The organism is Bergeyella zoohelcum ATCC 43767, assembly GCF_000301075.1.
Classification (GTDB): domain Bacteria; phylum Bacteroidota; class Bacteroidia; order Flavobacteriales; family Weeksellaceae; genus Bergeyella; species Bergeyella zoohelcum.
Genome location: NZ_JH932293.1, coordinates 1,702,035 through 1,759,705, shown reverse-complemented (window position 1 = coordinate 1,759,705; position 57,671 = coordinate 1,702,035). Strand labels below are relative to the sequence as shown.

At 35.8% G+C, this 57,671-nt stretch carries 55 protein-coding genes and 1 riboswitch (2 of these 56 cut by a window edge); of the genes, 35 read left to right on the top strand and 20 right to left on the bottom strand.

Annotated elements, in window-relative coordinates:
- Positions 1-426, bottom strand: partial view of a putative DNA modification/repair radical SAM protein gene (locus HMPREF9699_RS08110; protein WP_002663976.1) — the start only. The gene continues 852 nt to the left of window position 1, outside the view; only the first 426 of its 1,278 coding nucleotides appear in the window; it begins with the start codon at positions 424-426; the stop codon falls past the left edge of the window.
- Positions 427-684: 258 nt separating this feature from the next.
- On the opposite strand from HMPREF9699_RS08110, the gene HMPREF9699_RS08105 reads away from it, so the two are divergent.
- From HMPREF9699_RS08105 to HMPREF9699_RS08095, 3 genes are all read left to right on the top strand, one after another.
- Positions 685-1,341: an HAD family hydrolase gene (locus tag HMPREF9699_RS08105; protein ID WP_002663974.1), complete on the top strand. Its 657-nt coding sequence runs from the start codon at positions 685-687 to the stop codon at positions 1,339-1,341.
- A 70-nt stretch (positions 1,342-1,411) separates the two neighbouring features.
- Positions 1,412-1,801, top strand: coding sequence for a hypothetical protein (locus HMPREF9699_RS08100; protein ID WP_002663973.1), 390 nt, complete (start codon positions 1,412-1,414; stop codon positions 1,799-1,801).
- A gap of 107 nt (positions 1,802-1,908) precedes the next feature.
- The gene (locus HMPREF9699_RS08095) at positions 1,909-2,259 is read left to right on the top strand and encodes a TerB family tellurite resistance protein (protein WP_002663968.1); all 351 of its coding nucleotides are present in this window, start codon (positions 1,909-1,911) and stop codon (positions 2,257-2,259) included.
- A 44-nt stretch (positions 2,260-2,303) separates the two neighbouring features.
- On the opposite strand, the gene pheT is transcribed toward HMPREF9699_RS08095, so the two are convergent.
- The 4 genes from pheT to HMPREF9699_RS08075 all read right to left on the bottom strand — a co-directional run bounded on the left by pheT (position 2,304) and on the right by HMPREF9699_RS08075 (position 9,077).
- Positions 2,304-4,700, bottom strand: a complete 2,397-nt coding sequence (gene pheT, locus HMPREF9699_RS08090; RefSeq protein WP_002663966.1) for a phenylalanine--tRNA ligase subunit beta — start codon at positions 4,698-4,700, stop codon at positions 2,304-2,306.
- A gap of 170 nt (positions 4,701-4,870) precedes the next feature.
- Positions 4,871-6,100, bottom strand: coding sequence for a hypothetical protein (locus HMPREF9699_RS08085; protein WP_002663963.1), 1,230 nt, complete (start codon positions 6,098-6,100; stop codon positions 4,871-4,873).
- 16 nt (positions 6,101-6,116) lie between these two features.
- Entirely contained in the window at positions 6,117-6,413 is a 297-nt protein-coding gene (locus HMPREF9699_RS08080) for a hypothetical protein (protein ID WP_002663962.1), read from the bottom strand.
- 48 nt (positions 6,414-6,461) lie between these two features.
- On the bottom strand, positions 6,462-9,077 hold the full coding sequence (locus HMPREF9699_RS08075) for a TonB-dependent receptor plug domain-containing protein (protein ID WP_002663961.1): 2,616 nt from the start codon (positions 9,075-9,077) through the stop codon (positions 6,462-6,464).
- A gap of 190 nt (positions 9,078-9,267) precedes the next feature.
- Between HMPREF9699_RS08075 and HMPREF9699_RS08070 the strand changes: the two genes are divergently transcribed.
- Both HMPREF9699_RS08070 and HMPREF9699_RS08065 read left to right on the top strand, forming a co-directional pair.
- Positions 9,268-9,945, top strand: coding sequence for a response regulator transcription factor (locus tag HMPREF9699_RS08070; RefSeq protein WP_002663960.1), 678 nt, complete (start codon positions 9,268-9,270; stop codon positions 9,943-9,945).
- Between the two features lie 19 nt (positions 9,946-9,964).
- A complete protein-coding gene (locus HMPREF9699_RS08065; protein ID WP_002663959.1) occupies positions 9,965-10,990 on the top strand; it encodes a sensor histidine kinase in 1,026 nt (341 codons plus the stop codon).
- Positions 10,991-11,330: 340 nt separating this feature from the next.
- On the opposite strand, the gene HMPREF9699_RS08060 is transcribed toward HMPREF9699_RS08065, so the two are convergent.
- Positions 11,331-12,098 (bottom strand): DUF3108 domain-containing protein, encoded by a 768-nt coding sequence (locus tag HMPREF9699_RS08060; RefSeq protein ID WP_002663958.1) that lies wholly within the window; start codon positions 12,096-12,098, stop codon positions 11,331-11,333.
- Positions 12,099-12,258: 160 nt separating this feature from the next.
- Here HMPREF9699_RS08060 and HMPREF9699_RS08055 point away from each other — a divergent pair, with 160 nt between their 5' ends.
- Positions 12,259-13,479 carry an HD domain-containing protein gene (locus HMPREF9699_RS08055; protein ID WP_002663957.1) on the top strand — a complete coding sequence of 407 codons (1,221 nt, stop codon included), beginning with the start codon at positions 12,259-12,261 and terminating at the stop codon, positions 13,477-13,479.
- A 4-nt stretch (positions 13,480-13,483) separates the two neighbouring features.
- Positions 13,484-14,167: a TIGR02117 family protein gene (locus tag HMPREF9699_RS08050; RefSeq protein ID WP_002663956.1), complete on the top strand. Its 684-nt coding sequence runs from the start codon at positions 13,484-13,486 to the stop codon at positions 14,165-14,167.
- A gap of 142 nt (positions 14,168-14,309) precedes the next feature.
- On the opposite strand, the gene ychF is transcribed toward HMPREF9699_RS08050, so the two are convergent.
- Positions 14,310-15,401, bottom strand: a complete 1,092-nt coding sequence (gene ychF, locus HMPREF9699_RS08045; protein WP_002663954.1) for a redox-regulated ATPase YchF — start codon at positions 15,399-15,401, stop codon at positions 14,310-14,312.
- Between the two features lie 705 nt (positions 15,402-16,106).
- Here ychF and HMPREF9699_RS08040 point away from each other — a divergent pair.
- On the top strand, positions 16,107-16,292 hold the full coding sequence (locus HMPREF9699_RS08040; RefSeq protein ID WP_155799885.1) for a hypothetical protein: 186 nt from the start codon (positions 16,107-16,109) through the stop codon (positions 16,290-16,292).
- Between the two features lie 275 nt (positions 16,293-16,567).
- Here HMPREF9699_RS08040 and HMPREF9699_RS08035 read toward each other — a convergent pair whose 3' ends face one another.
- The 3 genes from HMPREF9699_RS08035 to HMPREF9699_RS08025 form a co-directional block, all read right to left on the bottom strand.
- On the bottom strand, positions 16,568-17,635 hold the full coding sequence (locus tag HMPREF9699_RS08035; RefSeq protein ID WP_002663952.1) for a DUF5074 domain-containing protein: 1,068 nt from the start codon (positions 17,633-17,635) through the stop codon (positions 16,568-16,570).
- Positions 17,636-17,646: 11 nt separating this feature from the next.
- Positions 17,647-19,482 (bottom strand): TonB-dependent receptor, encoded by a 1,836-nt coding sequence (locus tag HMPREF9699_RS08030; protein WP_245946140.1) that lies wholly within the window; start codon positions 19,480-19,482, stop codon positions 17,647-17,649.
- A 29-nt stretch (positions 19,483-19,511) separates the two neighbouring features.
- Positions 19,512-19,684, bottom strand: a riboswitch (cobalamin riboswitch).
- Positions 19,685-20,000: 316 nt separating this feature from the next.
- Positions 20,001-20,537 (bottom strand): IS1096 element passenger TnpR family protein, encoded by a 537-nt coding sequence (locus HMPREF9699_RS08025; protein WP_172539698.1) that lies wholly within the window; start codon positions 20,535-20,537, stop codon positions 20,001-20,003.
- A gap of 278 nt (positions 20,538-20,815) precedes the next feature.
- Here HMPREF9699_RS08025 and HMPREF9699_RS08020 point away from each other — a divergent pair, with 278 nt between their 5' ends.
- The gene (locus HMPREF9699_RS08020; protein ID WP_002663949.1) at positions 20,816-21,082 is read left to right on the top strand and encodes a hypothetical protein; all 267 of its coding nucleotides are present in this window, start codon (positions 20,816-20,818) and stop codon (positions 21,080-21,082) included.
- Between the two features lie 90 nt (positions 21,083-21,172).
- Entirely contained in the window at positions 21,173-21,982 is an 810-nt protein-coding gene (locus HMPREF9699_RS08015; RefSeq protein WP_002663948.1) for an enoyl-ACP reductase FabI, read from the top strand.
- Positions 21,983-22,032: 50 nt separating this feature from the next.
- Here the strand turns inward: HMPREF9699_RS08015 and HMPREF9699_RS08010 are convergent, their stop codons facing one another.
- Positions 22,033-22,377, bottom strand: coding sequence for a DUF2116 family Zn-ribbon domain-containing protein (locus HMPREF9699_RS08010; protein ID WP_002663947.1), 345 nt, complete (start codon positions 22,375-22,377; stop codon positions 22,033-22,035).
- Positions 22,378-22,646: 269 nt separating this feature from the next.
- Between HMPREF9699_RS08010 and HMPREF9699_RS08005 the strand changes: the two genes are divergently transcribed.
- The gene (locus HMPREF9699_RS08005; protein WP_002663943.1) at positions 22,647-23,120 is read left to right on the top strand and encodes a hypothetical protein; all 474 of its coding nucleotides are present in this window, start codon (positions 22,647-22,649) and stop codon (positions 23,118-23,120) included.
- 36 nt (positions 23,121-23,156) lie between these two features.
- Here HMPREF9699_RS08005 and HMPREF9699_RS08000 read toward each other — a convergent pair whose 3' ends face one another.
- The 3 genes from HMPREF9699_RS08000 to HMPREF9699_RS07990 all read right to left on the bottom strand — a co-directional run bounded on the left by HMPREF9699_RS08000 (position 23,157) and on the right by HMPREF9699_RS07990 (position 26,882).
- Positions 23,157-24,575 (bottom strand): OmpP1/FadL family transporter, encoded by a 1,419-nt coding sequence (locus tag HMPREF9699_RS08000; RefSeq protein ID WP_002663941.1) that lies wholly within the window; start codon positions 24,573-24,575, stop codon positions 23,157-23,159.
- Between the two features lie 91 nt (positions 24,576-24,666).
- Positions 24,667-25,665: a hypothetical protein gene (locus tag HMPREF9699_RS07995; protein WP_002663940.1), complete on the bottom strand. Its 999-nt coding sequence runs from the start codon at positions 25,663-25,665 to the stop codon at positions 24,667-24,669.
- Positions 25,666-25,775: 110 nt separating this feature from the next.
- Complete coding sequence (locus HMPREF9699_RS07990) at positions 25,776-26,882, bottom strand: ISAs1 family transposase (RefSeq protein ID WP_002663939.1); 1,107 nt, start codon at positions 26,880-26,882, stop codon at positions 25,776-25,778.
- A 123-nt stretch (positions 26,883-27,005) separates the two neighbouring features.
- Here HMPREF9699_RS07990 and pfkA point away from each other — a divergent pair, with 123 nt between their 5' ends.
- Together pfkA and gap are read left to right on the top strand one after the other, a co-directional pair.
- Positions 27,006-27,992: a 6-phosphofructokinase gene (gene pfkA, locus HMPREF9699_RS07985; RefSeq protein ID WP_002663938.1), complete on the top strand. Its 987-nt coding sequence runs from the start codon at positions 27,006-27,008 to the stop codon at positions 27,990-27,992.
- Positions 27,993-28,054: 62 nt separating this feature from the next.
- A complete protein-coding gene (gene gap, locus HMPREF9699_RS07980; RefSeq protein WP_002663937.1) occupies positions 28,055-29,059 on the top strand; it encodes a type I glyceraldehyde-3-phosphate dehydrogenase in 1,005 nt (334 codons plus the stop codon).
- A gap of 137 nt (positions 29,060-29,196) precedes the next feature.
- Here the strand turns inward: gap and HMPREF9699_RS07975 are convergent, their stop codons facing one another.
- Both HMPREF9699_RS07975 and mce read right to left on the bottom strand, forming a co-directional pair.
- Positions 29,197-30,444, bottom strand: coding sequence for a CinA family nicotinamide mononucleotide deamidase-related protein (locus tag HMPREF9699_RS07975; RefSeq protein WP_002663936.1), 1,248 nt, complete (start codon positions 30,442-30,444; stop codon positions 29,197-29,199).
- A 2-nt stretch (positions 30,445-30,446) separates the two neighbouring features.
- Positions 30,447-30,845: a methylmalonyl-CoA epimerase gene (mce, locus tag HMPREF9699_RS07970; RefSeq protein WP_002663935.1), complete on the bottom strand. Its 399-nt coding sequence runs from the start codon at positions 30,843-30,845 to the stop codon at positions 30,447-30,449.
- A gap of 65 nt (positions 30,846-30,910) precedes the next feature.
- On the opposite strand from mce, the gene HMPREF9699_RS07965 reads away from it, so the two are divergent.
- Together HMPREF9699_RS07965 and HMPREF9699_RS07960 are read left to right on the top strand one after the other, a co-directional pair.
- The gene (locus HMPREF9699_RS07965) at positions 30,911-31,285 is read left to right on the top strand and encodes a group III truncated hemoglobin (RefSeq protein ID WP_002663934.1); all 375 of its coding nucleotides are present in this window, start codon (positions 30,911-30,913) and stop codon (positions 31,283-31,285) included.
- Between the two features lie 103 nt (positions 31,286-31,388).
- Positions 31,389-31,616 (top strand): T9SS type A sorting domain-containing protein, encoded by a 228-nt coding sequence (locus HMPREF9699_RS07960; protein ID WP_002663933.1) that lies wholly within the window; start codon positions 31,389-31,391, stop codon positions 31,614-31,616.
- 196 nt (positions 31,617-31,812) lie between these two features.
- Here the strand turns inward: HMPREF9699_RS07960 and HMPREF9699_RS07955 are convergent, their stop codons facing one another.
- The 3 genes from HMPREF9699_RS07955 to HMPREF9699_RS07945 are packed head-to-tail and all read right to left on the bottom strand — an operon-like array spanning position 31,813 to position 33,320.
- Entirely contained in the window at positions 31,813-32,130 is a 318-nt protein-coding gene (locus tag HMPREF9699_RS07955) for a VanZ family protein (RefSeq protein WP_002663932.1), read from the bottom strand.
- A gap of 25 nt (positions 32,131-32,155) precedes the next feature.
- Positions 32,156-32,527: a glycine cleavage system protein GcvH gene (gene gcvH / locus HMPREF9699_RS07950; RefSeq protein ID WP_002663931.1), complete on the bottom strand. Its 372-nt coding sequence runs from the start codon at positions 32,525-32,527 to the stop codon at positions 32,156-32,158.
- A gap of 55 nt (positions 32,528-32,582) precedes the next feature.
- Positions 32,583-33,320: an RDD family protein gene (locus HMPREF9699_RS07945; RefSeq protein ID WP_002663930.1), complete on the bottom strand. Its 738-nt coding sequence runs from the start codon at positions 33,318-33,320 to the stop codon at positions 32,583-32,585.
- A gap of 24 nt (positions 33,321-33,344) precedes the next feature.
- Between HMPREF9699_RS07945 and HMPREF9699_RS07940 the strand changes: the two genes are divergently transcribed.
- Positions 33,345-34,325 carry a stage II sporulation protein M gene (locus HMPREF9699_RS07940; RefSeq protein ID WP_002663926.1) on the top strand — a complete coding sequence of 327 codons (981 nt, stop codon included), beginning with the start codon at positions 33,345-33,347 and terminating at the stop codon, positions 34,323-34,325.
- Positions 34,326-34,422: 97 nt separating this feature from the next.
- Here HMPREF9699_RS07940 and hemB read toward each other — a convergent pair whose 3' ends face one another.
- Positions 34,423-35,409, bottom strand: a complete 987-nt coding sequence (gene hemB, locus HMPREF9699_RS07935; protein WP_002663925.1) for a porphobilinogen synthase — start codon at positions 35,407-35,409, stop codon at positions 34,423-34,425.
- A gap of 97 nt (positions 35,410-35,506) precedes the next feature.
- Between hemB and HMPREF9699_RS07930 the strand changes: the two genes are divergently transcribed.
- The 19 genes from HMPREF9699_RS07930 to HMPREF9699_RS07845 all read left to right on the top strand — a co-directional run.
- Positions 35,507-35,839: a T9SS type A sorting domain-containing protein gene (locus tag HMPREF9699_RS07930; protein ID WP_245946141.1), complete on the top strand. Its 333-nt coding sequence runs from the start codon at positions 35,507-35,509 to the stop codon at positions 35,837-35,839.
- A 102-nt stretch (positions 35,840-35,941) separates the two neighbouring features.
- The gene (locus tag HMPREF9699_RS07925; RefSeq protein ID WP_002663923.1) at positions 35,942-36,508 is read left to right on the top strand and encodes a YceI family protein; all 567 of its coding nucleotides are present in this window, start codon (positions 35,942-35,944) and stop codon (positions 36,506-36,508) included.
- Between the two features lie 166 nt (positions 36,509-36,674).
- Entirely contained in the window at positions 36,675-38,774 is a 2,100-nt protein-coding gene (locus HMPREF9699_RS07920) for a DUF5723 family protein (RefSeq protein ID WP_002663922.1), read from the top strand.
- A 202-nt stretch (positions 38,775-38,976) separates the two neighbouring features.
- The gene (gyrB, locus tag HMPREF9699_RS07915) at positions 38,977-40,914 is read left to right on the top strand and encodes a DNA topoisomerase (ATP-hydrolyzing) subunit B (protein WP_002663921.1); all 1,938 of its coding nucleotides are present in this window, start codon (positions 38,977-38,979) and stop codon (positions 40,912-40,914) included.
- Between the two features lie 179 nt (positions 40,915-41,093).
- On the top strand, positions 41,094-42,101 hold the full coding sequence (locus HMPREF9699_RS07910; RefSeq protein ID WP_002663916.1) for an NAD-dependent epimerase/dehydratase family protein: 1,008 nt from the start codon (positions 41,094-41,096) through the stop codon (positions 42,099-42,101).
- A gap of 7 nt (positions 42,102-42,108) precedes the next feature.
- A complete protein-coding gene (locus HMPREF9699_RS07905; RefSeq protein ID WP_002663914.1) occupies positions 42,109-42,528 on the top strand; it encodes a DUF2141 domain-containing protein in 420 nt (139 codons plus the stop codon).
- Positions 42,529-42,631: 103 nt separating this feature from the next.
- Positions 42,632-44,515, top strand: a complete 1,884-nt coding sequence (dnaK, locus tag HMPREF9699_RS07900) for a molecular chaperone DnaK (protein WP_002663906.1) — start codon at positions 42,632-42,634, stop codon at positions 44,513-44,515.
- A gap of 81 nt (positions 44,516-44,596) precedes the next feature.
- Positions 44,597-44,932: a hypothetical protein gene (locus tag HMPREF9699_RS07895; protein ID WP_002663904.1), complete on the top strand. Its 336-nt coding sequence runs from the start codon at positions 44,597-44,599 to the stop codon at positions 44,930-44,932.
- A gap of 38 nt (positions 44,933-44,970) precedes the next feature.
- Positions 44,971-45,780, top strand: a complete 810-nt coding sequence (locus HMPREF9699_RS07890; RefSeq protein WP_002663898.1) for an AbiJ-NTD4 domain-containing protein — start codon at positions 44,971-44,973, stop codon at positions 45,778-45,780.
- Between the two features lie 44 nt (positions 45,781-45,824).
- Positions 45,825-45,956 (top strand): hypothetical protein, encoded by a 132-nt coding sequence (locus tag HMPREF9699_RS11470; RefSeq protein WP_260182281.1) that lies wholly within the window; start codon positions 45,825-45,827, stop codon positions 45,954-45,956.
- A gap of 304 nt (positions 45,957-46,260) precedes the next feature.
- Positions 46,261-46,875, top strand: a complete 615-nt coding sequence (locus tag HMPREF9699_RS07885) for a hypothetical protein (RefSeq protein WP_002663896.1) — start codon at positions 46,261-46,263, stop codon at positions 46,873-46,875.
- Between the two features lie 113 nt (positions 46,876-46,988).
- A complete protein-coding gene (locus HMPREF9699_RS07880) occupies positions 46,989-49,019 on the top strand; it encodes a T9SS type A sorting domain-containing protein (protein WP_002663894.1) in 2,031 nt (676 codons plus the stop codon).
- Positions 49,020-49,188: 169 nt separating this feature from the next.
- Positions 49,189-50,868, top strand: coding sequence for a formate--tetrahydrofolate ligase (locus HMPREF9699_RS07875; protein ID WP_002663893.1), 1,680 nt, complete (start codon positions 49,189-49,191; stop codon positions 50,866-50,868).
- Between the two features lie 61 nt (positions 50,869-50,929).
- Positions 50,930-51,598 carry a DedA family protein gene (locus HMPREF9699_RS07870; RefSeq protein WP_002663892.1) on the top strand — a complete coding sequence of 223 codons (669 nt, stop codon included), beginning with the start codon at positions 50,930-50,932 and terminating at the stop codon, positions 51,596-51,598.
- A gap of 223 nt (positions 51,599-51,821) precedes the next feature.
- On the top strand, positions 51,822-52,718 hold the full coding sequence (locus tag HMPREF9699_RS07865; protein ID WP_002663891.1) for an aspartate carbamoyltransferase catalytic subunit: 897 nt from the start codon (positions 51,822-51,824) through the stop codon (positions 52,716-52,718).
- A 63-nt stretch (positions 52,719-52,781) separates the two neighbouring features.
- Positions 52,782-53,786, top strand: a complete 1,005-nt coding sequence (locus tag HMPREF9699_RS07860) for a PDDEXK nuclease domain-containing protein (protein WP_002688203.1) — start codon at positions 52,782-52,784, stop codon at positions 53,784-53,786.
- On the top strand, positions 53,783-56,338 hold the full coding sequence (locus HMPREF9699_RS07855) for a DEAD/DEAH box helicase family protein (RefSeq protein ID WP_002663889.1): 2,556 nt from the start codon (positions 53,783-53,785) through the stop codon (positions 56,336-56,338). Before HMPREF9699_RS07860 ends, HMPREF9699_RS07855 begins: the two co-directional genes overlap by 4 nt.
- A gap of 60 nt (positions 56,339-56,398) precedes the next feature.
- Entirely contained in the window at positions 56,399-57,478 is a 1,080-nt protein-coding gene (locus HMPREF9699_RS07850; protein ID WP_002663887.1) for a carbamoyl phosphate synthase small subunit, read from the top strand.
- 161 nt (positions 57,479-57,639) lie between these two features.
- Positions 57,640-57,671 carry the start of a c-type cytochrome gene (locus tag HMPREF9699_RS07845; RefSeq protein ID WP_002663885.1) on the top strand. It continues 352 nt past the right edge of the window, so 32 of the gene's 384 nt are visible here — the first part of the coding sequence; the start codon lies at positions 57,640-57,642; its stop codon lies beyond the right edge, outside the window.

Sequence of the window (57,671 nt, the reverse complement as noted above, 5' to 3'; positions counted from 1 at the left end):
ATGTATATAACCGAAAAATTTTTGCTCTTGGCGTAATTTTTTAGCGATTAGTACCAGTCTTTCCATGGTATAATCAGGATTTTTAAAAATCCCCGAACTAAGAAAAAGCCCTTCTATATAATTTCTGCGGTAAAAGCTCATGGTGAGATCCACCACTTCATCTACGGTAAAAGCAGCTCTTTTGATATCATTACTCCGCCTAGAAACGCAGTATGCACAGTCATAGATACAGTGGTTAGTCAGTAAAATTTTGAGCAAAGAGACACATCTGCCATCCTCAGTATAGGTATGACAAATGCCCGAAGCGGAGCTATTACCTACGCCTCCTTCATTTTTGCGTTTTCCACCACTTGATGAGCAAGAGACATCGTATTTAGCAGCGTCAGCAAGGATTTCTAATTTTTCTTTGATTCTATCAAAATTCATATCACCTAAAAAATCATGAGGCTAATTTAGTTTTTTTCATGGGATATTCATGAGACAAATTTTATACCTTATTTTTCATAAAATGTACTTATACAAAATAAAAACATATTTTTTATCCCAAAAAAATAACCAATACCATCAGAGACTTCAAAAGTAAGTGATTTTCTGATCATGTTAATATGATTCATTGAAATCATTTGGGCTTTTTTCAAAATAAAATTTCCCTTTTTTCAGTATCTTCGCAAAAATTTTACCTCAATGAAATTCAAAGCAATATTGTTTGATATGGATGGCGTGATAGTGGATACTGAGCCACTCCACAGGAAAGCCTATTTTAAAATGTTTGAAGAGATGAACCTCCATGTTTCCGAAGAGATGTATGCTACTTTTACGGGAGCTTCTACTCAGAAGGTTTGTACTCGATTGATAGAGCATTTTGGGCTTCATCACTCATGGGAAGATTTGGCTTCTATAAAAAGAAACTATTTCAAACATTATTTTGATCATGACCCTGATTTTGATCTCATTCCAGGGGTAAGAGCACTTATAGAGCATTATTATAACGCAGGGCTAAAATTGGTCTTAGCCTCTTCGGCACACATCAATACCATTAATTGGGTATTTGAGAAATTTGGTTTAGAAAAATATTTTGTGGGAAAAATATCCGGTGCGGACTTAAAGGAATCTAAACCTCATCCTGAAATTTTTGAAATAGCTGCACAAATAGCTGGAGAAGACAGGGAAAACTGTATGGTAATAGAAGATTCTACCAATGGCATAAAAGCCGCTAATGCAGCAGGAATCTTTGTAGTAGCTTTTACCAGTCCACATACCAGCCAACAAGATTATTCTACCGCTAATAAAATCATCCATGATTATAGGGAAATTTATACCGAACAATTGCTATTGTGGTAATGTGTTTTTTTTATAAAAATGATTATTATTTCAAAAAAAATAGTATATTTGACTATCTAATACAGAACTCATGAAAAAAATTGCATTATTATTGGGATTAACATTCGGAACATTTGCATTTGCTCAATCTTCAAATTTGGCTTTACTGAATGGACACTTATCTTCTAGTCAATTCATCAATCATCTGAAAGCATCTAAAGCTAAGTTAAATGCTGTATCAAAAACAAATTTTGAAGGCATGGAAATACAGAAATATACTGCAAAAAATGTATCTTATGATGCTATTTCTCTAGCAAAACTCAATATACAGAATGGACTTTCTGCTGATCAGCCCGTGATGGTCAATGGTAAAAAAATTACGGATACTTCTATTTTGGTAGTGATGGATGGTTTTAATGTATTAAAAACAGAAATGATAGATGGACAAAAAGTTGTAATCCTTGCTATCGAAAATAAATAGAAATTTACTCTGAATACATAAAATCTCAGAGCGTTCTGAGATTTTTTTGTATCATAAAACCGAAATAAAATTACTCTATTTCAATATTTTATCTAATAACTATTGTTATGAATAAGTCTCATAAATCTATTGCTGGTTATCACCTTCTCATGATTCTTTCTTCTGTAGATCATGTTTTTTCTCCTAGTGAGGAGCAAAAAATCCAAGAATATCTAGCAGAAAATTTTGCGTTCAAATTCGTGATAGAAAATGAACTAGAAGTGATACAGACACTTCAGCCCGAAGCATGGAAAGATCATTTTGAGTTTCATGCCCGCTGCTTCTTAGAAGATTCTACTCTTGAGGAGCGAAAAAGATTTGTAGATTTTGCCAAAACACTCATAAAATTAGACGCAGAAGTTACCGATAGAGAGCATAAATTTTATACTTTACTCAAGTATTTATGGAAGTTAAATTAAACAAATAACCATTAGTCTTTACTAATGGTTATTTATTTTTATCGTTATCCTCTTAGTTCAGCGTTGTGCTTTTCAGTGAAAACCTTGATGAGTTGATTCATAATTTCACCGATTTCCTTCTCATCCATCGTTTTTTCTGGATTTAGAATTTCAAAACTCATGGCGTATGATTTTTTACCTTGCGGAAGGTTTTTACCTTCATACACATCAAAAAGATTGATGTCTTTGATAAATGGTGATGGAATATCTTTTGCCGATTCATATAATGCGGAATAAGGTAGAGAAGCATCTACTAATAAGGCTAAATCTCTTCTTACACTATTGAATTTTGGGATATCTTGGAATTTAAAATTATCTTTACTTCTCAGAGCATCTATAGCATCTATTTCTAATTCAGCATAAAAGACTTCTTGCTCCACATCGTATTTCTTGGCATAAGGAGAAGCTACTTTCCCTATCATGCCTATCTTTTGATTCCCCGTCCAAAGTGCCAAAGCATCAGAAAATCTTTCATCTTTTTCTGGTTTTTCTGTCCATTGGATTCCGGTACTTTGCAGAATGTTTTTTATATGCCCTTTCAGATAGAAAAAATCTGTTGCTGACTGCTGCATTTTCCAGTTTTCAGGCACCGCTCTTCCAGAAGTAAGTAAAGCTATTTGCTTTCTCTCTTCGTATTTTTCTTTCTTAAAATAAATTTTTCCGAATTCAAAAAATTTGATATCAGGATTTTTTCTATTAATATTATACGCAGTATTTTGGAGCAATCCTTCCAAAAGTGATTGTCTCATATAGGCGAGTTCTCCTGAAAGCGGATTGAGGAGTTTTACCGCATTTTCTTCAGATGAAAGGGTAGTAAGGGAATTATTCATTACCTCAAAAAAACCTTGACTTTGTAGTAGCGTAGCCCATTTGTTCTCCATCGCATCGCGGTCATTAAGGTGGAGCTTTACAGGGGTAAAAGCTATTTTTTTAGGGGCATCTATTTTATTGTACCCATAGATTCTAAGAATTTCTTCTATTACATCTATTTCTCTGGTAACATCTACCCTATAAGGTGCTACGGTAAGTTCTAAACCATTGGGGATTTCATTCAGAATTTCAATGTCTAAAAGTCTTAAAATTTCTTTTATTTTTTCTCGGTGAATGGTAATCCCTAAGATTTGATCTAAAACAGAATATCTAAAAATAATATTTTTAGGCTGAATTTTTTCGGGGTAATATTCTACAATATTTTCTGCTAAGTTTCCGCCTGTAATTTCTGTAATAAGCTGGATAGCGTGAATTAGAGCGTTTCTACAAATGGTAGGGTCAGTACCTCTCTCGTATCGGAAAGATGCATCTGTATTGAGTCCGTGAAATTTTGCTGCTTTTCTTACAGATACTGCATCAAAATAAGCACTCTCCAAGAAAATGGATTGGGTGTCTGAAGATACGGATGAGTTTTTTCCACCTAAAACACCTGCTAAGGCTAAAAAGTTTTTCTCACCATCTAAAATCATGATTTCTTCTCCATTGGCTTTTCTCTCAATACCATCCAAGGTTTCAAACAAAGTTCCTTCTGGAAGACTTCCTACTGTAATACCGTTACCTTTAATTTTATTGGCATCGAAGGCATGCATCGGTTGGCCAAAAGCATGAAGAATATAATTAGTAGCATCTACTACATTATTTATCGGTTGAAGTCCGATGGCGAGAAGATAATTTTTCAGCCACTGTGGAGACTCTTTTACCGTAATATTTTCTATGTATGCACCAGCATATCGAGGGCATTTTTCACGATTTTCAATCGTCAAAGTATAAGTATTATCTTTCTGAACTTCTACTTTGGGAGTGTCTGGTTTCAGTAGGGTAGAAGCTATGCCATTGGTTTGGAGATAAGCATGTAAATCTCTTGCCACTCCGTAGTGAGACATGGCATCGGTTCTATTCGGTGTAAGTCCTATTTCATATACTTGGTCTTCCACCACAGCAATGTATTCAGAAAGCGGTTTACCTGCTTCATAGCCTTCTGGAAGCACCATAATGCCATCATTTCCTTTTCCTACTCCTATTTCTACTTCGGAACAAATCATTCCTTGAGATTTTTCTCCTCTTAGTTTTGTTGCTTTGATTTCGAAAAAGTTTCCATCTGGAGTATAGATTTTTGTACCTACGGTAGCTACCGGCACGGTTTGTCCAGCGGCTACATTAGGGGCACCACAAACTATTTGTAGTACTTCACTCCCTATATTTACTGTGGTACATTTCAGTTTATCTGCGTTCGGGTGTTTTTCGCAGGTGAGTATTTTACCTACCACTATCCCTTTTAGAGCACCTTTAATGCTCTCAAAAGTTTCTACACCTTCTACTTCTAGACCAATGTCTGTAAGGTATTCTGCTACTTTTTCATTTTTAATTTCAGTGGAAATAAACTTTCTCAGCCACGCATTTGAAATCTTCATAATGGAAATTTTTCTTTTTTTATTCTCTCCGATGAGTATCGGAAATTTTAGATGGCAAATATCGTGAATTTTGGTGGAATAAAAAAGAAACCATCTCCCGAAGGAAATGGTTTCGCTAAAGAAAATAGATGAATAAAATAAATGGGTATTTAGTGAGAAATACTGTTGATTTAATCTAATGCACTGAGTAAGTCCACACTATTTACACTTGCCCAAGCTCCTTTCGGAAGTGTTACTTTGTTTACATTGGCATTGGTAAAAGTAAAAGGATGAGCTACTGTCCAGTTGGCATTCGTGGCATATCCCCAAGTATAGAGGTGGTCTGAATTGGTATGGAAAGTAGGTTCTACTTTAATTTTCTGTTTTGTAGCTTGGTTATCATTTGTGGTTTTATCTTGGATAAGTACAGCATAAGCCTTTTGAGTTCCGGTATTTTTATATCCACTGATGTACACATTTTTAAAGATTCCCGAGCCTTGTTTTTTAAATTGTATCGCTGAAATTTCAGGCGAATTAGGAACTTCAGGCTGGGTATTGTCTTTACGGATAAGTGTAATATTTTCTATTTTGGGTGGAGTGTTATCTATGTTTCCAGAGGCTTCTATTTCCATTCCGAAATTTCCTGTTACCGTTTGTAGAGCAAACCAATTTTTATTATGCTGTCCTTGCCATGCGTCTTGCCAATCAAAAGAATCGTCATAATTTCCGTATGCCACGAGGTTAGTAGCACTTGCTGTTCCTCCGAAGAACTCAAAACCATCATCAGTACCTTTGTAGGCCACAAGGTTTTCTAGTTTAGTACCCGTTCCTACGGAGTAGAATGTAAAAGTATTGGTTTCAGAAGTACCGTCACCTATTTTCTTTCCGGCATACTCCACACGCACGAATTTCAGTTCTCCCGAACTATGATTGGCATCATTTCCTCCGTAGGTAATATTATTTCCGTCTTCAGAAACGGCAGTAGTATTTCCATTCAGTGCCTTAATAGGAGCATTTCCATAGAGGGTAATTCCTCCCCAGTCTCCTGCTGCTGGTGTATTTCTTCCTGAGGTGAATACGATGGGCTCATCTGCAGTTCCTGTGGCATAAATTTTACCATCTTGGAGAATAACCAGCGAGCTGGAAATAGTAGGCGAAGCTTTAAATACAGCTCCTGGTTCTATAAAAAGCCTCCCTCCACCATATACTTTTACTACGCCTTCTAAAGTATATTCACCTTTTTTGATGACGAGGTCACTGGTAATATTTCCTTTCAGTGTTCCCGAACCGCTAAGGATATTGGCATGGGTGTTGGCGGTTTCTGTCCCCCCTTCCATACCGTCATGGATATTAAAGGTACAAGAGGTGGTGGTAAGTATCAAAGCCGCTATGGCTACGATTTTCAATACTGATTTTTTCATTTTTTTATTTAATTTTTTATTTTGTATAATCTTTTGGCAATTTTGGTTTAATATCGCTTTTTCCTTGCTTGATGTCGCTTTTTCCTTGCTTAAGGTTACTTTTTCCTTGCTTGATGTCGCTTTTCCTTTGCTTAAGGTTACTTTTCCCTTGCTTGATGTCACTTTTCCTTTGCTTAAGGTTACTTTTCCCTTGCTTGATGTCGCTTTTCCCTTGCTTAAGGTTACTTTTCTCCTGCTTCATATTGTTTCTCACTTCTACAAAATCATTGTACTTTATACTTTGTACATGGTACAAATTCACTTCTACAATCATTGTACTTTATACTTTGTACATGGTACATAGAAGCATAGCATTAATTGGCTAAAAAGTATATCCTACGGAGAGATTGAGTCCTATTCCTCTATAATAATCGGTATAGGTATTGGTCTGATTAGGATTTTCTAAGGGTAGGTAATTATCTGTCCCGAGGAGAATTTCGTATTTAGCGTTCAGCATATTTTTCACTCCGAATTTGATATTCCAATGCTTGTTCAGTTGCTCTTGATATACCAAATCCAGCTGATGGTAAGGCTGTTCCAAAAGGCTATCCGTACCCGCTACTCCCACGATGAAAATCTTAGGACCAGAAACATTATAGATAAGAGAAACGGTTCTTTTTTGGTGGTTAGTATTTTTGGTTTCGTATTTCAGGTCGGCATTAATGGTGTAAGGGGCAGCACCTTGTAATCCTCTCTTTTTAAGGTCGGCTAGTGCTACAGATTCAGGTTTCTCCATTTTGAGCTGGAGGTTACTCCTTTCCACATTGGTGTACATAAAAGTGGCATTGGCACCAAGGGAGAAATGATTAAGAGCTTCAGAGATTCGTCCTAAATTCAAAATACCTTCTAGCTCCACCCCTACAATTGTAGCTTTTTTAGCATTGAAAAAACTCACTACCGTACCTCCACTGAAAGCGGAAGGCTCAAAAGACCTTTCTATTGCGTTTTTAATTTGTTTACCAAAGAGGTTTACTGCCATCATTTCTTTAGAAGTAGGGAAGTACTCCCATTTGAAGTCAAGATTGATATTCTGGCTGTTTTGGATATCTGCATTTCCTTTAATGTTTTCATTATCAGGATTTACATAGGTGATGGGCATGGTCTCTATCAGCACAGGTCTGGTTACTGTGGTACTGGCAGAAAATCTGAGATTATGCTGATGATTGAGTGCTTTTTTTATCGCCAAAGAGGGAAGGATGAAATCTTTATCCTTGATTAAATTAATGGTATTGGACTGTCCTGGCATTCGGTAACGGATAAGAGACATGTCTTTCTCATAACGCCCCCCGAGGAGAATGTCCCAAGAATCATTGGGCTTAATATTCAGGAGTGCATAGCCAGCACCTACGCCTTGATACATATTACTCAGGAAGTTATAAGGGTCTGATTCTTCTATATAAGTAAGATTTCCTTGCTGTATATCGGTAAAAATTTGGGAATCTAAACGATTTTTGTGGATGATGAACCCTTGCCCTGTTACTTTAGGTCTAGCGAAGATAAATCGGTAAGAGTTTTTTCTAGCATCCATGAATCCGTTATAGCCCAAGGTAAGCTGAATAGGGTAGTCCTTTTTATCGCCCTTGTTTCCGAGGTTAAGCTGATACTCCGCAAATGCTGAACTGTAAAATTTAGAATTCACATCTAAATACTGACGGATAAGGTTATTCCCACCATAAGCCATATAAATTTGGTCATGTTCTAGCATATTTCCGAATTGGTCTTGCCTACTTCCCTCCATTATTTTTCTATCGGGCTGAGCGTAGTTATTAATTACATAGCTTATTCCTCCTTTTATAGTATGTCTATGATTGATTTTGTGTGAAGCGGTAAGCTGTAGGTTAATAAATCTAGAAATATCCATCTGATTGACACGGAAAAAACCAAGGTCTTTCTTTTGTGTTTCATAGTTTCTATAGCCGTAAAAATCTTCTATGATATTATCCGCATTTTGTAAGAAAATGGCATTCAGAGCAATATTGGTTCCTCTTTTTTTGTATGCCAATCCCATGAGTGCAGATGTTTCTACACTATAATTATATTGTTTTCTTAGTAGGTCATTATTCAGATAGATGGTATTTCCTAAATTGAGAAATTGATTTTTAGCTCCTTCTTTATAGCTGTAATTACTGCTTTGGTTCAGTGAAAATAAAAATCTTAGATTTCCCATTTTTTGAGCAGTGGTAAAGCTCATTCCAGTATTGGGAAGTGCACGAATAGGACTTACATTCCAGCCGTCTTTAAAAGCGTTTGCTGCCTCTTGGGCGGTGAACTGATATGCCTGTGGACGAACATTTCTGATGAGTGCTGGCAACCTTCTGTCTTCAGCATTTAGCCCTGTATAGCCTTTCATGCCTGTAGCACCTTCAGAGATGAGGAAGTTTTTCCTGAAAGTACTGATGCTATTGCCTCCGATAGAGAATTCTACTTTGGTAAATGGTTTATCAATGGTCAGCGTCTCTACATCAAAGGTGGCACCAGCAAAATCACCATAAAGATTGGCATTAAAAGATTTATAAATATTCAGTTTACCTACTACATCGGTAGGAAATTGTCTGAGGGCAACTATTTTTTGGAAAGGGTTATTAGAAGGCGTTCCCAAACCATTTACTAGTAAATAATTGTACCTCTCTTCTAGCCCTCTTACGAAAAGTCCTCTGCCTTCTACTGTAGTAATTCCTGTAACTTTGGTAAGCCCTTGCTCTACATTAGAAACTCCTTTTCTGCTGATTTCTTCGGCACTTACGGCTTGTTTTTGGATGGTGGCTTTTTTTTGTTCTACTAAAACCGCCGTTTCCGTTTTTTTATTATTTGTACCTTGGATAACTATATCGCTGATTTTAGATTCTTTCCGAATAGTATCTTGTACCGTTTGTGAAAAAAACATAGCATTGGAACTGATAAGAAATAGAGCACCAATACTTAATTTGCTTATTCTCATTTTTTTCGATTAAAAATTTTGTTCGGTGCAAATGTAGGATAGCCATGTGCTAAACTCCATTTCGTATTTTTTAAATAAACATTAAAGATTTGTTACAAAATCATTTTAATATTAAGAAAATGTAAAATCTTTATAAAAGCCTTTTATTACAGCATTTTTTTTATACTTTTGATGAGATAATTGAAACCTGATGAATAATAAAAAAATACTTTTAATAGATGATGAGCAAGATATTATAGAGATATTGAGCTACAATTTAGAAAAAGAAGGCTACACTGTGTATTCTGCTAATAATGGAGTGGATGGAATAAAAAAAGCAAAAGAAATTCTTCCAGACCTTATTCTTCTAGATGTAATGATGCCCGAAAAAGATGGAATAGAAACATGCCAAGACCTAAGACAAATTCCAGAGCTTAAAAAGACGCTCATCGTATTCCTTTCGGCTCGTGGGGAGGAGTTTTCTCAGCTAGCGGGTTTCCAAGCAGGGGCTAATGATTACATAGTAAAAGTAATTAAGCCTAAAATTCTTATTTCTAAAATCAATGCATTACTACAGCTTACTTCACAGGTTTCCTCGGAAAGTGCTATCATTAATGTAAATAATCTTATCATTGATAAAAATAATTTTAAAGTAACTCAAAATGGAGTGTCTCATCTTTTACCCAAAAAAGAATTTGATTTACTTTTTCTTTTAGCTTCTAATACAGATAAGGTGTTCAAAAGAGAAGAAATCTTGGAAAAAGTTTGGGGCAATGAAGTGGTAGTAGGGGAGCGAACTATAGATGTCCATATCCGTCGTCTCCGAGAAAAATTGGGCATTGATTCTATCCAAACGCTCAAAGGAATAGGGTATAAATTAGTAATTTAAAGTTTATATACTATTGGAGATGAACAAATTTACACTTTCCGCAGCGGCACTTTTTACGGTAGCTATTTGTGCTACAGCAGTGGTTTTTCATTTTTATTATGAATCTTTTACAGATAGGTCTTTTTATTTCTATCTCACCATTGCGGTAGTGGTGTTATTTTTTGTCATTTTCAATTATTATCTCATGGATTTTTTATTAAAATTCTATAGCAAAAAACAAATTCAGCAGATTAAAACCCTCCTCCCAGAAGAGTACAGCGTAGATGGTAATGATGAGGTGAATTTTGTAAAATTTGGTGAAAAAGTATATGAAATTAACCAAAGAAATGCTATAGAAATAGATACCATGAAAGCTATGGAAGGCTATAGGAAAGAATATATAGGTAATGTATCTCACGAGCTAAAAACACCACTTTTCTCTATTCAAGGGTATGTAGAAACCCTGATGGATGGCGGAGTAGAAAATCTTACCATTCGTGATAAATATTTAGAGAGAATAGAGAAATCTGTAGAGCGATTACTCAGCATTGTGAAAGATTTAGACATGATTAGCCAATTTGAGTCAGGGGAAATTCAGCTACAGTATTCTATTTTTGATATTCACGAGTTGGCAGTAGAGGTTTCGGAAATATTAGACCTTGAAGCACAGAAAAAAGGAGCTCAAATAGTGATAGAAACGGTTACTACTCCAGTCATGGTAAAAGCGGATAAACAAAAAATAGCACAAGTACTTACCAATCTTATATCCAATGCTATTTACTATGCTAATAGAGATAATGCATTGATTACTATTGGAATAGGATATCTGAAAAATAAAGTGGTAGTACAAATCATTGATAATGGTATGGGAATAAAACCCGAAGCACTCCCAAGAATATTCGAAAGATTTTATCGTGTGGAGAGTTCTCGCAGTCGCCGTGAGGGGGGCTCAGGGCTAGGGCTTGCTATTGTAAAGCATATTATGGAGGCTCATCAGCAAAAAATATTGGTGGAAAGTACTTATTTAGAAAATACCATTTTTACTTTTTTCTTAGAAAGGAAATAAATGATTTTAGAAGTGAGAAATTGGAGATTAGAAATTAGAATTTGTACTATGTACAATGTATAAAGTACAATGATTATAGAAGTGAATTTGTGCTATGTATAAAGTACAATGATTATAGAAGTGAGAAACAATATTGAGTAGGGGAAATACAATATTAAGCCAAAAGCCAATTACTCTTCGCTATTATTGCCTACAACTTGCTAAAAATCAAGTGATTATACTATATAAAAAACAAATGGTTATTTTATACCTTAATATTCAAAATTAAAATCCCTCTTTCCAGACTTCACGCTGCAAGAGGGATGTTTTTTTATTCTAATGAAAGTGAATCTTTATGATTTTATTTTACAAATTGTAGAGGGTATTTTACATTAGAGTAATTACTTAAATCAGCTCTTAGAGAGCCTACCAAAAGTTTTGCACTGATGGCAATGGGGATATGATTTTTATCATTAGATACCCACATGGTTACTCCTTCTTTTTCTTTAAAAACTCTACCACTTTTTACCAATGGTATAATTTTCAGACATTTGATTTTACCAAATTTGGTAGAAATAGTCTCTGTCCCTACCACTCGAATTTGAAAAGGAAAGAGTTCATCATCTATCCATACATTGATATTTTTTATACTTCCTACTTTTAAATCTTGCTCCCCCATACTTCTTAGGTAATAAAAAGCAGAAAGCATATCCTGAACTCCTTTTACGGTTTTAATTTGTTTAGGAGAAGAGTTCTCCAATACATTTTTTAATGTCAATGTAGTAGAATCATGGTGAAAAGTAGTTTGTAAATGCTGTTTATAGCTTCCTTCATGTACATTTCTTATGTAGAAAGAAGGTAGCCCTGTACTTAAGTTAATATAACTTTCATAGTGGTCTCTCACTTTAAAGAAAGCATTTACAGCACCTTTAGACCTTCCTTTTCCTATCACATGAAGATGAGGCATTCCTTTATAATGGGTTTCATTAGTGGATAGCGTGGCTTCTCCCGCATTTAAAAAACCATAATGAATCCGATAGGTCAAAGATTCGTTGGTAGAAATATTACCCAACCCTTGAGAATAAAAAAACTGAACAAAACCGAATAATAATAGTATAAAATATCTCATGATAGCTCTTTTGCAAAATGTTTGCCAATTAAAATAAGCATCACCGAATTAAAAAATATGTCATCAAAACTCAATGAGAAAGGAGCAACTATAAAATTTAAAATATGAAAATACTTTTTAAACTTCTGAAAAACCTTATCTTCGCTATAAGAAAAAGAATATGCTGAATAAAAGAAAAATCATCAATGATCCCATACATGGATTCATCAGAATAACGCATGATATAGTGTATGATGTTTTAGAACATTCTTATTTTCAAAGACTTAGACATATAGGACAAACAGGACTTCTCAATCTTATTTTCCCTGGTGCTACGCATACTCGTTTTCATCATGCTTTAGGAGCTATGCACCTAATGTCCAAAGTTTTAGAAACACTTAAAATGAAAGGGGTGATGATTTTTCAGGAAGAAGAAAAAGCAGCACTTTTGGCCATTTTGCTTCATGATATCGGTCATGGACCTTTTTCGCATGCATTAGAAAGTGTATTGATGGAAGACTGGCATCATGAAAATCTCTCTCTATTGCTCATGCATCGGTTAAATAAAGAATTTGGGGGCGAACTTTCTATGGCAATAGAGATGTTTCAAGGAAAATATCCAAGAAAGTTTTTTAATCAATTGGTCTCTTCTCAGCTAGATGTAGATAGACTAGATTACCTTAAAAGAGATAGTTTTTTTACAGGTGTAGCCGAAGGAAATGTAAATACAGAAAGGCTGATTTCTATGCTCAATGTCTATGAAGATGAACTGGTAGTAGATGCCAAAGGAGTTTATTCTGTAGAGCATTTTCTCACCTCCCGAATGTTCATGTATTGGCAGGTATATTATCACAAAACGGCGGCCATGGCAGAAAATTTGTTGGTAAGCATCTTAAAGAGTGCCAAAGCATTGGCATTAGAAAATAAGTTAGAAACAAAGAGTGAGGCTCTGGACTATTTTTTGAAATCCAAGAAAATCATAGAGCCAAGTAGTGAAGACATTAGACAGTTTACAAGATTAGATGACAATGATATTATTGAGGCCATTAAAACATGGAGCAGTCATGAGGATTTTTTATTATCCTACCAGTGTCAATGTATCATCCATAGAAATTTGCCAAAAACGAGTATAGGTACAAAGCCTTTCAGCACAGAGGAAATAGAAATGAAAAAACAACAAGCCATAGCGTTTTTTGGAAAGCAGGAAGCAGAAGAGCTGGTATATGCTTTGGAAAGAAATCTTTTGCCATACAATGCTGTACAGCAACCCATACATATTTTTACGAAAAATCAGGAAATCATTCCATTACACCAATACGAAGGGCATATTCTTACTTCATCTATTACACAGTCTAGTAAAAGGTATGTATTAGTAACTCCCAGAGAACTAGAAAAAAAATAACATCATGAAGAAGACAAGAAAAATTATTATAAGGGTTTTAGCAATAATAATGGCTATCCCAATAGTTTATTTATTGTTAGGTTGGGCTTTACCCAAAATTCCAATAGCTGCTGAAAAAACAGCATCGACCAAAACAGTGGATATATTCTTACTTACTAACGGAGTTCATACGGATATTGTGGTACCTGTAAAACACTCACTTATGGATTGGTCACAAAAAATTCCAGTAGAAAATATCCAGAATAGTAAAGGTACTTTTCCATATTTAGCAATAGGATGGGGAGATAAAGGTTTTTATCTAGACACCCCAGAGTGGAAAGATTTAAAATTTTCCACTGCCTTTAAAGCAGCCTTCTCTCTTAGTGAATCGGCTATGCATTGTACTTATTATCCAACGATGAAAGAAGATGAAAACTGCATTAAAATTCCAGTTACTGAGGAACAATATAAACGATTAATTTCATTCATTGACCATCAATTTGATAAAGATACTTTAGGGCGAAACATACTTATTCCTACTGATGCTGTCTATGGCAATAATGACGCTTTTTATGAAGCCAAAGGGAGCTATAGCTTCTTAATGACCTGCAACACTTGGGCGAATAATGCACTTAAAGCTTGCGGACAAAAAGCTGCACTTTGGACGCCTACTGATTTTGGAATTTTTGACCACTACAAAAAGAAATAATAGCCGTAACAATGAGTTTAGAAATTAGAAATGTTGTCTGTTACTTATAAAATATCAAATTACTAGAGCAAAAAAACTAAAGAATATTCTCATCTGCTGTACTTAATGAAAAAACCAAGCTCAAAGGCTTGGTTTTTCTATTTTATACATTAAATCTAAAGTGCATAATGTCACCATCTTGGACAATGTATTCTTTTCCTTCTACTCCCATTTTCCCTGCTTCTTTTACTTTAGCTTCAGAGCCATAGTTTACGAAGTCATCAAATTTTATCACCTCTGCACGGATGAATCCTTTTTCGAAATCTGTATGGATAACACCCGCTGCCTGAGGAGCTGTCCAGCCTTTCTGAATGGTCCATGCTCTTACTTCTTTTACCCCAGCGGTAAAGTAGGTTTGGAGTTTCAGCAACGCATAGGCTTTTCGAATTAGGCGGTTTACACCGGGTTCTTCTAGACCGAGCTCTTCTAAAAACATTTGTCTCTCCTCATAAGTTTCTAATTCATTAATGTCAGCTTCTATTTGAGCAGCAAGTACCACTACTTCGGCCCCCTCTTTGGCCGCCATCTCCTCAATTTTAGGAATCCATTCATTACCGTTTTTAATGGATTTTTCATCTACATTACATACATAGAGGATGGGTTTTTTAGTCAAAAGGTGCACCTCGTTGATGATAGGCAGTGTAAGGTCATTGGTTTCAAATTCTCTTGCATTTCTACCATCTTCCAAAAATTTCTGGAGTGCCAGAAGGGTTTCATAGGTAAGGATATCCTCTTTTTTCCCTGACTTGATGAATTTCTTCGCTTTATCCACAGCCTTTCCTACGGTCTCTAAATCTTTCAGTTGGAGTTCTATATCAATGATTTCTTTGTCTCTCAGAGGATCCACAGAACCTTCTACATGAACGATGTTTCCATTTTCGAAACAGCGAAGCACATGGATAATAGCTTCACACTCACGGATATTGGCAAGAAACTGATTACCGAGCCCCTCTCCTTTAGAAGCCCCTTTCACTAGCCCTGCAATGTCCACTATCTCTACTACGGCAGGCTGTACTCTTTCTGGCTTTACCAGTTCTTCTAATTTATTCAGTCGAGGATCAGGTACAGATACCGTCCCCAAATTCGGTTCTATGGTACAAAAGGGGTAGTTGGCAGATTGTGCTTTCGCATTACTTAAACAATTAAAAAGAGTGGATTTACCTACATTGGGCAATCCTACAATTCCACATTTCATTGAAGCAAAAATTATTTTGTTAAAAAATATCTTACAAATTTACGAATAAAAGGCGATAATACCATAAGATAATTCTACTTAACTCTAGAATTTTAGAAAAACATATATCCAGCTCATTTTGAATTTTATTTTAACCTGAGTTCGGGATAAGCAAAAGTAAAAAATATTTGCAAAAAAAGGTAATAATTCGTATATCTAGTGTTTTGAAAATTAGATATATAAACCGAATTATTGCCTATGTATTTGAGAGAGCAAGTTACGGATATTTGGTATTGTTAAATTAATATATTTAGGTATTGTTATTCTGATATATTTTATATAATTTAGCGTCATGAAATGTACCAGATGTGAATCGTTAAATAACCTGAGTTCGGGATAAGAAAAATTAAAAAATATTTGCAAAAAAAGGTAATAATTCGTATGTTTAAGGTTTTGAAAGTCAAATATATAAACTGAATTATTACCTATGGATTTGAGAGCTGATGCTGACAAAGGAATTAAAATGTTTGATGGAAACCTATGGGGGGGACTGGCTTTAGCGTATCCGTAAAAAATGATGAAATAATTTGGGAATGAGATAATATTCTTATATGATGGATATTTTTAGAGAATACATTATGCCAGTGGTAGTAACGGGGCTTTCATCCCTAATTGCTGGTTCTATTCGGGAGAAACAAACTGAAAGCTGAGACAGAAACAATAGAAGTGAATAATGATAGCATAGAAATTACCAATGTAGATAAAGTGGTAAGCGTGTATCAGAAAACACTGGATGACTTGGAAAAGCGATATGAGGCTAAATTCCGAGAAATTACGGGACTTTATGAGGAAAAAATAAAGCTCATGCAGGATGAAATCAATAGTCTGAAACGCACAGTAAAAACTCCTTAAAGAGGAAAACCAAGTGCTACGGCAAAGGTTTAAAGAACACAATTTGGAATAAATGGCTTGAGTAACAAAAACACTCTTTAAATGTTCTTTAAAGAGTGTTTGAATTTTGTGATATTTTCCAGCCAAAAATTGGAATCCATACCCTAATTTTTCTTTACATTTGGTTTTGCCGATTATAAAATCACCGCTAAGACCGAGGTGATGAAATGTAAACAAAAACATTCATCGTAGTTTTTAATAGCAAAATTTTTGCCAGTTTTTAAGGGGTCTATAGCTTAATTTTTATAGAAACCATTGCTTCCTATGCCCGTAGTGAAAGTTTTCAAAAGTGTTCCAGCTGCATTATGCACGGAGATGGTGCTATTAGAAGTGAAATTATTCATTTCAGAAATATAAATTTTTTCATCGATGACATTAAACCCATAGATATAAGTAGAAGCATTAGACATGAAGAGTTTAGTAGTACTTACTCCATTGTATTTGAAGATGTTTTTATTAGAGTCAAGGATATAGATGGTGCCATTATCTACGGCTAATTTACTTCCTATTCCTACGGCTCCAGTATTGATTTTTGATATATTACCACTGGATCCTTCTACTCTGAAAATAGCAGTTCCAGCACTTTGTGATGAAGACATTACATACACATCTCCTTGGCTTTCTACCATATCTTTAATCATGCCAGTATGGTTGAGGGTGATGATTTTGTCCACTTCATTGGTCGTAGGGTTGATTCTGCTAATGGTATGTCCTGTAGGTACAGCTACGGAAGTGTTTCCATTATAAACATATTTGGTACCATCGGTTTGCACATAAATATAGTTGGACGCCGATACTATTTTTTCTGATAATCGGTCAAAGGTGATGGTTTTTACCCGATTGTGATTTTGGTCATAAATACCTAATTTGCTGAATGCGTCTTCAGTAGGGTACCATCGGTTTTCTGTTACATAGATATAATTATTAGCAAATGCCATATATCTTGGCTGCTCTGTAGTGGTAATTTCACTTTTCTTTTTCATCGTATAGCGGTCTGTAACGATGATTTTATTAGAATTGTTCATAACCCAATAGGCGTTATTGCCGTGAAAACCAGCAGAATTGAGTACATCTCCCATCGGTTCACCGCCATTGGCTTTAGAGTAGATGTCATTTTCTGTAAAAGAAAGGTCTTTAGAAACAAAGGAAACACCTGAGTTGGGTTTTCCATAATTTCCTTCGTTGGTAATGAAAATTCCGTTTTGGTAATTTCCTGTAGATGAAGTAGCCTCATCTGTTCTACAAGATTGAAGTGTGAGCATGGCACTTGCACCAGCAAGGAACAAAAATTGATTAAGTTTCATATCGTTAAAAATTAAAATTGATAAGCTATTTGTACCGAATAATTTCTCAATGGTAGAGGGTAATAAGCGGTAGTATAATAAATTTGATTAAAAATATTGTTCACTTTTCCTCCTAAAGAAAGGTTTTTTATCATGGAAATCTGTACGCCTAAGTTGGTGATAAAATAGGGTTTTAGTGCTGCGTTTACATCTTCATCTGTAGTGGTATAAGTGCGTCCATTAAAAAGCCCTTGTGCGTAGATATTCCACTGAGGAGCAGAGAAAGAAAGGGTACCCGACGCTTTATGGATGGGGATGTACATATTTTGCAGCTTGGTGTTTACATCTATAGAACGAGTGTAGGCATAGTTGGCTTTCAGTTCTAAGATGTTTTTATGGATTTTCTTTTTGTAAAGAAGATAAATTTCTGAACCATAACTGGTTACTTTATTCATGTTTTTGGGTGCCCAATAGCCTAATTCGGTAGGGGTCCATTGTAATTTGTCTTTAAAGTAGGATAAAAATGGTATGATATCTATCTGGAAATCATTGATTCTAAAACTTTGCATGCTTTCAAACTGCCAAGCGATTTCTGGACGAAGTGCAGGATTTCCCCCGGGCTGCCAGTAGAGGTCATTGAATGAGGGCAGTCTGAAGTTATTAGAAATATTGATATGAGTAGTCCATAGTGGGCTTACTTTTAGCTTATTGCCCAGCGAAAAGAGGAGTGGACTAGAAATATTTTTAATAAAGTTTTTTCTTACAGAGAGTTCCGTAGAATGGGCGTTGGTCCATTTTTTTACGGCTCCAAAGTATGCATATCCCCAGTCTCTTTTGGGGTGAATGATTCCCGAGTTTTTTCCTATTCCTGCATTATGCTGAAATTCTCCCATGATGGAGAGTGATAGTGCAGGCTGCGTAAGGGTGATATGAGATAAGTTTCTTACGATGAGTGTTTTTGCTAATCCGCCACTACTCGGTTCGGTATTTTGAATATTTCCGAAGTAGTTAAATTCATCTTCTATATAGGCCGTAGTGGTCTGGTTTTTAAATCTTTCACCTTGATATTTATAGTTGAGCAGTGTTTTTAGTCCTCCAGTGTGGTATTTAGTAGGTAGAGTAGTGGTGTCAAAAATAGGAAAGTGCTGAGTTCCTTTATGAAATTGTGAATGTATGGTCATTTCATGATGAGGGCTAAATCTGTACCCTGCACTCATGCCGTAGTGAAGCTGATGATACTGCCCATTTCGGTTGATGTATTTTTTCTCAGCAATTTCGTAATCATTATCACTTTGACTGTAAGAGGTGTTTACTTTTACGGAAAACTTTTCGTTCCCGAAGCCTATTTTTACAGCATTGTTACTCGTATTGTAGGAGCCGTATTCAGTGAGAAGAGAGCCATTCCATCCTTTATTGTATGGCAAATCATTATTAAGATGTACACTCGCTCCCATAGCTCCAGAGCCTAAGCGTAAACTCCCTGCACCTATTTTTACTACAATGGTATCATAACTTAAAAGTCCAAGTGTGTTAATGTCTCCTTGCCCTAAAAATAAGGAATTTATCTGGATACCATTCCATAAGAATGCCGTTTGCTGTGCAGAGGTTCCCCTTACCGAAGGCGAAGAAGCCATCCCTCTACCGTTTTCCTTAATGAAAATGGGAGATTGGAATCTGAGGTTTTCAGATAAGTTGGTGGTATTTTTTTGAATTTCAGTGTCTTTTAGGCTAATGATTTTTTGGGATACCAATTGGTTTTCCAGTAGTGGATCACGGATTACTACGGAGTCTATTTTAGTGATTTGCGAGGCATATTCGTTTCCGATGCACAGAGCGAATAGCCAAAAATAATGTTTTTTTGTCATCATTGTATTAGCTTTTCCACCGAAAGCAAAATCAAGTTATCAGATGGAGGTAAGGTCTCCTGGCTTTCGTATTTTTTACGCCTTCCCATTTTCACAGTGGCGGATTGTAAAAAACTTTTTATACGAACTACAGTTGCGGGGACAGCTTATGATTTTCACATAATTCCCTTTTCCTCTATAGGAAGCAAAGATAATGATTTTTGTAAAATAAAATTTTTATTTTTCATTTTGTTATCAGATTGTTTAAATTTTTGTGATAAAAACTAAAAGTTATACAAAAGTTTTTACATCAAAAGTTACTTCATTAACGCATTTATAGATTTTTAACAAGAAATCACGACGCTTCATTTTTATTTTTTTAATGGATATTTGTTGCCCAATGAGATAGTAGCTTTGTTAATAAAACAATAGGGAACAGATACATCTGTTCCCTATTGTTTAAATTTTTTCTAATTTCTAAGCTCTAAATGCTCACTTCTATCAAAAAAATCTCTCCCAAAAGAAGGGGGTGTATTGAGAATTTATTCATCTTCATAATCACTATATTCATCTACAAAGTCATCATCTAAATCACTTTCATTGAACTCATCGTCTAGAAAAGCATCATCCATAAAGCTGGCAAATTTGTTTTTTTGATTTGCCGCTGCTGATTTTTCAGGGGCTTTTAGAGGCACATTTCCAAAACGATATACTGTAATAGGATAATTTACTGCGGGTTTTTCATTATTAATCTCAATGAGTTCACAGAAAAACTCCCATAAATCTAGTAGCCCATACTGAAAATGTGTTTTGTCTCCTACCTTTTCAAAGACTTCTTTAATGTACACATCAGACATGATTTCACCGTCTCCATCTTCGCTCATATCTTCCATTGGGACAGATTTTAGGATGGTGCCATCTTCATCAATGATGTTAAAGGTAGAAAGCTCATCCCCTTGGAGGCTAAAAGCACTTTTAATTCCTAAGTGAAGGTTCCATAGTGTTTGTTTTTCTTTGATTTCTACATCGCGAAAAACATTGTCTTTTGAATCTAAAATAATTCTAATCTTATAAATCATTTCACAAAGCAGTTTTACGGCTGCAAATATAGAATATTTGGGCATAAACACGCTATTTTTTTCAGTCAAATAGTCATTTTTTTAAGCCGTTTTTAGGGTACAAAAGTATATCGGAAAATAAATTATAATTGTGTTATATAAAAAAGTTGCTTTTGTGTTATTGTATTTTATTTTTTTCACGATTATCCTTTTTTTTTATAGAATTATTAAAAAACAGATTTTCGGAAAGAGATTTGTATCTCATGTGAGCAACAATAATTAATTTAAAATTTTATAAAATGGACGAAAAACATTTAAACAAAGCAGAAGGTGTAGTAAACGAAGTAAAGTGGACAGTAAATGACTATGCAGAACGCGTGAAAGACTACATCCGCGAACAAAAAGAGAAAAACGAAGCACCATCTAAAGAAGGTTGGTTAGAAAGAGCAAAAGAAAATATGAAAGACGCTTGGGAAGATACTAAAGATGCTGCTTCAGATGTTTGGGAAAAAACCAAAGATTGGACTGAAGATGTAAAAGCAGAGATAAGAAAAGCAACCAACTAATTTCTCTTGAGTAAAAAAACTTCTGATAATTCAGAGGTTTTTTTATTTGTTTTTTTGGATTTTTCTTACATTTGTGAAAATTTACACAATATGTCGTACGGATTACTTAAAGGAAAAAAAGGAATCATCTTCGGTGCTCTCAATGAGCAATCTATCGCTTGGAAGGTAGCAGAGAAATGCCATCAAGAAGGTGCGGAGTTTATTTTGTCTAATGCTCCTATTGCTATTAGAATGGGAGAGCTCAATGGCTTGGCAGAAAAATGCAATGCTGAGGTCATCGGTGCAGACGCTACTTCTATAGAAGATTTAGAAAAACTTTTTGATGCTGCCATTGCTAAATTTGGAAAAATAGATTTCATACTCCATTCTATCGGGATGTCTGTGAATGTGAGAAAAGGAAAACATTATACCGCTTTAAATTATGATTGGTTAGAAAAAGGATGGGATGTATCTGCGGTTTCTTTCCACAAGGTAATGCGTGTGGCGTATGAAAAAGATGTAATGAATGATTGGGGTTCCATTCTAGGGCTTTCTTATATAGCAGCACAGAGAACATTCCCAGATTATAATGACATGGCAGACAATAAGGCGTATTTGGAGAGTATCGCAAGAACCTTTGGATATTTCTTTGCTGAGAAAAATAAAGTAAGGGTAAATACTATCTCCCAGTCACCTACTATGACTACTGCAGGAAGCGGTGTGAAAGGTTTTGATGCGTTTTTTAATTATGCCGATGATATTTCTCCGTTAGGTAATGCTACTGCTGAGGAGTGTGCAGATTACTGTGTGATGATGTTTAGTGACCTTACTAAAAAAGTAACTATGCAAAATCTGTATCACGATGGCGGATTCAGTAATACGGGTGTTTCCCAAAAAGTAATGGAAAAATACCAAAAATAATTTTTTTTATAATCATAGAAAGTCGTTCTTTTATTTTTTAAAGGGACGGCTTATTTTTTTACCACCAATACGAAATCATCTTCCCCTAATTTATAGCCGAATGAATAAACAAACCTATATTCAGCACCATTTTTATAGGTAACGATATGTGTGAAATAGGTAAATGAAAATCCTAATCTTTCTAATGATGGTTTATTGGTTTTGTATATATTGTCCACAAAAGGAAGTTCTCTGAGAATGCAGAAATTTTTACGAAGAACATCATTTATTTTTCGTAACTCTTGGGTAGATGCTTTTCTTTGTCTGTTATTATAGCTATTTCTACAGCTATCATTACAGAATTTCTTATCGCTTCTTCCCAAAATCTTATCTCCACATTCTAAACAAAATTCCATTTTTAATATGTTTGTATCAAATGTACAAAAAGAATTCGGAAAAAATGGTCTATGAAGAATACTATGCGTTTTTTTTAGAAAAAAACGCAACTCAAATAGAAAAAGAGGTATTGTTGATTTAGTATATTTATCAGGAATATTTAAATTTTCAACTAATTGATAATCAGTTAGATAATATAATCCGTTTTTATCGATAACTACATATATTTAACAATACCGAAAAAGAATATGCGTTAATTGCTTATCTTCGTGCTAAAATAAAATCAAATATGAATGTAATGAAAAGAGCATCGTACATATTGGGCTGTGCCATGGCTTTGTTATCATGTAAAGAAGAGCAATCTGATGAGAAAGTTTCATCAGATAATGCTTGGGCGGTGGAAGAGAATGTTGCTCCTAGAAAAGATACTACTATAGTATATCGCTGGGAAGGAATTGGTACTGAAAACGATGAGGCTACAGTCTATTATTCTGGTGGTAAAATAGTAAGAGGTGAAGCAATGGTATATGGTGCTACAGATAAATCAGATATTCGTTTTGAATTCGAGGATGAAAAAATTATAATTAGTAGAAAAAAATATACGCATAAAAAGAGATCAGAACATGGTAAATCGGATGATATAGAACTTATTTCTAAAATAGAATACCAAACTGACCATCATGGAAACTATTCGGATGGAGATAGAGCAGAAGATGACTTTTATGAAATTTTAAAAAAACAAATACCTTTTGAACTGAAATAAAAAAACGCAACCTTTTTTTGAGGTTGCGTTTTTTTATTAAAATCTAAATCCTAAAGTCAGGTAGAAATTATTCAGGGATTGCTTTACTTCTGAAACCCCATTAGCTTGAGGGTTAATCTCATGAGTGGTAAAAGCAGAATTGCCTTCTAATGTGCTTTCCCAGTACTCTCCGCCCAAAAATACATTTTGATATTGCTGTGTAATATTCTGATAACCTAAGTCAATGGAAAACGAAGCAATATCATAGCCGATACCCAAACCGAATTGTTTCTTGGCACCTTGCAGTACATGAGATGTGTTGGTTTGTGTAATCATGTTATTCGGTTGGTATTGCTTGACTGACATTCCTTTTAGGCCTGAACCTGTATAGGCATACCCTCCACGGAAACGCCACGCATCTACTCTATACTCTACTCCCGCTCTTAATTGGGATGCATTTGCACCATTTTTTCTGAAAAAATCGTTGAGTTGCTTTTCTGCAGGACCATATTCTGAATATCTAGGTTGGGTGAGTCCCAATGTATAATCCACATTGAATGCCAAATTTTTATTCGGTACGAAAGCAACACTCAGTGTAGTTTTCATCGGCGATCTCATTTTGCGGTCTTCAGAACGGTCTTCACTTCGGACTTGTGTACCACTCATACCATTATAGTTGTACACTCTTTCCATGGACCAAAAAACGGGAGTTTCCAATGCTAAACCTAGTCTAAGTTCTTTGGATACTTTACCGATGATACCAAAGTTTCCAGAAATTCCAGTGCTTTCTTCTTGGTAAGGAGTGTATTGATTATTATAGAATATAGATTTATTGCTATTTTGGAGATGAAATCTCGCTTGGTCCCATTGTTCTATGGAGAGACTATGCATATTAAGTGAAGCACCGAAGTAGATGTTATTATCATAGTTCACCCCTAAACCGAGGTTAAGCTCAGATTGTGTTCCTGTTCTAGAGTAATTATGTCCATCGAAAAGTGCAATATCAGCTCCTGAAGCAGTGTCCTGATTTAGTGCGATGCTATTCATTCCGTTAGTCAATACATCACTATTGATTTTTTTGGAAGAATAATTAATCCCAAAATTTAGAAATTTTAATTTCGCATTTGTATCTGTAGGTAAGACAAAGACTGCATTTGCGTTGGAAAGGTCAAAGTGATTCAGTTTTGAATGGATAGTTTTTCCTGCAAATGTAGAAGCGTTGTTCATCATATTTTGGGAAGCGGTAATACTGAGGTGGTCTGTAATGGCTACCCCTAGTCCTGCAGGGTTGGTAAGCATACTGGTAGCATCGCCGCCTAATGCTCCATTAGAACCCGCCATACTAGCGAATTTAGCATTTCCCACTTTGATAGGGTTACCATATAAGTCTATTGCATTTTGCACGGTACTCAAATCTTGTGCATACATTGCTGCTAAAGGAGCAAGCAAGGAAAGTATTAAAGTATTTTTTTTCATTGTTTGAATTATTTTTTAAATACCCTATCTTTTTCATAAGAGTGAAGAGAAAGATAGGGGCTAATTTTTACAAAGAGGGTAAGTGTGGAACTTATCTAAACCCACCTACTCTTCCACTTCCAGAGCGTACACCTCCGCCAGAGTTAAATCCTCCCGAGCGGAATCCTCCACTAGAGCTATTATTGAATCCTCCTGAGCGAGGTGTAGCGTTATTAAAACCACTTTGTCTTGGGGTGGAATGATTAAAATTACTTCTTCTTGGTGGATTATTGTAACTTCCCGAACGCGGTCCGTAGTTACTATTATCTTGGAATCGAGTATTGACATTAGACCTAAATCCACTATTTTGCTGGAAACCTCTACTTTGGTTAGGTTGAGTAAATCCGCTGTGTCTTTGATTTCCGAAAGTATTTGAATTACGCTGGGTTCCGTAGTTACTATAGCCTCCATTTCTGAAAGAATTTACAGCACCACTTCTCGCTCTTGGGATAGAACGATAGCGGTATCCGTGGTAAGGAAGTCCCCATCCGTAGCCTCCCCACATGCCATAGCCATATCCCCAGTAAGGATTATAAAAGTCCCAATATGGATGATAATAAGAATTCCATCCCCATCCGAAGCCTAAATGTAACCCCCAGTTCCATCCGTAGCCACCGTAGTACCCACCGTACAGTCCATAAGGATAGCTCCAACCCCAACGGTAAGGATTGTACCATCCCCATCCTCCATATCCTATCCATCTGTTATCATAGATATGGGTTTCTGAACCGGTATAATTTCCCCAATCCGAATGAGTAGCACCAGAATTATCATTCCAATATTTATTGTTTTTCTCCCATTTTCTTTCGAATGCACCATCTGCAATGGAGTGATTTTCTTCGTCTTCAAACGGATATACTTCACCTACCCTAGAGTTATAACGCGTGTTTTCTGGTAATACATCTTTTTCAGGATCATAATATACCCCGTCTGTTTCGGAGTAGGAACCCATTTGAGCAGAACAAGATGCTAAGATGATTCCAGCACTGAGCATCAGCGTAATACGGCGAGTAATCGTATGGGTTAAGATATTGGTAACATTGATTTTCATTGCAGTAAAATTTAATGTATGTCATTAACTACCAAAAGTGTACCAAAAAAACACTTTTTCTGATAGGTCAAAGATAGGAATTTCTTCGAAAGAAAAAAGAGAGAACTAGGCTAAACGCATGAAAAATTTTGGATAATATCTTTTAAGTAATCTGTATTGTAGGCAGCTTTTAATCTTCGTTTCTTTAAGCTTAATTTATCTTTTTGATTTTTAATCATTTGCAAGGATAATTTCTGTAAAGCAGATAGGTTTTCCTCCGAAAATCCCGCTCTGGCTCGGCACGAATCCTCTCGAAATGTTACATCCAAATGCCAATGCAATTTATTCTCAATTCCCCAATGCCCACGAACTAATTCATTGAAATAATCCGTAGATAAGCCCTCTTCACTGCTGATATAATATATCGTTTCTTTCTGAATATCAGTACCTAAATGCCTTTCGGATTCAATTTGAATCAAGGTTTTCAATCCCGCCCAAACCGATAAATTTTCGTCAAACAACACATCTTTCGCCTGTAAAATACGGCATTTACGAGTTTCAAATCGAGACGAGGAATACTCCCATTCTTCTGAAAAACAATCACTTGATCTAGTTTTAAATCCGCAGACTACATCCTCAAATAATTCTGATTGATTCGATTTTAAGGACAGGAGATAATGCCCTTTTTTCGCCATAATTAAAGATGCTATTTCTTTCTGACAGCCCATCGCATCAATGCTAACTACCGAATTTTCAATATCTAAACTATTGATAATTTCAGGAATAGCCGTTATTTCATTGGATTTGTCTGCTACTTTTTTCTGTCCGATACAAAGTTCGTTTTCACTCACCCAAGCATTTACAATGTAAAGCCGTGTATTTCCACGACTTCTAGGATTTACACCTTTAATTTTCTTTCCATCAATACAGATTTGTTTTTCGCCAAGCGTGTCCAAAATGGCTTTACCACAATCCATTAAGCATTTGTTTAAAACGCTAGTATCCAGTGAACTAAAAACTCGATTAAAGGTGTCGTGGGAGGGTACTCCGTTGGGAAGCTTACAATATTCACGCACAAAATCAGGGTGATTTTCAGCAAATAATACCATATCTTCGTAGTCTTCGCCGTTGCTCAAATAGGTGAAAAGCCCAATGAGAAGTATGTCAGAAAGAAGATGATTGCATTTGTTCACCATACGAAAATCCTCAATGTCAGAAAAATAGCTCACTAAATCCATAAAAACAAAAATATTAAATTTCGTGCGTTTGACCTAATAAAAGTTACCTTTGTGGATTGAATGTGCCATATTTTTATTATATTCATTTTTTTTGTAGATTTGTGCAACCAAATAAATAAGATTTTGGGAAATCATAAATTAAAAAAAATAGGTGTACTGACCTCGGGAGGAGATTCTCCAGGGATGAATGCTGCCATTAGAGCGGTGGTAAGAACGGCACTTTACCATGGAGTGGAAGTCATCGGTATCCGTGAAGGGTACGATGGATTGGTGCAAGCAAAATTTACCGCTATGGGAGCAAGGTCTGTGAGCAATATCATTGACTTGGGAGGTACCATTTTAAAATCGGCTCGTTCAGATGCTTTTAGAACCGAAGAGGGAAGACAAAAGGCATACGAAAACTGTAAAAATCATGGCATTGATGGGCTAGTAGTCATTGGTGGAGATGGTACTTTTACAGGAGCCCAAATTTTTAGCGAAGAGCACGGTATAAAGGTCATAGGGGTTCCAGGTACCATAGATAATGATATTTTTGGGACGGATAGCACCATCGGTTTTGATACGGCACTCAATACAGCAATGGATGCCATTGATAAAATTAGAGATACTGCCACTTCTCATAATAGGATTTTTTTCATTGAGGTAATGGGAAGAGATGCTGGATTTATCGCTTTGCATAGTGGAATAGCAACAGGAGCAGTAGATATCTTAATTCCTGAGCAGAAAGACAGTTTTGAGGAGTTTTATAAGACTTTGGAAGAATCTCATAAAAGAGGGAAGGTGTCTAATATAGTCATCGTAGCGGAGGGAGAGCAGCTGGCTACTACCTATGAATTAGCAGATAAAACGAAAGAAAAATTTCCTAATGCAGATATAAGAGTATCCGTACTTGGGCATATTCAAAGAGGAGGCAGACCGAGCTGTGCAGATAGGGTATTGGCATCAAGGTTAGGTTACGGAGCAGTAATAGGACTGATGAAAGGACTTACCAATGTGATGGCAGGGCTGAGGTCTAATCAGTTGGTATATACGCCTATAGAAGATGCAATAAAAAAACATAACGAAATCAATAAAGAGCTTCTCACGGTAGGGGAAGTATTAGCGTTGTGATGTATTTTGTTGTACAAAGTAAAAAGTAGTAAGGAATAACAATTTTATAAATTTATAATTTTATGTCAACAATTAAAGTAGGTATCAACGGTTTTGGTAGAATAGGCCGTTTGGTGTTCAGAGCAATGGCAGAGCGTGATAATGTAGAGGTAGTGGGAATTAATGACCTTATCGATGCAGAATATATGGCGTATATGCTTAAATATGATTCTGTACACGGTGCTTTTAAAGGGGAAGTTTCTGTAGATGGAAAAGACCTCGTAGTAAACGGAAAAAAAATCCGTGTAACGGCAGAGAAAGATCCTAACAACTTGAAGTGGGACGAAATCGGTGCGGAATACATCGTAGAATCTACAGGACTTTTCTTGGATAAAGAAAAAGCACAGGCACATATCAATGCAGGGGCTAAAAAAGTAGTGCTTTCTGCTCCTTCTAAAGATGATACGCCTATGTTCGTAATGGGGGTAAACCACACGGAGCTTACAGACGATGTGAAAATTTTCTCTAATGCTTCTTGTACTACTAACTGTCTTGCTCCTATTGCTAAGGTGCTTCATGATAACTTCGGAATAGTAGAAGGTTTGATGACTACAGTACACGCTACTACAGCAACACAAAAAACAGTAGATGGACCTTCTATGAAAGACTGGAGAGGTGGTCGTTCTGCTTTGAATAATATTATCCCTTCTTCTACAGGTGCTGCGAAGGCGGTAGGTAAAGTAATTCCAGCACTGAATGGAAAACTTACAGGGATGTCTTTCCGCGTGCCTACAGTAGATGTTTCTGTAGTAGATCTTACCGTTCGTTTAGAAAAAGAAACTACCTATGAAGAAATTTCAGCAGCAATGAAGAAAGCTTCTGAAAATGAATTGAAAGGAATCCTTGGATACACTGAAGATTTAGTAGTTTCTCAAGATTTCGTGGGAGATAAGCGTACTTCTATCTTTGATAAAGATGCAGGGATTATGCTTTCACCTACTTTCGTGAAAGTAGTTTCTTGGTATGATAACGAAATGGGATATTCTAATAAATTAGTAGATCTTTTAGTACATTCTTCTACTTTGTAAGAAATCTTTTTTACTATAATAAACTAAAAAAAGCTGCTCTCTTGGGCAGCTTTCTTTTAAAGTTGAATTAAATTTAGCATTTTTTATTCCAGCTGTAGGATTTCCAAAGTACCAAAAGCACAAAAACTAAAAAGCTATCATGTATCTACATACTGTACTACATCTTGCAATACTCTTTGAGCTACGAAGCTGATGAAGTCTTTTCTATCTAAATGAGGAAGGAATAAGGTGTGGGTATATGATTGATTTCCAATGATTATTGCGTAACATATTTTTCCTATTTCGTTATTTTCGTTGTCGGTATTAGGACCTGCTACACCCGTGGTGGCAATAGAAATATCGGTTTGTAATAGTTTTTTCGCTCCTTGTGCCATGGCCATTGCTACTTCTTCTGAAACTACATTTTTTTCTTTAATGAATGTTTCTGAAACTCCTAGCACAGAAGTTTTTATGCTGGTGGCATAGCTTACTATTCCGCCTTTCATATAATTGCTACTTCCTGAAACGGAAGTCAATAACCGAGCAATAGCTCCTCCTGTACAGCTTTCAGCAGCTCCTATGGTCAGTTTTTTACGGGTGAGCAGTTCGCCTAAAATTTCTTCTATAGCCTCTCCTTGCCAAGAGATAACTTTATCCCCGATGAGCGGTTGGAGTTTTTCTATTTCGTTATCCAGTTCTTTTTTTACGGATGCTTTATCACTTCCTGAACCGATGATTTTCAGTTTAACACGGTTTCCTATCGGGAGATAGCTTAGCTGTATATGCTGAGGCAATGCCAGTTCCCAAGATTCAATATGTTGAGATAATAGACTTTCGGGGAAATCTACTACGGAAATAAATCGAGTTTCCATGTAATTGGTTTGGAAATGATTTTTGAGCAAAGGGATGATTTGTTCACTGACTAAATGTTTGAGTTCATAAGGCACGCCTGGGAGAGAAAAATACATCTTATCATTTTCTATTATCTGCATACAAGGAGCTGTTCCGTAGTGATTTTGGAGTACTTTAGCTTTAGAAAGTACCATGGCTTGTTGTTTATTGATTTCTAAAAGATGTGCTCTTCCTTTTCGGTTCAAATATTCTGAGAGATGAGCGAAAGTGCTTTCATCTAATACCAATGCGTCATTAAAGAAATGCTGGTATGCCTTCTTGGTTTTATCATCTTTGGTAGGCCCTAATCCTCCTGTGGTAATGATGATGTCTGCTGATTCACTTGCGGTTTCTAGACCTTTTTGTATGGCATCTACAGAATCTGGAACAGTACAAATGCTTACAGTACGGATATTGATTTCTCTCAGTTGGGCAGTGATGAATTGAGAATTGGTATCCAGCGTATGTCCAGAAAGAATTTCATCTCCAATAACGATAAGTGCTGCCTTTACCATAACTATTTCTTTTCTTGACAAAGTTCTACAAGGACGCCATTGGTGCTTTTAGGATGAAGAAAAACGATGAGCTTATTATCTGCACCTTCTTTCGGCGTTTCAGAAATAAATTCAAAGCCTTCTTGTTTGAGTCGGTTTATTTCTGCTATAATATCTTCCACTCCAAAAGCGATGTGATGAATACCTTCTCCTTTTTTCTGAATAAATTTCTCTATTGGGCTATCTTCTTGGGTAGCGTGGAGGAGCTCTATTTTGGATGTTCCTACTTCAAAAAAAGAAGTAGTAACGCCCTCACTTTCTACGGTTTCATTTTTGTAAGGTGCTTTGCCCAGTAGTTTAGTGAATAGCTCTTCTGAAAAGGGAAGTGATTGTACCGCTATCCCTAAGTGTTCTATTTTCATATTTCATTGTTTGGGTAAAAATAAAATAATCTTCTCAGCTAAGAAAATTTTCATACCTTTATTTCATGAAAAAATTAGAAAACAGAGAGGATATTATTTTTTTGGTAGATGCTTTTTACAATAAAATTCAGAAGTCTGAGATTGGATTTTTCTTTAATGAAATAGCCAAGGTAGATTGGGCACATCATCTCCCTACCATGTATGATTTTTGGTGTACACTGTTATTGGGAGATAGGGCATACAAGGGAAACCCTATGGCGGTTCATTTTCCCATTAACGCTATTCATGCCATGGAGAAGCATCATTTTGAAATATGGCTTCAGCTATGGACCGCCACAGTGCATGAGCATTTTGAGGGAGAGAATGCTACCATCATTATTCAAAAAGCCAATAACATCGCCTCACTGATGGCGTATAAAATGGAAATGGCAAGGAGGTAATAGGATGTATAATGTACTAAGTATAAGGTATGATGATAGAAGCTAGCAGTTATTTGCTGTTTATACTATTGGTGTTCAGACTATTGTGAGATAAAAATGTTTGGTGGATATTTGTGCTGTACAGCCGCTATGCGTGGTGTTTCCCAATGCGGATACTTTGATTCTTAAAGGAGATGCCAAAGTACAAAAAGTAGAAATTTACAACACAGCAGGGCAATTGGTAAAAGTGCTTTTAGACCATGATAGAGATGTTTCAGTGCTTAGCAAAGGTGTTTATTTCCTAAAAATAACTACAGACAAAGGTGTAGAAACTACAAAGGTGACTAAATAATTTAAATTCTGTAAAGCCGAGATGTATCGCGTCTTTACGGCGTTATGGTATGTTGGTGGGATATATTCATAATGATATCTCAATACAGAGATGCTAAACATTGCGTCTCTGTATTTTTTATTTTTTTCGATATTTTGTTGATTTTGAAAAAATAAGTTTTTTGTACAGAAAATTCTTAAAATAAAGATTAGGATAATTATTTTACTAGTTTTTTTACTATCCAAAATCCTAGAAGGAAACCTAAAACATTGGCAATAAGGTCATAAATATCTCCTGTTCTGCCTACGGCTATTATTTCTTGTAGTATTTCTGTGAATAATGCATAGCTAAAAAGTAAGATAGAAAAATAATGCAGTGTAATTTTAGGGTATGCCATTTTAAACATAAACCCCAAGACGAGGAAAAAAATAAAGTGAACCACTTTATCTATCCCCGAAAATAAAAACCAATGGTCAGTTTTTTCTATGCTAGGCCTCAATAGTGCATAAGTAAGCAATGCCCAATAAATGGGCATTGTAATTTTAAATATTTTGGAATATTTATCCAAGGGTAGCTTGGTATTCATCAGAAGAAAGAAGCTCCTCTCCTTCACCAGAAACTTCTATTTTGATAATCCATCCTTCTCCGTAAGGGTCAGAGTTCACAAGTTCTGGCTGGTCTTCTAGTGCTTCATTAAACTCGATTACTTTACCGCTTACAGGCAAATAAAGGTCAGAAACTGTTTTTACTGCTTCCACACTTCCGAAAACCTCTCCTGCTGAAAGCTCTTCATCTACCGTATCTACATCCACGAAAACGATGTCCCCAAGCTCTCCCTGTGCGAAGTCTGTGATGCCCACAGTTGCAATATTACCTTCAATTTTTACCCATTCGTGGTCTTTTGTGTACTTAAGTTCTGCTGGTATATTCATTTGTATTAATTAATTTGTCCAAATTTACTTCAAAATTTCTCTTCCACAAAATTTTTTATTCTTTTCCTGTAAAATGATTGTAATCTTGGAGTATTTTCTGGATGAACTCATTGGGCTTCATGGGGATATACCGGTCGTCTAGTTTCATCACAGATTGTATTTTATTGGCTAATTTCTGTATTACTATCATGTCATTATGGGTGATGGCGTTTTGATAGTGGGTTTTAATGATATTAATATCATGGTCTGATAGTGCCAAAACTTGCGGAAATGCAGGAATATAGTCATCGGCTATTTCCTGAAGAATGGTGTGAGAAATATTAACTTTATTTTTGAGTGAAATTACGGCGGTTCCTGTGCTTAAATCGCCAAGTCGTTGATTGTACTTGCTGGAAATCATAGTGATAAGACCTATGGCTCCTCCATTAGAATACACATCTATTAATCTGAAAAACCATCTTAAAAGGTAGTCTGAGAAATAGGCTTGGTAGCCATCTATTTTAATGACCTTAATTTTCATAATTCTTTTTCCGATGGTTTGTCCCTCCATGAGTAGCTCAGATACTAATGTATAAAAGATAAGAGGGGACATGAGAATGATGATGAAGGCTAGCCATTCTAAGTCTGTTCCCATAAAATTGATATTAAAAAGATCAATTAGGAAGTAAATAGAAAAGAGATATGCCGCTTTAATTACCATATCTATACCAAAAGCTATCATTCTTTCTCCTATACTGGCGGTATTAAAAATAATATTGACATTTTGTGAAGTATTGATAGTAATTTCTGACATATTTTTTATAATTTAGCCTATCGTATGAGAGAGGTAGCTTTTATTAAACAAAATAAAGAAAAATGGCTGGAAGTAGAGCAAGTAATCCAAAAAAAAATTAAAAAAAATCCTGATGACTTGTCTTCCTTGTATATTAATTTGGTGAATGATTTATCATTTGCACAGACTTACTATCCTAAGAGTAAAACCACGGTGTATCTCAATCATCTTTCGGTACAAATTTTTCAAAAGATATATAAAACAAGACGAATAGAGGAAAATCGTTTTTCTTATTTCTTTAAAACCGAAGTCCCTTTATTACTTTATGAATACAGAAAATATATTTATTCTACCTTTATTTTTTTCCTGATTTTCGTATTGATAGGCGTTTTTTCTGCCATTTATGATAAGGAATTTGTGAAGCTTATTTTGGGTGAAGGGTATGTGAACATGACCATAGAGAATATTAAAAAAGGGAATCCTATTAAAGTGTATGATGGTGGTGAAGAATGGGCGATGGCATTTTATATTATCATGAATAATTTAATGGTGGGGGCTAAAATGTATCTTTATGGCGTCTTCGGTGGGGTAGGGAGTCTCTGGGTGCTTATTCAGAATTGTATCATGTTAGGTTCTTTTCAGTATTTTTTTCATGAATATGGAGCATTAAAAGACAGTCTCAAAGGGATATGGCTTCACGGTACTTTTGAGATTTTTGCTATGATTATAGAGTGTGCAGCGGGATTGATTTTAGGGACTTCTATTCTATTTCCTAAAACTTATTCTAGGCTAGAAGCATTTAAGAAAGGAGTGGTAAGTTCTTTTAAAATATTCATCAGTACTGTCCCTTTTACCATTGTAGCGGGCTGGATAGAAGGGTATGTGTCTCGTCATGGACTGACTATGCCTGTATGGCTAAACTCTCTCATCATCTTCGGATGTCTTTTTATTGTGGTATTTTACTATTTGGTCTATCCGCTATGGGTAAGAAGAAAAGTAGAGAAAGAGATGATGCAGGAAGATTAATGTTTTTTTAGCTGTAATAGCGAGAGGAGATAATACAATTTTGCCAAAGTGATGAATAATTCACTTTGGCAATTTTTTTATAGTATATTTGGAAAAATTATTGCATAATCATTGCCGCTTCTTTGGCGGCATAAGTGAAAATCATATCTGCTCCTGCTCTTTTAATGCAGGTAAGACTTTCAATGATGGCTTTGTCATTGTCTAGCCAGCCATTTTGTGCAGCAGCTTTCAGCATGGCGTATTCACCACTCACATTAAATACTGCAATGGGTAAATCTATTTCTGCACGAATTTTCGCTACGATGTCTAAGTAAGGCATTCCAGGTTTTATCATAATGATGTCTGCCCCCTCTTCGATGTCTTTAAAAACTTCATTATACGCTTCACGGCTATTGTGAAAATCCATTTGATAAGTTTTTTTATCGGTAGGGATTTCCTGAAAATCTTTGGGTGCTGAATCTAAGGCAGAGCGAAAAGGCCCGTAAAAGGAGCTGGCATATTTTGCGGCATAACTTAGGATCCCCACATGATGAAAATGATTTTCTTCTAATGCTTCACGAATTACTTTTACCCTGCCGTCCATCATATCACTTGGAGCTACCACATCTGCACCTGCTTCTGCTAGGGAAACAGCCATCTGAGCTAAGGCAATATTGGTAGCATCATTATCTATTTGTCCGTTTGTGATGATGCCGTCATGTCCATAGATAGAGTAAGGGTCTAGAGCTACATCAGGCATTACCACCATTTTGGGAATGGCAGATTTTATTGCTTTAATGGCTCTTTGCATCAGTCCGTTAGGGTTCCATGCTTCTTTTCCTGTATTGTCTTTAAGTCCATCAGGGACTTTCATATAGAGATTGACAGCCATGATGCCAAGCTCAAAGAGGGCTTTGCACTCTTTTACTGCTAAATCAATGCTTCTTCTGTAGATGCCAGGCATGGAAGGGATGGCCTCCTGCTGGTTTTCTCCTTCTATGATGAACATGGGCATTACAAAATCATGCGGTGTAAGGGTAGTTTCTCTTACTAAATTTCGGATGGCTGGGCTGGTTCTTAATCTTCTATTTCTGGAATAAATCATGATTTTTTTAGTTTTGGTATTTATTTTGGTGCTACAAAAGTACGAAACTATTGTTTCATTAAAAAATAAGTTGTATTTTAGCCCAATATTATTGAGTATGAAGAGAATTATCTATATAGTATTAATGATTTTTATGATGGGAGGTTCTTTGGCAGCTCAGTTTCATGCAGAGAGTTTTGTGCCAAAAGAGGAAGTGATCATTGCGTATAAAAATGCTTCTAGGGATGTGCTGGTAGTAAAGACTACGCAGCAAAGTATGAAGATTAAATCTATTGCTATTTTTGATATTTTAGGAACGCAAGTAGCACAGTTTTCTACCAATACTAATTCCATGGAGATAGACTTGAGTAGATTGAGAAATGGTAAATACCTTATGAGTTATTCGCTTAATGACAATACACAGAAAGTGAAGCAAATCATCAAACAATAAAACAAAGATTCCTCATTTTAGAGGATTTTTTTTTATCATAGATCAATTGACAATAGGTCATCAAATATGTACCTTTGCTCCATAAAGATAAATCAATTTAACATGAAAAAATTAGCATTATTAGCGGTTTTGGCAGGAACTTTTGCCTTCGGACAAACAAAAAAAGTAACTTCATCAGATATCCATTGGTGGGGATATAAAGTAGCTAAAACTGCATCTTCTTCTCATGATGGTACTATTCATCTAAAATCGGGTGCGGTAGAAATGAAAGGAAATACTGTAGTAGGAGGAACTTTTGTAATGGATATGAACTCCATTACTGCTACAGATATTACAGGAGAGAGACAACAAAAACTGAATGCACATTTAAAGCAAGGGGATTTCTTTGAAGTAGAAAAATATCCTATTGCAACTTATAAAATCACTTCGGTAAAGAAGAATAAAAATAAAGATTTTAATTATACTGTGCATGGAAATCTTACGGTGAGAAATAAAACAAATCCTGTAGCATTCCCTGCGAAAATAACCGTGGATAATGGAGAAGTAACCATCATTTCTGATAAATTTTCTTGGGATAGACAGAAGTTTGATGTAAACTATAAATCTACAATGCAAGATGTCATCGTAAAAGATGATATAGATATGACCATCAAAGTATCTGCGAAATAAAATACCGTTTTAAAGTTAAGGAGAAGAACTATTGAGTATTATACAGTGGTTCTTCTTTTGCGTTTTTATATAAGTGTCAAAAAAATAAAGCTTAAATTCCATTAGCAAGTGCCGTTTTAGAAGTGATTTTTCATATATTTGCACCCATTTTCAAACAAAACAAATTATGAAAAAACTGGTTTTTGCAGCCATTGTATTGGGTGGTGTAGCAGTGAATCAAGTGTCTGCTCAGAAGTATTTAGGCTTGAGTAATAGTAATTATTCGGGAGTGTATGGAAGTCAATATAACCCAGCTAAATTGGCAGATACTAAAGTGAAATTTGCTTTTAATCTCGCAACGATGAATGCAGGAGTAAATAATGACTTTTATAAATTGAGAGGTCTTGATTTAAAACTAGATAACTTCGGTAATAATGCCTCTTATGATGTTTTGCAGAAAACAATGAAATTTGGATTGATGACAGAGGTTTTAGGTCCATCAGTTCAATTTACCACAAGTGATAGATTAGGGTTTGGTTTTAGTTCTAGAATGAGAGTCTTTGGACAAGGAAATAATCTGGATACTAAATTCATGAGAGCTCTTTCTGATAATATAGGTGGTCTAGAAATACTAAAAAATAATTCAGTATTTGGGATTAATGCACATTTGATTTCAGATTTAGGTGTAGGAGGTTCTTATGCTGTGGTAGATAATGAAAAAATAAGATTATCTTTAGGGGCAACGGCTAAACTATATAGTGGAATAGCTAGTAATAGTTTTGAAAGTAGAGGGTATGATATTAATTATAGAAAAATTAATAATACTACTAGGTTAGATATTAATGATGTAAATTGGGATTTTTACACCTCTGTAAAAGAAGGTGATAGTGCAGAAAAGCTATTTAACTCGTTTAATGTAGGGACATTATTAGGTTCTGGTTCTAATGTAGGTAGAGGTTTTGGTGGAAATGTAGGTGCTGAGCTTACATTAAAAGATGAGATGGGAGAAAAGCCTTATGCATTAAAGTTCGGTGCATCAGTGAATGATATAGGTGCTATTGAATATAAGAACCTTAGAAGAATTAATGTAACAGGAAGAGCATTGGACATAGACCCTGAAAAAATAGACTTTGCAGATGTAGATGCTACAACAAGTTATCTAAAATCTAAAGGGCTTACTGTGGTGAATAATAATATTGCTTCTCGTACCGTTGATTTATCCACTAATTTGACGCTCTATGCAGATTATGCTATCAGCAAAAACTTCTTCGTGAGTGCGAATGGTTTGGTAGACCTTTCCTCTAACAAAGAAGCTAATCCGCACTATTACAATTATGTAAATCTAACACCTAGATTTGAGACCAAGTGGTTTGATGTGGCAGTGCCTGTATCTTACAATTTTATGAGCAAAGATGTTAAGCCAGGTTTAGCTCTTAGAGTAGGACCTTTATCTGTAGGCTCAGATGATTTAACAGCACTTATTGGTAATGCAAAAGGTGCCAATGTTTATGCAGGGCTTGGATTTATCTTGTATAAAGGTAAAGAATCAGCACAAATGATAGATACAGATGGTGATGGCATTCTAGATAAAAATGATGCTTGTCCTCACCAAGCAGGTCCCGCTGAAAACAATGGTTGTCCTTGGTCAGACAGTGATAATGATGGAATTATAGATAGAGATGACGCTTGTCCTCACCAAGCGGGTCCCGCTGAAAATAATGGTTGTCCTTGGCCAGACAGTGATAATGATGGTATTATAGATAGAGATGATAGATGTCCAAACGAATTTGGGCTTAGAGAGTATAATGGTTGTCCTAAACCAGCAGAAGTAGTAGCAGTAGAAGCAACTGGAGCTTTAAAGGATATTATCTTTAACTTTGGTAAAGCTACCATTAGTGAAGTGTCTAATGAAAAACTAAACCAAGCAGCGAAGCTGATTAAATCTGTGCCTAATGGAACATTCCTTGTAACAGGACATACTGATAAAAAAGGTAATCAGGCATATAATTTAAAACTTTCAAGAGAAAGAGCTGCTGCCGTGGTAAAAGCACTTGAATCAAGAGGCGTAGCAGAAAAACAATTGAAATCTACAGGGGTAGGTTCAAGAGATGCAAAAATGCCAGCTACAGCATCTAATGAAGAAAGAGCAAAAGACAGAAAAGTAGTAGTAGAAGCCATCAATGGGGCGGCTTGGGCTGCACTTCAGAAGTCTGACTTACCAGTAGTGAAGAAAAAAGTAGTGAAAAAGACAACTACTAAAAAACCTTCTACAAAAAGAAGAAGATAATTTTTGATTTTAGGATAGTAGAACCGCTTCAATACCATTGAAGCGGTTCTATTTTGTATTCTAAGAAACTACTCGATTTATTGGATAAGGATGGCTATTAGAAAATTTCCAGTTGAATCTGCCTGTGTTACCGTGTTCTATTTTCATTTGCATTTTTCATGAATTTTTCGGATATTTGTAAGCTATTTAATTGAAATAAAATATGAGTAATAATCAATATACCGCTAGTAGTATTCAGGCTTTAGAAGGAATGGAGCATGTGAGAATGCGTCCCTCTATGTATATAGGGGATGTAGGCGAAACAGGGTTACACCATTTGGTTTCAGAAGTAGTGGATAACTCTATAGATGAGGCTTTGGCGGGGCATTGTGATACCATCAGTGTGATTATTCACGAAGGAAATTCTATCTCTGTGATGGATAATGGGCGAGGTATTCCAGTAGATTTTCACGAGAAAGAACAAAAATCTGCCCTTGAAGTGGTAATGACCAAAATAGGTGCTGGTGGTAAATTTGATAAAGATTCTTATAAAGTTTCGGGAGGACTTCATGGAGTGGGAGTTTCTTGTGTTAATGCACTTTCTACGGATATGACTACGCGTGTGTACCGTGATGGGAAAATCTACCAACAAAAATACCAAAGAGGTAAAGCAGTAACTGAAGTAGAAGTAGTAGGAGAAACAGATAAGAGAGGAACAGAGCAGTTCTTTCAGCCCGATGATACCATATTTAATGAGTTAGAATATAAATATGATAAACTTTCTACGCGTCTTCGTGAGTTAGCATTTCTCAATAAAGGAATTACCATTACCCTTACCGATGAACGCGAAAAAAACGAAGATGGAAGCTATAAATCTGAAACTTTCTATTCTAAAGAAGGGCTTAATGAATTTGTAAAATATATAGATAACGCCAAAGAACCTATTATGGAAAACCCTATCCATATTGAAAGTAAGGAGGGGGACGAAATTCCTGTAGAAGTGGCATTGAGATACAATAATTCCGTACACAGTAATATTTATTCTTATGTGAATAATATCAATACGCGTGACGGAGGAACTCACCTTTCAGGATTTAGAAGAGCACTTACCTCTACTTTTAAAAAATATGCAGAGGAAGTGGTTACAGGGAAAGATAAAGATGTAAAAATAGAGGGAGAAGACTTTTTAGAGGGGCTTACTTCTGTGGTTTCTGTGAAAGTAATGGAACCACAATTTGAGGGACAAACTAAAACCAAGCTGGGGAACTCCGAAGTTTCAGGTGCAGTGTCCCGAGTGGTGAGTGAGGCACTAAAAAACTTCTTAGAAGAAAATCCTATTGAGGCAAAGCTCATTGTACAGAAAGTCATTTTAGCAGCAAAAGCCCGTTTGGCAGCTCAAAAAGCAAGGGAAAATATCCAAAGAAAAACCCCAATGGGTGGGGCAGGGCTTCCTGGGAAGTTGGCAGACTGTTCCTCTAAAGACCCATCCATCTCAGAAATATTCCTCGTAGAGGGAGATTCGGCAGGAGGAACTGCTAAGCAGGGTAGAGATAGACATTTCCAAGCTATTTTGCCACTAAGAGGGAAAATTCTCAATGTAGAGAAATCTATGATTCATAAAGTATATGAAAATGAGGAAATTAAAAATATCTATACCGCACTAGGAGTTTCTGTAGGTACGGAAGAAGATAGTAAGGCTTTGAATCTAAGTAAGTTAAGGTATCATAAAGTAGTCATCATGACCGATGCTGATATTGATGGTTCTCACATTTCTACCCTTATTCTTACTTTCTTCTTTAGGTATATGAAGGAGCTTATAGAGCAGGGGTATGTATATATTGCTTCACCACCATTGTACTTATTGAAAAAAGGAAACAAAAAGGTGTACGCTTGGAATGAAAAAGAGAGAGAAGAGAAAACTCTAGAAATGTCCACCGATGGTAAAGGCGTAGAGGTACAACGATACAAAGGGCTTGGAGAGATGAATGCGGAACAGCTATGGGAAACTACTCTCAACCCCGAAAATAGAATATTAAAACAAGTAACCATTAATTCTTTGGCAGAGGCAGACAATGTATTCTCTATGCTTATGGGGGATGAAGTTCCACCGAGGAGAGATTTTATAGAACAAAATGCCAAATACGCAAGAATAGATGCTTAGGTAATTGCGGTATTCCGAATATGAAAAGATTGTCTTGAAAAAGGCAATCTTTTTGTCTTTTTATAGAAATATATTCCTTTGTTACAATACTTTTATGTGGTTTTTTTAAAATTCTGTTAAACCCTCCTAAAAATATCTAAAACATCGATACATAGCACAGCGTTTGTTCTGATAGGCGTATGAAAAAACGAGTTTTAGTAACAGGCGTGTCAGGAACAGTAGGCTATGAAGTTTTGAAACAATTAATTGATTTAGGACAATACCACATTAGGGCTTTTGATGTAGAAACACCAAAATCTAAACAACTATTGTCTTCTTTACCTCAGAAGTATGAAATGCACTTTGGGGATATTACTCGGTATGATGATGTAGAAAAAGCCGCTCGAGATATTGATTTTGTAATCCATTTGGCAGCCATTATTCCTCCGTTGGCAGATGAAAATCCTATACTTGCAGAAGCTGTAAATGTGAAAGGTACCCAAAATCTCATTCATAGTTTAGAAAAACACTCTCCCAAGGCTTTTTTCGTGTATAGTTCCTCCATTTCGGTGTATGGAGATCGGGTAGAGACGCCTCATATTCAAGTTTCAGACCCATTAGAGCCAAGCGATGGGGACGAATACGCTATGACAAAAATAAAGTGTGAAACGCTACTACAATCGTCTGGGTTGTCATATACTATTTTCAGATTGGCCGCTATTATGGGAAATCATAAAATATCGAAATTGATGTTTGAAATGCCACTTAGTACCGCCATGGAAATCTGTACCCCTAGTGATACGGCTAGAGCTTTTGTAAATGCTTTAAAGCATACATCAGAACTTAATAAGCGGATTTTTAATTTAGGAGGTGGCGAAGACTGTAGGTGTACTTATGAAGAATTTTTGGCACTTTCGTTTAAAATCTTCGGATTAGGAGCTTTAAACTTTCCTCCCAAAGCCTTTGCAGAGAAAAATTTTCACTGCGGATGGTATAGAGATGGTCATCATTTGGAAGAGATTTTACATTTCAGGCAAGATGATTTGTCCTCTTATTTCAGTAAAGTAGCTTCCGAAAATAAAGGATTTAGAAAAACCCTTACTCAGCTATTTCGTCCTGTGATAAAAAGGTATCTACTTTCACTGTCAGAGCCATACAGAGCCTATAAAAATAATGATACTTCTAGAATACAACACTTTTTTAACTAAACTATTTATGAAAAAATACATTTTTGCTTTATCAGCTACCAGTTTATCTTTATTCTTTAATGCTCAAAATCATCTTACGGTTCGTGTAAGCAATTTAAAAAATACGAATGGTGCAATAGAAATAGGGCTGTATCAATCGGATAAAAACTTTTTAAAAGAGGGGGCACAATATGCCAAAAAAAGAGTGAAGGTAACCACTAATCCCCAGACGATTACATTTCCTAATTTACCCAAAGGAGAATATGCCGTAGCTATTTTTCATGATGAAAATCAAAACGGAAAATGCGATACCAATGCTTTCGGAATACCTAAGGAAGGATATGGCTTTTCTAATAATTTTAGGCCAAAACTGTCCGCTCCGAAGTTTCATCAAACCAAAATTTGGGTGGAAAACCATAAAGAAATAGGGGTGCAAATGATTCGTTAAATATTTCTTCTGCCATTTTGTCATCATCTTTCGCTTGGCATATTTTTAGAGAAATTGCTTAGCGTAATTTAAAATTCATTTTTAATAAATAACAAATAAGAATATGAGCAAAATTATTGGAATTGACTTAGGAACCACCAACTCGTGCGTTTCAGTTATGGAAGGGAAAGACCCAGTGGTAATCCCTAACGCAGAAGGAAAAAGAACTACACCATCTATCGTAGCATTTGCTGAAGATGGCGAAAGAAAAGTAGGAGATCCTGCTAAAAGACAAGCAGTAACCAATCCAAAAAATACCATTTACTCTATCAAGAGATATATGGGAGAGCATTTCTCTAATCTTACCGCGGAGGATAAAAATGTACCTTACGAATTGGTAAAAGGAGCAAATGACAGCGTAAAAGTAAAAATTGCCGATAGAGAATACACGCCACAAGAAATCTCTGCTATGACACTTCAGAAAATGAAGAAAACAGCCGAAGATTATCTTGGTCAGGAGGTAACCAGAGCGGTAATTACCGTACCAGCGTACTTTAATGATGCCCAAAGACAAGCTACAAAAGAGGCAGGAGAAATCGCTGGGCTGAAAGTAGAAAGAATTATCAATGAGCCTACAGCAGCAGCTTTGGCTTATGGACTGGATAAATCGCACAAAGACCAAAAAATCGCGGTGTATGACCTCGGTGGGGGTACTTTTGATATCTCTATCTTGGATTTAGGAGATGGCGTTTTCGAAGTACTTTCTACTAATGGGGATACTCACCTCGGAGGGGACGATTTTGATAATGTTATCATCAATTGGCTCGCAGCAGAGTTCCAATCTGAAGAAGGGGTAGATTTAAAGGCGGATGCCATCGCACTTCAAAGATTGAAAGAAGCAGCTGAAAAAGCAAAAATCGAGCTTTCAGCTTCTACACAAACGGAAATTAATTTGCCATACATCACCGCTACGGCTTCTGGCCCTAAGCACTTGGTAAAAACTTTGACCAGAGCGAAATTCGAGCAACTTTCTGCGGATTTGGTGCGTCGTTCTATGGAACCTTGTAAAAAAGCCCTTCAAGATGCAGGACTTTCTACATCGGATATCGATGAGGTAATCCTTGTGGGTGGTTCTACGCGTATCCCAGTGATTCAGGAGGAAGTAGAGAAATTTTTCGGTAAAAAACCATCTAAAGGGGTAAATCCTGATGAGGTAGTAGCCATCGGAGCAGCGATTCAAGGAGGGGTATTGACAGGTGATGTGAAAGATGTATTGCTTCTTGATGTTACACCACTTTCTTTAGGAATTGAAACCATGGGATCTGTATTCACCAAATTGATTGAAGCGAACACCACTATCCCAACGAGAAAATCTGAGGTATTCTCTACAGCAGCGGATAACCAACCGGCCGTGAGCATCCGTGTAGGACAAGGAGAAAGACCAATGTTCAACGATAATAAGGAAATCGGAAGATTTGATTTGACCGATATTCCACCAGCACCGAGAGGCGTACCACAAATTGAGGTAACTTTTGACATCGATGCTAACGGTATCCTAAGCGTATCTGCCAAAGATAAAGGAACAGGTAAGGAACAATCTATCAAAATCCAAGCGTCTTCTGGACTTTCTGATGAGGAAATCGAAAGAATGAAGAAAGAGGCACAAGAAAACTCTGCAGCCGATGCAAAGAGAAAAGAGGAAGCCGACCTACTTAACAAAGCGGATGGACAAATCTTCCAAACGGAAAAACAACTGAAAGAGTTTGGCGATAAGATTTCTGCAGATAAGAAAACTGCAATAGAAACTGCAGCGGCAGAACTGAAAACCGCCTTTGAAGCGAAAGATTTGGAAGGCATCAAAACCAAATCCGAAGCCCTTGATAATGCTTGGATGGCCGCTTCCGAAGAGCTTTACAAAGCACAAGCCGAAGCCCAACCACAGCAAGATACCAACACCCAACAAGGCGGCGACAATGTACAAGACGCCGACTTTGAAGAAGTGAAATAGCGGAGAGCCTCCGCAGGCAACAATAGCCCCACCTAATACTAATTGGGTGGGGTTTGTTTAACTGATTAAAATGAAAAATATATGTCTTTTAAAACAAATGAAACTATCAGAGATGTTTATGGAATTTCTGATGAACAAAAAAACGCAATAATGAACTTTTTACAAGGTGCTGTATATTGTTGGTGTAAAAATCGCTCCGATGAGTGGTTTTCTATTAGAGATTTAATGGGAGGTGATAATTATTATTGGGAAGGAACTCCCTTAATTGCCTTATGGGAAAAACATAAAGATGTTGGAGCAGCAGGTAAAGACGCGGGGTGGTTACTGAAAAAAGTAATCAATAATGATAAAAGAACTTTTGAGACAAAGAAGGAAGAATTAGTTAGAAAATATAAATGGGTGGGAGATGAAATATAATTTTTTTCCCTTTTAATAAAACTATAATAAAAACAAATATGAGTTTATTTTCAGAGAGATATGGCTATACAAAGCCTTCGGAGGTTATTATCCGTGAAAAAATAACCCCAGAAATACAAAATGCAATATGTTCTTGTTTTGATAAATTAAGAAATAGAAATAGTGAATTATATAAAGGAGTAGAAAAATCTTTGTGGACATATTTTTTGAATCAGAGAGAAGGTAAATTCTGGAATAATATTGTAGCGACATCATTTATTGAAGATAGTAATGAAAAATGGTATAGAAAATTAGATATAATAGAATTTACTATAGAGTTATTAAATTTTTATAGTCAGAAATATGGTGATGCTATAAAAGAGGATTTTATTACTGAGTTAAATTTTCATTTTGAAAGGTTGAATTTTGCCTATCGTATTGTTGAGAATAAAATCCTAGAAATTACTTCGGAAGAAGAAATAAAAACGATAGAAAATGCTATTGAAAAATCTGAAAATAATGTAGCGAAACATTTGAGTAAGGCATTAGAATTATATGCTGTAAAACCACAAGGTGATTATCAAAACTCTATAAAAGAATCTATTTCAGCGGTAGAGGCTTATCTCCGTGAAAAAACAGGAGAACAAACATTAGGGAAAGCATTAAAAAAGCTTAAAGAAGCAAATATTATTATTCCACAGATGTTTGAAAACGCTTGTACTCAACTTTATGCATATACCAATCAGAAAGAAACAGGTATTCGCCACGCTCTAATGAAAAAAGAAAGTAATTATGTTCCTACTGAACGAGAAGCGTATTTTATGTTGATTTTTTGTAGTGCTTTTATCAATTATTTGCAAGGGAAATAGTTTATTTTTACATTGTCATTAACAAAAACTTTCCTACCTTTACCATGCATCCTTGCAGGGAGCTTTCCTACCACAGGAAAACCTCAAACATCCGTGCAGGAGATTTTCCTACAAAAGGAAACCACCAAATATTCGGAGATTTGCAGGTGATAGATAGGAAACTCTATAGCGGATAAATAAAGGAACTGCCCAATACTTTTGGGAGGGTCTTTTTATTTTGAGGAGATAACTATTCCAAAAAAAATGAAATAGATTTAGGTAAGGCTAGAAATCACTCAAAAAGAATTGCTCAATCTATTCGTATTCGCAAGGTATTATATATCAGATGAAAAAAAGGAGTTGTTTGGTAAGTGGATGCCAGCAAAGTATTCGTAAAATAGAGTTAATAAAATATCATTGGACAGAGAAAAAATAAAAATAGGCTCAAAAACCCAGCCCTCAGTCCACAGCATTTAGTTTTTCATTTAAAGTAGAGGGATAATGAAAATATCCAAAGTAGTCATTAAAAAAACAAACGCTAGGTTTTGGGATGGTATTCTCAGTATCCTTTCGCTTCCTGTCATTATTATTATCTTTTTTTTAGTTCTACTGATAAGTGTTTTTTGGCTCTTAAAGTGGATAATAAAAGAAAAAATATTAGGTATTAAAGAAGAAAACAAGATAGAGCAAAGAGAAGATATTTTGTTTCAAAATAAGCATTTTAAAATTGTACGGAACTTTATTAGCGTTGAGTCCGAAACAGAAGAGAACGCTCCGTTTTTGGCTTTCTGTTATAGTATAGATGAACAGGAAGAAGAGCCATGGCTCTTTCAACTCAAAGACCTAAAAAATGCCACAGAATTGGAGGGTTGTTATGTTACGGATTTTATCATGGAGACCAATCTACATCTCTATCTTCAGCAATTAACAAAAGAGGATACGGAGGTTAAAAGCCACTTAATTGCTTTTGATATACATTCTGGAAAAGTAAAAATCATTCACGAAGTAGGAAATTTTTTATTAAAAAAGTTTGACCCAAAGACCATGAGAATCAAAGGATTTGGTAAAAATCAATCTATTCAACTTCAGGTGGAGGGAATCACCCTATTAAAATAACTTCATCATTCAGCAACATTTTTTTTCTTTTTCAGTCAACTGATAAAAATCATACGCTTTATTATTTTTATTAAATCTAAATAATTATAAATTTGCGGAAAGATTTTTTATTTATGAAAAAGAATTATTTTAAGTTGGCATTATTAGCAACAGCTTTTGCTACCACTGCCCTCCATGCACAGGTGTCTCGTTACACTTTCTCTCAATCTCAAGGAACTTATACTCCTTTAGCAAATCCTACAGTAGTAGCTTCTGTGGCTACCGCAGGTAATTCTTTAGATACAGCACTATTCACACAGTCGCTTCCTTTTTCGTTCAATTTTAATGGGCAAGATTATACCTCTGTAAACATTTATACAGATGGTTTCGTAACTTTCGGAACGCCTTTGGCTACCAATAGTTACCACTATCACTATAAACCTTTATCTGCAAACAATACGCATAATAAAGAAATCATAGCCATTATAAGTGATGACTTAGAAGGTTTAAACATAGGAGGAAAGCAAGGGGAAATTTCTTACGAAGTGAGCGGAACAGCTCCTAACAGGATCTATACTATCCAATGGAAAGATTTTACAAGAAGCCAATGGAGTGGCTATGATAACAATCGTTTTGAAATGAATTTCCAGCTCAGCCTACACGAGAATGGGCTGATAGAGAAAAAGTATAATGTAACGGCTATTGGTGATCCAGATGATCGTTATTTCAGTGTAGGCTTAAGAGGAAGCACTGCTGCTGACTTTGCCACAAGAAAAGCCGAAGGCTCTAATGCGAATAACTGGACCATGACTACCCAAGGTACAGCTAAAAGCGATGAAATTTACACTAAAAACACCATCCTCCCTCCAAGCGGACTTACTTTTACTTGGACACCTGCTACTTGTTTGCCTAATTTCCAGTATGGTGTGGATAGTAATATGATTACGCAAGTGATTTTTAATACCATTTCTAATACCTCTCCTTTCACTTCGGGAACTACTCCTGTATATGAAGACTTTACCTCCATTTCTACAGATGTAAATAAAGGTGCTACCTATCCTATTTCTGTAAAAGGACCTTCTAGCACTTTCCCAAGTGATGTAGTAGCTTATATTGATTTTAATCAAAATGGAGATTTCGGTGATGCAGGAGAAGCTTTCTACTTAGGAAGAATACAGCCAGGTAATCCTGCCAATGCACATACGGTTACTTCTAATATCATGATTCCTGCAAGTGCAATGACTGGAGCTACCAAAATGAGATTAGTAAAAAATACCAATGTGAATGCATTGTCTAATCCTTCTGCTCCGAATTCTATCACTGGACCTTGTGATACTAACCTAAGAGCTGGACAGGTAGAAGAGTACACATTGAACATTGTAGGAACTACACCTCCAGCCACTTCTTGTTCACCAGTAGCAGATTTCAGTTTTGATTTTGAAAGTTTAACTACGGCTCAGCTGTTCTCTACTTCTTGTTGGAATGGAAACTATACTACTTTCCCTACAGTGTCCTTAACCAATGCAGCAGGAAGTAATGGAAATATTCCATTGCCAGATAAAGCAATGCAAATCTACAAAGGAATGGGCATTACGAATGATATCACCCTAGTAACGCCAGAGGTAACCACAAAGAATGGAACACATCACTTAAAATTTGATATTGAGGTTCCACTTGCAGGCTCTCCAGCAAGCATCACAGGAACAGAAACCATCGTAATAGGAACCGTTACTGATGCGAATGATTTGGCTTCTTTCCAGCCAGTAGCTTCTTTCCCAGTAAATGCAATAGGTTCATTCTCTACCCCAGCAATTACATTCCCCGCAGGACATACAAGAGTAGCAATGAAGTTTAGCTTCGGCACTCAGCCACATAAAGCATTAATCATTGATAATGTAAAATGGCAAGACATTACCCTCGCTACTAAAGAAATCAATAAAAACGATGCGAACTTCTTGGTATATCCAAATCCTGCTTCGGACATAGTACATTTCCAAACCGACAAAAAAATAGGAAAAGTAGAAGTGTACAATGCAGGTGGGCAGTTGGTTCTTGAAGGAAAGGAAAATCAGCTGAACATTGCTTCTCTTCCAAAAGGAATGTACATCGTTAAAGCTACTTTAGCGAATGGGGAGCAAGTAGCAAAAAAATTAATTAAAAAATAATTTTCTTTTTTAAATGTTTTTTGTTGTTTTTGAAAGATGGGTGTTTTTATGCATCCATCTTTTGTTTTTATCCGTAAAAAAATCGTAAATTTACGCTCCTTATAAAGTTTTTAGCTTTAACACCTAATCCTATCATTTCTAATTATATTTATTATTTAAAATACAATCTATGAGCTTTCCTACAGACCTTGAAATTGCAGAAAATGCAAATATTCAACCCATTAAAAAAATTGCAGAACAACTCAATATCGCTTCTGATGACATAGAATTTTATGGTAAATACAAAGCCAAACTACCATTATCCTATATTGATGAAGAGAAAATAAAAAAAGCTAAACTCATCTTAGTTACTGCCATTAATCCTACCCCGGCAGGCGAAGGGAAAACTACGGTAACCATAGGACTGAGTGACGGCCTGAACAAAATAGGAAAAAAAACCATGGCTGTCCTCAGAGAACCCAGCTTAGGACCTGTCTTTGGAATCAAAGGCGGTGCTGCAGGCGGAGGCTATGCCCAAGTGATTCCTATGGTAGATATTAATCTCCACTTTACTGGAGACTTCGCAGCGATAGAAAAAGCGAATAATCTGCTATCTGCTTTGATAGACAATAATTTACAAAACAAACAGTACAGCCTAAACATTGACCCCAAAACCATTGTATGGAAAAGAGTAATGGATATGAATGACCGTTCTCTAAGGAATATTGTCATCGGTTTAGGGGATGGTACCAATGGAGTTACGCGTCAGGAAGGATTTAATATCACGCCTGCATCCGAAGTAATGGCAATTCTCTGTTTGTCCAAAGATTTTGAAGACCTAAAGACCCGTTTGGGTAATATTTTCATCGGTTATACTTATGATAAAAAGCCCGTATATGCTAAAGATTTAAAAGCCGAAGGTGCCATGGCGATTCTCCTCAAAGATGCCATCAAGCCGAATTTGGTACAAACTTTAGAGGGCAATCCTGCTATTCTTCATGGTGGACCGTTTGCTAATATTGCTCAAGGAACCAACTCATTAATTGCTACCAAAATGGGGCTTTCTCTATCCGATTTCGTGGTCACAGAAGCGGGCTTTGGTGCAGATTTAGGTGCCGAAAAGTTCCTTCATATCAAATGTCATTATGGAAATTTAAAACCCGATGCTGTGGTAGTGGTGGCTACTATAAGAGCATTGAGATACCATGGGGGAGCAACTAAAAAAACGGAATTTTCTGAAGTGAATTTAGAAGCGGTAAAAAAAGGATTTGCCAATTTAGAAAAACACATTGAAAATATTCAGCTTTTAGGCATCCAACCTGTAGTGGCTATTAATCATTTCGCTACCGATAGTCAGGAAGAATTAGATTGGCTGATAGATGCTTGTGAAAAACTCGGAGTAAAAGCCATCATTGCTGATGAATTTACTATGGGCGGTGAAGGAATGAAAACACTGGCCACAGAAGTAGTAAATGCTACCGAATCTTACGGAAATCAGTTTACACCGCTCTATGACTTAAACCTGTCCATTAAAGAAAAAGTAGAAATATTAGCTAAAAAATTCTATGGTGCTGAGAAAGTAAATTTCGAAGCAAAAGCAAATACTCAGCTGAAAATGATTCAAGAACTGGGTATGGATAATCTCCCTGTATGTATGGCAAAGACTCAAAAATCTCTGAGTGATAATGAAAAACTATATGGAAGACCTACAGGGTTTACTATGACGGTAAGAGAATTTGAATTTGCAGCAGGTGCGGGCTTCGTCATCCCTATTTTAGGAAATATGATGAGAATGCCAGGACTTCCTGCTATCCCAGCTGCCGAAAATATGAATATTGATGCCAATGGCACCATTACAGGACTGAGCTAAAAAGTTGTTAAATAAATATTAAAAAATTTCAAAAGCAAATTAATTAACTTACTTTTGCAATATGGAACATTTTGAAAGCTGGAAAGACTTACTAAATCCAGAATTTTATATTAAAATGGGCGGTTTTTGGCTCATACTCTTTATTATTTTCGCAGAAACGGGGCTTTTCATCGGTTTCTTTCTTCCGGGGGACTCACTTCTCTTCGTATCAGGGATTTACGCTAAAGAACTTGCCGAAAACGCTTTTGGCGGAACAAGTAGTGAATTTTGGGATACTTTTGTAGTGGCTTCCAGTGTGGCATTGGCGGCTATTGTAGGAAACCAAGTAGGCTACTGGTTTGGAAAAAAAACGGGACACTCCCTTTACAACAGAGAAGATAGTTTCTTTTTTAAGAAAAAATACCTTTACCAAGCACATGATTTTTTTGAGAAAAATGGTTCTTTGGCAGTTATTGGTGCAAGGTTTTTACCTATCGTAAGGACATTCGTACCTATTGTAGCAGGAATTGTAAAGATGAACCCTAGAAAATTTCTCATTGATAATATTTTAGGAGGTGTACTTTGGTCGTTTTCGCTCATCTTTGCAGGACATTATTTAGATGCACTTTTCAGAGAACAGTTTGGGATTGAACTCAAAGAAAAATTAGAAGTAATCATCATTATCATTGTACTAATTACTACTGTACCAGTGATTTATAAAATGATTTTCGGAAAAACGGATAAAAAATAAACATCTCATCACTCTACCATTCAGTAGGGTGATTTTTTTTAAAATAATCACTCTAAATGCTATCTTACTAACAAAAAAAAGCTTATTTTTGCACCAATGAAAAATACAGAGATTTTTTTCTTTTCTGATGCTTTTTCATCTGGTGTTACCGGAATAAATTTTTATTTTAATATTATCCGAAACGAAGTCATTTACTGACTTCGTTTTTTTGTAAATTTGAACTATGTTAGCGATTCATCATTATTCCAAAGAAGAAATTATGGCACTCCTAGAAGCTGCAATAGCTTTTTCAGAAGGACGCAGTGCCAAAGTAAAAGAACAAGTTTTCGTATCGAATCTTTTCTTTGAAGATAGTACCCGAACCAAAACCAGTTTTGATGTCGCCGAAAGGAAACTAGGACTAGAAGTAGTGCCGTTTGATGTTACCCATTCTTCGGTAAATAAAGGAGAAACGCTCTATGATACGGTAAAAACCTTGGAAAGTATTGGGGTACAATTATTCGTGATTCGGCATAAAAAAAATAAATATTATGAAGAATTAGCAGGAATAAAAAGTGCCGTAGTTAATGGCGGAGATGGTACAGGAAATCACCCCAGCCAATGCCTTTTGGATTTGATGACGATTTATCAAGAGTTTGGTACTTTTAAAAATTTGAAAGTAGGCATCGTAGGAGATGTTCAGCATAGTAGAGTGGCCAATTCTAATGCCGATGCATTGAGAAAAATGGGAGCAAAAGTCTATTTCTCTGGTCCTGAAGATTGGTTTGATGAGGCCGAATTTATCAATGGAAATTACCTTTCACTAGACGCACTCATCAGCGAAGTAGATGTACTGATGCTCCTAAGAATTCAGCACGAAAGACATGGGGAAAAAATGAAAATGTCCCTAGATAAATACCACAAAAAATATGGACTGACCAAAGAGCGGGAAAAGAAAATGAAACCCAATGCCATCATTATGCACCCTGCACCTATTAACAGAGGAGTAGAAATACATACAGACCTTGTGGAATGCAAGAGAAGTCGTATTTTTAAGCAGATGGAAAATGGCGTTTATGCCCGAATGGCCATACTAAAAGATGCTTTGGAGAAAAAAGGAATAAAATTTATAGAACCGTAGGGACAAGATAGATCTCGTCCAAGCGTAATGAGAGCCTATAATGGACTACCAAAATTAAATATCATGCAACAATGTATCAATGATATACGCAAAATCATAGAACAAGCCAGACAAAAGGCTTATTCAGCTACGGCTTTTGCTATGGTAGAAGGTTTTTGGCTGATAGGGAAGAGAATTGTAGAAGAGGAACAGGGAGGTAACGCTCGTGCTGATTATGGAAAAGAGGTTATAAAAACTCTTTCCGCCCAATTGGGAAAAGGCTTCAGTCCGAGAACGCTCAGAGATTATCGTGCATTTTATCTTTCATTTCCTTATTGGGAAGATTTGGCACACGCGTGTGCCAAATTGAGTTGGTCCCATATACGCTTATTGCTCAGGGTGGAAGACCGTAAAGCGAGAGATTATTATATTAAGGAAGCTACCGAGCAAAATTGGGCTGTGCGAACTTTAGAGAGAAATATCAATACGCTCTATTATCATCGGCTTATATCGTCCCAACGAGCAGATTTGGTAGAGCGGGAAATGAAAGAGAATACATCTGATTTACAGAAAGATAAAACAGCGTTCATCAAAAACCCAACGGTATTGGAATTTTTGGGACTTCCTGCAAATGCAGCTTATACGGAACAAGAGTTGGAGCAAGGATTGATAGACAATTTACAAAAATTTCTTTTGGAATTGGGCAAAGGTTTTGCATTTGTGGCAAGGCAAAAGCATATCCGGACAGAGACACAGGATTTTTTTATAGACCTTGTATTTTATAATTATATTCTCAAATGTTTTGTAATTTTAGAACTGAAAACCAATAAAATGACTCATCAAGATATTGGGCAATTGGATATGTATGTCAGAATGTTTGACGATTTGGAGAAAAAAGAAAATGATAACCCTACTATTGGAATTTTACTTTGTACAGAAACTGATCAAACCATTGCTAAGTATTCTGTTTTAAGTGATAATAAGCAGCTTTTTGCCAATAAATATATGGCATATCTACCTACGGAAGAGGAGTTGGTTGCGGAAATTGAGAGAGAGAAAAGGGTATTAGAGGAGCAAATGGAAAGATGAAAAGACAAAAAGATATACAAAAATTTGTTTCAGATATTTCGGATAATATAGAACGAAATAAGTATTATTGTACTCATAGAAGATATGAAACAATTTTGATACAATTTGGAATGCTGAAAAGGAGAAATTTGAAAATACTTCAAGAGATTGAAGATAAACTTAAGGAAAAGGATATTACATTTTGGAAAGGAAAAGAAAAATTTGAAAGCATAATAGATTTTACTAAAAATTCAACCATTACATTTAGAAAATCCATGTTAAACGATAGTACTAATAAAAGTCAAGGTTCTGCAAAAATAAATTTTGCAGGGAAAATAAACATTTCAAAATCTGAAAGTGGAATCCGTCCTTATAAGCATCAAGAAGAGGCCTTTTATAACCTTCAAAAACAAATCATTAAATCTGAAAAAAATCCATTCTCAGGACTTTTGGTATTACCAACAGGAGGCGGAAAAACACTGACTGCCGCTCTTTGGATTGCCAAAAACTTTTTAGATACAAATAAAAAAGTACTCTGGGTTGCCCATAGGCACGAACTGTTGGAACAAGCAAAAAATACATTCGTGCAAAAACTTGCCTATAAGGATATTTTTGCGAAAAGAAATAGTTTTAATTATAGAATATTATCAGGTATTCACGATAAGCCTATCAATATACGCCCAACAGATGACCTAATAATTGCCAGTAAAAACAGTCTAAATACAGGATTTGAGTTTCTTTATAAAAATTGGATTGAGAAGCAAACCGATGAAATATTCTTAGTAATTGATGAAGCTCATCATGCAACAGCAAAAACTTATAGGAAGCTCATCGATAATCTGAAGAATAATGTTCAGAATTTTAAATTATTGGGACTAACAGCTACCCCTACCAGAACGGCAGAAAATGAACGAGGATTACTCAAAAAAGTATTCCCCGATGATGTCATTTATAAGATTGATTTAAAAACACTTATTCGTTTAGGAATTTTGTCGGAACCTATTTTTGAAGAGGTACAAACGGGGCAAAATCTCACGGCAAATTTAACGGATAAAGAAATTCAATTATTCAATACATTTGACATAAATAGTATTGGCGAGCATATTGCCACAACCATTGCTGAAAATAGAGAGCGTAATTATACCATTGTTGAACGCTATGTATCAAATAAGGAAAAATACAAACAGACACTCGTTTTTGCTCTGAATGTGAACAATGCCATTGCTCTTAATAAATTATTTCAAGAGAAAGGTATAAAATCTGACTATGTAATTGCTAATATAAAAGATGCAATTACAGGCGTTACCACGAATTTTACCAAAGAAAATAAAGCTAAAATTGATGATTTCAGAAACGGGAAATTAGAAGTTCTCATCAATGTAAATATCTTAACGGAAGGCACTGATATACCCAATGTGCAAACAGTTTTCCTAACACGCCCAACCATCTCTACCATTCTGATGACGCAAATGATAGGCAGAGGATTACGGGGCATAAAAGCTGGAGGAACAAAGGAAGCGTATATCGTTAGTTTTATTGATAATTGGCAAGACAAAATTGCGTGGGTAAATCCTGAAAAACTATTCATTGAAGATAATATTGATTTCAACGATACAGATAAAGAGACAAAAAAACAATTAATCCGTTTGGTATCCATTGCTAAAATAGAAGAATTTGCTATTTTAACTAACCAAATTATTGATCCTGAAACGAAAAAAGAGCTCGAAAAACTAGATTTTATCCAACGAATCCCTAAAGGTATTTTTCAGTTCAAATTATTGGAGAAATTGGAACAAGGAGATGAAAAACAACGAAACTGTGAAATCTTAATCTACGATAACATAGAAGAATCTTACAAGAAATTTGTGGAGACATTACCATATTTTGTAGAAGATAATAATTTAGAAAATTGTGAATACCTCCACCAACAAGAACTAGATATATATTCACAGCAGATTGAAGATGAATTTTTCTTTGGAATAGAGAAATATCCCGCATATAGTAAGCAAGACATTAAAGATTTACTACAATATTATATTATTCAGGGAGAAATACCACAATATATAGAACTGAAGGAAAGAGAGAAATATAACATTGATAAAGTAGCTAACGAAATTTATGTAAAAGATTTAGGTTCAAGAGCCGAAAAGGATTTTATTGATAAAACTTGGGCAGAATCAGAAACAGAATGGCAAACTTTCTTCAATTATGATAAGCGAATATTCATTAATGAAATCAATCTCGCTAAAAACAGACTATTCTATCCAGAATTATACCAAAAAGAAAAGCAACTTCCAGTGGAAGAATACGAAATTCGCGAGTTTGAGAGAATGCCATTGTATGAAATACGAAAAGTAAATCCAGCTTACGAAAAATGGTTACGAGACAAAGTTTTTGAAAAATTTACTGATGAAAGTGGTTACTATTTCAGTGCCGAAAGCGGTTATAAAAGCAAAAACAGATTGGTTTTTCAAATTGACCACATCGTACCTATGCACAAAGGCGGTTTAACTATACTTGATAATCTACAGCTTTTGACAAAAGGAGAAAATGCAGTAAAAGGAGCAAAATAATTGTGAAAAAATAAATTATAAACGCCTAAAGCATACTGCTTACGGCATAAAGCATATAAAATGAACAATAAAAAATTAATATTAGAATCAGGGGAGGTCTTCTATGGTAAAGGCTTCGGAGCGAGTGAAAATATAGCAGGGGAAGTGGTTTTTAACACCGGAATGACAGGTTATCAAGAACTGGTTTCAGACCCATCCTATTGTGGACAAATCGTGTGTATGACTTATCCGCTCATCGGAAATTACGGCATCAATAGAGATGACTACGAGAGTATAGAACCTGCAATTAAAGGACTTATCGTAAAAGAATTGTGTGATTTACCATCAAACTTTCGTTCCCAAATGTCCCTAGACGAACTCTTTAAAAAGAAAAACCTTTCGGGCATCCACAGTATAGATACCAGAAGACTGACCAGAGTGCTCAGAGACAAGGGGGTGGTGAAAGGAAAAATAGTGGATGCGGACATCGATGAACAAAGTGTTATCAATGAAATAAAAGCAACTTCTTTCCCTACGGATCAGATTGCTTCCGTTTCTACCAAGACACCGTATGCCAACCCCGGAAGAGGCTTTAAGGTAGTATTAATGGATTTCGGAGCTAAGCTGGGAATCATCCGTGAACTTTCACAAAGAAATTGCGACATTACGGTGGTTGCTCATGATACCACAGCGGAAGAAATCCTCCTGATGAACCCTGATGGCGTGATGCTCTCTAATGGCCCTGGTGACCCTGAAGATGTACCTCATGCACACGAAACCGTGAGAAAACTCATCGGAAAAGTACCAATTTTTGGGATCTGTATGGGGCATCAAGTGCTTGGATTAGCTTGTGGTGCTAAGACTTTTAAGCTCAAATTCGGGCATAGAGGCGGTAATCATCCTGTAGTAGATCTAAAAACCAATAAAGTTACCATTACTTCTCAAAATCATAATTACGCCATTGATAGCGAAAGCCTTAAATATACAGATTTAGAGGAAACACACATTGCTCTTAACGATAAAACCAATGAGGGAATTCGCCATAAAAAATATCCTTGTTTCTCTGTACAGTACCATCCTGAAGCATGCCCTGGACCTGAAGATGCCAACTATCTTTTCGATGAGTTTATTGAAATGATGGAAAAAGAGAAGAATGGATAAACGATACTCACAATTAAATGAATCTTTATTTTTATCCCCATCCTCGACGAGTTTTCATCGAGGATTTTTTATTTTTTCCTGATAAATATTAGCCTTCCCTATACTCTGTTGCTCTAAATATTTACTAACTTTGGGATATCAACATTTAAACATTTAGAATTATGAAAAAATTAGTCATCATGGCACTTGCTGG

Excerpts from the sequence above, each read along its gene's own strand:
- gcvH (WP_002663931.1), bottom strand. The coding sequence starts at position 32,527 with ATGAATATACCAGCAGAACTTAAGTACACAAAAGACCACGAATGGGTA.
- HMPREF9699_RS08035 (WP_002663952.1), bottom strand. The coding sequence starts at position 17,635 with ATGAAACTTAATCAATTTTTGTTCCTTGCTGGTGCAAGTGCCATGCTC.
- HMPREF9699_RS07885 (WP_002663896.1), top strand. The coding sequence starts at position 46,261 with ATGAAAATATCCAAAGTAGTCATTAAAAAAACAAACGCTAGGTTTTGG.
- HMPREF9699_RS07930 (WP_245946141.1), top strand. The coding sequence starts at position 35,507 with ATGAAGAGAATTATCTATATAGTATTAATGATTTTTATGATGGGAGGT.
- HMPREF9699_RS08055 (WP_002663957.1), top strand. The coding sequence starts at position 12,259 with ATGCTGAATAAAAGAAAAATCATCAATGATCCCATACATGGATTCATC.
- HMPREF9699_RS07880 (WP_002663894.1), top strand. The coding sequence starts at position 46,989 with ATGAAAAAGAATTATTTTAAGTTGGCATTATTAGCAACAGCTTTTGCT.
- HMPREF9699_RS07905 (WP_002663914.1), top strand. The coding sequence starts at position 42,109 with ATGAAAAAATACATTTTTGCTTTATCAGCTACCAGTTTATCTTTATTC.
- HMPREF9699_RS07860 (WP_002688203.1), top strand. The coding sequence starts at position 52,782 with ATGCAACAATGTATCAATGATATACGCAAAATCATAGAACAAGCCAGA.
- HMPREF9699_RS08025 (WP_172539698.1), bottom strand. The coding sequence starts at position 20,537 with ATGATTTATAAGATTAGAATTATTTTAGATTCAAAAGACAATGTTTTT.
- HMPREF9699_RS08065 (WP_002663959.1), top strand. The coding sequence starts at position 9,965 with ATGAACAAATTTACACTTTCCGCAGCGGCACTTTTTACGGTAGCTATT.
- HMPREF9699_RS08050 (WP_002663956.1), top strand. The coding sequence starts at position 13,484 with ATGAAGAAGACAAGAAAAATTATTATAAGGGTTTTAGCAATAATAATG.
- HMPREF9699_RS08100 (WP_002663973.1), top strand. The coding sequence starts at position 1,412 with ATGAAAAAAATTGCATTATTATTGGGATTAACATTCGGAACATTTGCA.
- dnaK (WP_002663906.1), top strand. The coding sequence starts at position 42,632 with ATGAGCAAAATTATTGGAATTGACTTAGGAACCACCAACTCGTGCGTT.
- hemB (WP_002663925.1), bottom strand. The coding sequence starts at position 35,409 with ATGATTTATTCCAGAAATAGAAGATTAAGAACCAGCCCAGCCATCCGA.
- HMPREF9699_RS07975 (WP_002663936.1), bottom strand. The coding sequence starts at position 30,444 with ATGGTAAAGGCAGCACTTATCGTTATTGGAGATGAAATTCTTTCTGGA.
- HMPREF9699_RS08095 (WP_002663968.1), top strand. The coding sequence starts at position 1,909 with ATGAATAAGTCTCATAAATCTATTGCTGGTTATCACCTTCTCATGATT.
- HMPREF9699_RS07855 (WP_002663889.1), top strand. The coding sequence starts at position 53,783 with ATGAAAAGACAAAAAGATATACAAAAATTTGTTTCAGATATTTCGGAT.
- HMPREF9699_RS07925 (WP_002663923.1), top strand. The coding sequence starts at position 35,942 with ATGAAAAAATTAGCATTATTAGCGGTTTTGGCAGGAACTTTTGCCTTC.
- HMPREF9699_RS07990 (WP_002663939.1), bottom strand. The coding sequence starts at position 26,882 with ATGGATTTAGTGAGCTATTTTTCTGACATTGAGGATTTTCGTATGGTG.
- ychF (WP_002663954.1), bottom strand. The coding sequence starts at position 15,401 with ATGAAATGTGGAATTGTAGGATTGCCCAATGTAGGTAAATCCACTCTT.
- HMPREF9699_RS08000 (WP_002663941.1), bottom strand. The coding sequence starts at position 24,575 with ATGAAAAAAAATACTTTAATACTTTCCTTGCTTGCTCCTTTAGCAGCA.
- HMPREF9699_RS08010 (WP_002663947.1), bottom strand. The coding sequence starts at position 22,377 with ATGGAATTTTGTTTAGAATGTGGAGATAAGATTTTGGGAAGAAGCGAT.
- HMPREF9699_RS07995 (WP_002663940.1), bottom strand. The coding sequence starts at position 25,665 with ATGAAAATCAATGTTACCAATATCTTAACCCATACGATTACTCGCCGT.
- HMPREF9699_RS08070 (WP_002663960.1), top strand. The coding sequence starts at position 9,268 with ATGAATAATAAAAAAATACTTTTAATAGATGATGAGCAAGATATTATA.
- HMPREF9699_RS08060 (WP_002663958.1), bottom strand. The coding sequence starts at position 12,098 with ATGAGATATTTTATACTATTATTATTCGGTTTTGTTCAGTTTTTTTAT.
- HMPREF9699_RS08030 (WP_245946140.1), bottom strand. The coding sequence starts at position 19,482 with ATGATGACAAAAAAACATTATTTTTGGCTATTCGCTCTGTGCATCGGA.
- HMPREF9699_RS08075 (WP_002663961.1), bottom strand. The coding sequence starts at position 9,077 with ATGAGAATAAGCAAATTAAGTATTGGTGCTCTATTTCTTATCAGTTCC.
- gyrB (WP_002663921.1), top strand. The coding sequence starts at position 38,977 with ATGAGTAATAATCAATATACCGCTAGTAGTATTCAGGCTTTAGAAGGA.
- pheT (WP_002663966.1), bottom strand. The coding sequence starts at position 4,700 with ATGAAGATTTCAAATGCGTGGCTGAGAAAGTTTATTTCCACTGAAATT.
- HMPREF9699_RS11470 (WP_260182281.1), top strand. The coding sequence starts at position 45,825 with ATGCATCCTTGCAGGGAGCTTTCCTACCACAGGAAAACCTCAAACATC.
- HMPREF9699_RS07945 (WP_002663930.1), bottom strand. The coding sequence starts at position 33,320 with ATGTCAGAAATTACTATCAATACTTCACAAAATGTCAATATTATTTTT.
- mce (WP_002663935.1), bottom strand. The coding sequence starts at position 30,845 with ATGAAAATAGAACACTTAGGGATAGCGGTACAATCACTTCCCTTTTCA.
- HMPREF9699_RS07920 (WP_002663922.1), top strand. The coding sequence starts at position 36,675 with ATGAAAAAACTGGTTTTTGCAGCCATTGTATTGGGTGGTGTAGCAGTG.
- HMPREF9699_RS07890 (WP_002663898.1), top strand. The coding sequence starts at position 44,971 with ATGAGTTTATTTTCAGAGAGATATGGCTATACAAAGCCTTCGGAGGTT.
- HMPREF9699_RS08005 (WP_002663943.1), top strand. The coding sequence starts at position 22,647 with ATGAATGTAATGAAAAGAGCATCGTACATATTGGGCTGTGCCATGGCT.
- HMPREF9699_RS08105 (WP_002663974.1), top strand. The coding sequence starts at position 685 with ATGAAATTCAAAGCAATATTGTTTGATATGGATGGCGTGATAGTGGAT.
- HMPREF9699_RS07910 (WP_002663916.1), top strand. The coding sequence starts at position 41,094 with ATGAAAAAACGAGTTTTAGTAACAGGCGTGTCAGGAACAGTAGGCTAT.
- HMPREF9699_RS07870 (WP_002663892.1), top strand. The coding sequence starts at position 50,930 with ATGGAACATTTTGAAAGCTGGAAAGACTTACTAAATCCAGAATTTTAT.
- HMPREF9699_RS07940 (WP_002663926.1), top strand. The coding sequence starts at position 33,345 with ATGAGAGAGGTAGCTTTTATTAAACAAAATAAAGAAAAATGGCTGGAA.
- HMPREF9699_RS07955 (WP_002663932.1), bottom strand. The coding sequence starts at position 32,130 with ATGCCCATTTATTGGGCATTGCTTACTTATGCACTATTGAGGCCTAGC.
- HMPREF9699_RS07865 (WP_002663891.1), top strand. The coding sequence starts at position 51,822 with ATGTTAGCGATTCATCATTATTCCAAAGAAGAAATTATGGCACTCCTA.
- gap (WP_002663937.1), top strand. The coding sequence starts at position 28,055 with ATGTCAACAATTAAAGTAGGTATCAACGGTTTTGGTAGAATAGGCCGT.
- HMPREF9699_RS07875 (WP_002663893.1), top strand. The coding sequence starts at position 49,189 with ATGAGCTTTCCTACAGACCTTGAAATTGCAGAAAATGCAAATATTCAA.
- HMPREF9699_RS07895 (WP_002663904.1), top strand. The coding sequence starts at position 44,597 with ATGTCTTTTAAAACAAATGAAACTATCAGAGATGTTTATGGAATTTCT.
- HMPREF9699_RS07965 (WP_002663934.1), top strand. The coding sequence starts at position 30,911 with ATGAAAAAATTAGAAAACAGAGAGGATATTATTTTTTTGGTAGATGCT.
- HMPREF9699_RS07850 (WP_002663887.1), top strand. The coding sequence starts at position 56,399 with ATGAACAATAAAAAATTAATATTAGAATCAGGGGAGGTCTTCTATGGT.
- HMPREF9699_RS08020 (WP_002663949.1), top strand. The coding sequence starts at position 20,816 with ATGGACGAAAAACATTTAAACAAAGCAGAAGGTGTAGTAAACGAAGTA.
- HMPREF9699_RS08080 (WP_002663962.1), bottom strand. The coding sequence starts at position 6,413 with ATGATTGTAGAAGTGAATTTGTACCATGTACAAAGTATAAAGTACAAT.
- HMPREF9699_RS08015 (WP_002663948.1), top strand. The coding sequence starts at position 21,173 with ATGTCGTACGGATTACTTAAAGGAAAAAAAGGAATCATCTTCGGTGCT.
- HMPREF9699_RS08085 (WP_002663963.1), bottom strand. The coding sequence starts at position 6,100 with ATGAAAAAATCAGTATTGAAAATCGTAGCCATAGCGGCTTTGATACTT.